The 56,598-nt window shown below is 69.6% G+C and carries 53 protein-coding genes and 2 pseudogenes (1 of these 55 running past the window's edge); 27 read left to right on the top strand and 28 right to left on the bottom strand.

Features of this window, described 5'->3' with window-relative positions; translation table 11 throughout:
* Positions 1-466: the start of a 4-hydroxyphenylacetate 3-hydroxylase N-terminal domain-containing protein gene (locus tag BM051_RS07520; RefSeq protein WP_092529281.1), read on the bottom strand. It extends 1,118 nt beyond the left edge of the window; the window shows 466 of its 1,584 coding nt (coding positions 1-466); it begins with the start codon at positions 464-466; its stop codon lies off the left edge, out of view.
* A 292-nt stretch (positions 467-758) separates the two neighbouring features.
* Here BM051_RS07520 and BM051_RS07525 point away from each other — a divergent pair, with 292 nt between their 5' ends.
* Entirely contained in the window at positions 759-1,499 is a 741-nt protein-coding gene (locus tag BM051_RS07525) for a helix-turn-helix domain-containing protein (protein ID WP_092529282.1), read from the top strand.
* Positions 1,500-1,610: 111 nt separating this feature from the next.
* On the opposite strand, the gene BM051_RS07530 is transcribed toward BM051_RS07525, so the two are convergent.
* Positions 1,611-3,110, bottom strand: a complete 1,500-nt coding sequence (locus tag BM051_RS07530) for an MFS transporter (protein ID WP_243859214.1) — start codon at positions 3,108-3,110, stop codon at positions 1,611-1,613.
* A 98-nt stretch (positions 3,111-3,208) separates the two neighbouring features.
* Positions 3,209-4,528 (bottom strand): GNAT family N-acetyltransferase, encoded by a 1,320-nt coding sequence (locus BM051_RS07535; protein WP_166677564.1) that lies wholly within the window; start codon positions 4,526-4,528, stop codon positions 3,209-3,211.
* Positions 4,529-4,695: 167 nt separating this feature from the next.
* Here BM051_RS07535 and BM051_RS07540 point away from each other — a divergent pair, with 167 nt between their 5' ends.
* The 6 genes from BM051_RS07540 (at position 4,696) to asnB (ending at position 12,185) form a co-directional block, all read left to right on the top strand.
* Positions 4,696-6,015, top strand: a complete 1,320-nt coding sequence (locus BM051_RS07540) for an extracellular solute-binding protein (RefSeq protein WP_092529285.1) — start codon at positions 4,696-4,698, stop codon at positions 6,013-6,015.
* A 182-nt stretch (positions 6,016-6,197) separates the two neighbouring features.
* Positions 6,198-6,773, top strand: a complete 576-nt coding sequence (locus tag BM051_RS07545; RefSeq protein WP_092529286.1) for a YceI family protein — start codon at positions 6,198-6,200, stop codon at positions 6,771-6,773.
* Positions 6,774-6,834: 61 nt separating this feature from the next.
* Entirely contained in the window at positions 6,835-8,106 is a 1,272-nt protein-coding gene (locus BM051_RS07550; RefSeq protein ID WP_341770754.1) for an MFS transporter, read from the top strand.
* Positions 8,103-9,437 carry an ATP-grasp domain-containing protein gene (locus BM051_RS07555; protein WP_092529288.1) on the top strand — a complete coding sequence of 445 codons (1,335 nt, stop codon included), beginning with the start codon at positions 8,103-8,105 and terminating at the stop codon, positions 9,435-9,437. The genes BM051_RS07550 and BM051_RS07555 overlap by 4 nt, the downstream gene beginning before the upstream one ends.
* Before the next feature lies 1 nt (position 9,438).
* Positions 9,439-10,356 (top strand): LLM class flavin-dependent oxidoreductase, encoded by a 918-nt coding sequence (locus tag BM051_RS07560; protein WP_092529289.1) that lies wholly within the window; start codon positions 9,439-9,441, stop codon positions 10,354-10,356.
* Complete coding sequence (asnB, locus tag BM051_RS07565) at positions 10,356-12,185, top strand: asparagine synthase (glutamine-hydrolyzing) (RefSeq protein ID WP_092529290.1); 1,830 nt, start codon at positions 10,356-10,358, stop codon at positions 12,183-12,185. Before BM051_RS07560 ends, asnB begins: the two co-directional genes overlap by 1 nt.
* A gap of 100 nt (positions 12,186-12,285) precedes the next feature.
* On the opposite strand, the gene BM051_RS07570 is transcribed toward asnB, so the two are convergent.
* From BM051_RS07570 to BM051_RS07580, 3 genes are read right to left on the bottom strand one after another with little or no spacing between them, the layout of a single operon-like run.
* Positions 12,286-13,551: a lysine N(6)-hydroxylase/L-ornithine N(5)-oxygenase family protein gene (locus tag BM051_RS07570; protein ID WP_092529291.1), complete on the bottom strand. Its 1,266-nt coding sequence runs from the start codon at positions 13,549-13,551 to the stop codon at positions 12,286-12,288.
* 46 nt (positions 13,552-13,597) lie between these two features.
* A complete protein-coding gene (locus tag BM051_RS07575) occupies positions 13,598-14,659 on the bottom strand; it encodes an OsmC family protein (RefSeq protein WP_092529292.1) in 1,062 nt (353 codons plus the stop codon).
* Entirely contained in the window at positions 14,656-15,972 is a 1,317-nt protein-coding gene (locus BM051_RS07580) for a trans-sulfuration enzyme family protein (protein ID WP_208325828.1), read from the bottom strand. Before BM051_RS07580 ends, BM051_RS07575 begins: the two co-directional genes overlap by 4 nt.
* A 117-nt stretch (positions 15,973-16,089) precedes the next feature.
* Here BM051_RS07580 and BM051_RS07585 point away from each other — a divergent pair, with 117 nt between their 5' ends.
* The gene (locus BM051_RS07585) at positions 16,090-16,953 is read left to right on the top strand and encodes a class I SAM-dependent DNA methyltransferase (protein WP_134045880.1); all 864 of its coding nucleotides are present in this window, start codon (positions 16,090-16,092) and stop codon (positions 16,951-16,953) included.
* A gap of 80 nt (positions 16,954-17,033) precedes the next feature.
* On the opposite strand, the gene BM051_RS07590 is transcribed toward BM051_RS07585, so the two are convergent.
* Both BM051_RS07590 and BM051_RS07595 read right to left on the bottom strand, forming a co-directional pair.
* Positions 17,034-18,350 carry a DUF6002 family protein gene (locus tag BM051_RS07590; protein WP_092529295.1) on the bottom strand — a complete coding sequence of 439 codons (1,317 nt, stop codon included), beginning with the start codon at positions 18,348-18,350 and terminating at the stop codon, positions 17,034-17,036.
* Between the two features lie 276 nt (positions 18,351-18,626).
* Entirely contained in the window at positions 18,627-20,168 is a 1,542-nt protein-coding gene (locus tag BM051_RS07595; RefSeq protein ID WP_243859259.1) for a multicopper oxidase family protein, read from the bottom strand.
* A gap of 135 nt (positions 20,169-20,303) precedes the next feature.
* Between BM051_RS07595 and BM051_RS07600 the strand changes: the two genes are divergently transcribed.
* Both BM051_RS07600 and BM051_RS07605 read left to right on the top strand, forming a co-directional pair.
* Entirely contained in the window at positions 20,304-21,485 is a 1,182-nt protein-coding gene (locus BM051_RS07600; protein ID WP_092529297.1) for an acyl-CoA dehydrogenase family protein, read from the top strand.
* Positions 21,486-21,665: 180 nt separating this feature from the next.
* Positions 21,666-22,202 carry a dihydrofolate reductase family protein gene (locus BM051_RS07605; RefSeq protein WP_092529298.1) on the top strand — a complete coding sequence of 179 codons (537 nt, stop codon included), beginning with the start codon at positions 21,666-21,668 and terminating at the stop codon, positions 22,200-22,202.
* A gap of 198 nt (positions 22,203-22,400) precedes the next feature.
* Here BM051_RS07605 and BM051_RS28945 read toward each other — a convergent pair whose 3' ends face one another.
* The 4 genes from BM051_RS28945 to BM051_RS07620 form a co-directional block, all read right to left on the bottom strand.
* A complete protein-coding gene (locus BM051_RS28945; RefSeq protein WP_166677567.1) occupies positions 22,401-22,964 on the bottom strand; it encodes a thiamine pyrophosphate-dependent enzyme in 564 nt (187 codons plus the stop codon).
* Positions 22,961-23,464 carry a sulfopyruvate decarboxylase subunit alpha gene (locus tag BM051_RS28950; RefSeq protein ID WP_166677568.1) on the bottom strand — a complete coding sequence of 168 codons (504 nt, stop codon included), beginning with the start codon at positions 23,462-23,464 and terminating at the stop codon, positions 22,961-22,963. The genes BM051_RS28945 and BM051_RS28950 overlap by 4 nt, the downstream gene beginning before the upstream one ends.
* Before the next feature lie 14 nt (positions 23,465-23,478).
* Positions 23,479-24,621 (bottom strand): GNAT family N-acetyltransferase, encoded by a 1,143-nt coding sequence (locus BM051_RS07615; RefSeq protein WP_134045882.1) that lies wholly within the window; start codon positions 24,619-24,621, stop codon positions 23,479-23,481.
* 85 nt (positions 24,622-24,706) lie between these two features.
* Complete coding sequence (locus tag BM051_RS07620; protein WP_218151695.1) at positions 24,707-25,558, bottom strand: phytanoyl-CoA dioxygenase family protein; 852 nt, start codon at positions 25,556-25,558, stop codon at positions 24,707-24,709.
* A 174-nt stretch (positions 25,559-25,732) separates the two neighbouring features.
* Here BM051_RS07620 and BM051_RS07625 point away from each other — a divergent pair, with 174 nt between their 5' ends.
* Entirely contained in the window at positions 25,733-25,996 is a 264-nt protein-coding gene (locus tag BM051_RS07625; protein WP_092529301.1) for a phosphopantetheine-binding protein, read from the top strand.
* A gap of 142 nt (positions 25,997-26,138) precedes the next feature.
* On the opposite strand, the gene BM051_RS07630 is transcribed toward BM051_RS07625, so the two are convergent.
* Genes BM051_RS07630 through BM051_RS07640 form a run of 3 tightly spaced genes read right to left on the bottom strand, consistent with a single transcriptional unit; the run spans position 26,139 to position 29,521 of the window.
* Positions 26,139-27,368, bottom strand: a complete 1,230-nt coding sequence (locus BM051_RS07630) for an acyl-CoA dehydrogenase family protein (protein WP_243859215.1) — start codon at positions 27,366-27,368, stop codon at positions 26,139-26,141.
* A complete protein-coding gene (locus BM051_RS07635) occupies positions 27,365-28,132 on the bottom strand; it encodes an FkbM family methyltransferase (RefSeq protein ID WP_092529302.1) in 768 nt (255 codons plus the stop codon). Before BM051_RS07635 ends, BM051_RS07630 begins: the two co-directional genes overlap by 4 nt.
* Positions 28,133-28,144: 12 nt before the next feature.
* Positions 28,145-29,521 carry a condensation domain-containing protein gene (locus tag BM051_RS07640; RefSeq protein WP_092529303.1) on the bottom strand — a complete coding sequence of 459 codons (1,377 nt, stop codon included), beginning with the start codon at positions 29,519-29,521 and terminating at the stop codon, positions 28,145-28,147.
* A gap of 20 nt (positions 29,522-29,541) precedes the next feature.
* Here BM051_RS07640 and BM051_RS07645 point away from each other — a divergent pair, with 20 nt between their 5' ends.
* Positions 29,542-31,182 (top strand): amino acid adenylation domain-containing protein, encoded by a 1,641-nt coding sequence (locus tag BM051_RS07645; protein WP_092529304.1) that lies wholly within the window; start codon positions 29,542-29,544, stop codon positions 31,180-31,182.
* A gap of 100 nt (positions 31,183-31,282) precedes the next feature.
* On the top strand, positions 31,283-32,869 hold the full coding sequence (cmdF, locus tag BM051_RS07650) for a tyrosine 2,3-aminomutase (protein WP_208325831.1): 1,587 nt from the start codon (positions 31,283-31,285) through the stop codon (positions 32,867-32,869).
* Positions 32,870-32,933: 64 nt separating this feature from the next.
* On the opposite strand, the gene BM051_RS07655 is transcribed toward cmdF, so the two are convergent.
* Positions 32,934-35,102, bottom strand: a complete 2,169-nt coding sequence (locus BM051_RS07655) for a molybdopterin-dependent oxidoreductase (RefSeq protein WP_092529306.1) — start codon at positions 35,100-35,102, stop codon at positions 32,934-32,936.
* Positions 35,103-35,166: 64 nt separating this feature from the next.
* Here BM051_RS07655 and BM051_RS07660 point away from each other — a divergent pair, with 64 nt between their 5' ends.
* On the top strand, positions 35,167-36,747 hold the full coding sequence (locus BM051_RS07660; protein ID WP_243859217.1) for an FAD-dependent oxidoreductase: 1,581 nt from the start codon (positions 35,167-35,169) through the stop codon (positions 36,745-36,747).
* 65 nt (positions 36,748-36,812) lie between these two features.
* The gene (locus BM051_RS29720) at positions 36,813-36,980 is read left to right on the top strand and encodes a DUF6191 domain-containing protein (protein ID WP_279587023.1); all 168 of its coding nucleotides are present in this window, start codon (positions 36,813-36,815) and stop codon (positions 36,978-36,980) included.
* On the opposite strand, the gene BM051_RS29725 is transcribed toward BM051_RS29720, so the two are convergent.
* Positions 36,940-37,131 (bottom strand): ArsR/SmtB family transcription factor, encoded by a 192-nt coding sequence (locus tag BM051_RS29725; RefSeq protein ID WP_341770755.1) that lies wholly within the window; start codon positions 37,129-37,131, stop codon positions 36,940-36,942. The two genes, BM051_RS29720 and BM051_RS29725, sit on opposite strands and share 41 nt — an antisense overlap.
* Positions 37,052-37,513 carry a hypothetical protein gene (locus BM051_RS07670; protein ID WP_243859218.1) on the bottom strand — a complete coding sequence of 154 codons (462 nt, stop codon included), beginning with the start codon at positions 37,511-37,513 and terminating at the stop codon, positions 37,052-37,054. Before BM051_RS07670 ends, BM051_RS29725 begins: the two co-directional genes overlap by 80 nt.
* On the opposite strand from BM051_RS07670, the gene BM051_RS07675 reads away from it, so the two are divergent.
* A complete protein-coding gene (locus BM051_RS07675; protein WP_134045887.1) occupies positions 37,512-37,811 on the top strand; it encodes a hypothetical protein in 300 nt (99 codons plus the stop codon). The two genes, BM051_RS07670 and BM051_RS07675, sit on opposite strands and share 2 nt — an antisense overlap.
* 166 nt (positions 37,812-37,977) lie before the next feature.
* Here BM051_RS07675 and BM051_RS07680 read toward each other — a convergent pair whose 3' ends face one another.
* The gene (locus BM051_RS07680; protein WP_092529309.1) at positions 37,978-38,862 is read right to left on the bottom strand and encodes a thioesterase family protein; all 885 of its coding nucleotides are present in this window, start codon (positions 38,860-38,862) and stop codon (positions 37,978-37,980) included.
* Positions 38,863-39,218: 356 nt separating this feature from the next.
* Between BM051_RS07680 and BM051_RS29730 the strand changes: the two genes are divergently transcribed.
* From BM051_RS29730 to BM051_RS07695, 4 genes are all read left to right on the top strand, one after another.
* Entirely contained in the window at positions 39,219-39,707 is a 489-nt protein-coding gene (locus BM051_RS29730; protein WP_243859219.1) for a FadR/GntR family transcriptional regulator, read from the top strand.
* A 1-nt stretch (position 39,708) separates the two neighbouring features.
* Positions 39,709-40,296 carry a flavin reductase family protein gene (locus BM051_RS07690; RefSeq protein ID WP_424923217.1) on the top strand — a complete coding sequence of 196 codons (588 nt, stop codon included), beginning with the start codon at positions 39,709-39,711 and terminating at the stop codon, positions 40,294-40,296.
* Between the two features lie 11 nt (positions 40,297-40,307).
* Positions 40,308-40,451 (top strand): DUF6222 family protein, encoded by a 144-nt coding sequence (locus BM051_RS30635; protein WP_424923218.1) that lies wholly within the window; start codon positions 40,308-40,310, stop codon positions 40,449-40,451.
* Positions 40,452-40,949: 498 nt separating this feature from the next.
* Positions 40,950-41,315, top strand: a complete 366-nt coding sequence (locus BM051_RS07695; protein ID WP_243859220.1) for a nitroreductase/quinone reductase family protein — start codon at positions 40,950-40,952, stop codon at positions 41,313-41,315.
* A 124-nt stretch (positions 41,316-41,439) separates the two neighbouring features.
* Here BM051_RS07695 and BM051_RS07700 read toward each other — a convergent pair whose 3' ends face one another.
* The 4 genes from BM051_RS07700 to BM051_RS07715 all read right to left on the bottom strand — a co-directional run bounded on the left by BM051_RS07700 (position 41,440) and on the right by BM051_RS07715 (position 45,370).
* Positions 41,440-42,057, bottom strand: a complete 618-nt coding sequence (locus BM051_RS07700) for a GNAT family N-acetyltransferase (RefSeq protein WP_092529310.1) — start codon at positions 42,055-42,057, stop codon at positions 41,440-41,442.
* Positions 42,041-43,579, bottom strand: coding sequence for an APC family permease (locus BM051_RS07705; protein WP_092529311.1), 1,539 nt, complete (start codon positions 43,577-43,579; stop codon positions 42,041-42,043). The genes BM051_RS07700 and BM051_RS07705 overlap by 17 nt, the downstream gene beginning before the upstream one ends.
* A gap of 36 nt (positions 43,580-43,615) precedes the next feature.
* A complete protein-coding gene (locus tag BM051_RS07710; RefSeq protein WP_166677569.1) occupies positions 43,616-44,257 on the bottom strand; it encodes a GOLPH3/VPS74 family protein in 642 nt (213 codons plus the stop codon).
* A 402-nt stretch (positions 44,258-44,659) separates the two neighbouring features.
* On the bottom strand, positions 44,660-45,370 hold the full coding sequence (locus BM051_RS07715) for an ArsR/SmtB family transcription factor (protein WP_092529313.1): 711 nt from the start codon (positions 45,368-45,370) through the stop codon (positions 44,660-44,662).
* A gap of 66 nt (positions 45,371-45,436) precedes the next feature.
* On the opposite strand from BM051_RS07715, the gene BM051_RS07720 reads away from it, so the two are divergent.
* From BM051_RS07720 to BM051_RS07730, 3 genes are all read left to right on the top strand, one after another.
* Positions 45,437-46,216 carry an isocitrate lyase/PEP mutase family protein gene (locus BM051_RS07720; protein ID WP_092529314.1) on the top strand — a complete coding sequence of 260 codons (780 nt, stop codon included), beginning with the start codon at positions 45,437-45,439 and terminating at the stop codon, positions 46,214-46,216.
* Positions 46,217-46,348: 132 nt separating this feature from the next.
* Positions 46,349-47,074 carry a DsbA family protein gene (locus BM051_RS07725; RefSeq protein ID WP_092529665.1) on the top strand — a complete coding sequence of 242 codons (726 nt, stop codon included), beginning with the start codon at positions 46,349-46,351 and terminating at the stop codon, positions 47,072-47,074.
* The gene (locus BM051_RS07730; protein WP_092529315.1) at positions 47,071-47,688 is read left to right on the top strand and encodes a vitamin K epoxide reductase family protein; all 618 of its coding nucleotides are present in this window, start codon (positions 47,071-47,073) and stop codon (positions 47,686-47,688) included. Before BM051_RS07725 ends, BM051_RS07730 begins: the two co-directional genes overlap by 4 nt.
* 5 nt (positions 47,689-47,693) lie before the next feature.
* On the opposite strand, the gene BM051_RS29395 is transcribed toward BM051_RS07730, so the two are convergent.
* The 4 genes from BM051_RS29395 to BM051_RS07750 form a co-directional block, all read right to left on the bottom strand.
* A complete protein-coding gene (locus BM051_RS29395; protein WP_208325832.1) occupies positions 47,694-47,882 on the bottom strand; it encodes a hypothetical protein in 189 nt (62 codons plus the stop codon).
* A 400-nt stretch (positions 47,883-48,282) separates the two neighbouring features.
* On the bottom strand, positions 48,283-49,320 hold the full coding sequence (locus tag BM051_RS07740) for a sigma-70 family RNA polymerase sigma factor (protein WP_208325833.1): 1,038 nt from the start codon (positions 49,318-49,320) through the stop codon (positions 48,283-48,285).
* A 121-nt stretch (positions 49,321-49,441) separates the two neighbouring features.
* On the bottom strand, positions 49,442-49,999 hold the full coding sequence (locus BM051_RS07745) for a TIGR03086 family metal-binding protein (protein ID WP_092529317.1): 558 nt from the start codon (positions 49,997-49,999) through the stop codon (positions 49,442-49,444).
* A gap of 356 nt (positions 50,000-50,355) precedes the next feature.
* Entirely contained in the window at positions 50,356-50,679 is a 324-nt protein-coding gene (locus tag BM051_RS07750; RefSeq protein WP_134045889.1) for a hypothetical protein, read from the bottom strand.
* Between the two features lie 972 nt (positions 50,680-51,651).
* On the opposite strand from BM051_RS07750, the gene BM051_RS07755 reads away from it, so the two are divergent.
* Positions 51,652-52,926 carry a cytochrome P450 gene (locus tag BM051_RS07755; RefSeq protein WP_092529319.1) on the top strand — a complete coding sequence of 425 codons (1,275 nt, stop codon included), beginning with the start codon at positions 51,652-51,654 and terminating at the stop codon, positions 52,924-52,926.
* A 4-nt stretch (positions 52,927-52,930) separates the two neighbouring features.
* On the opposite strand, the gene BM051_RS07760 is transcribed toward BM051_RS07755, so the two are convergent.
* Entirely contained in the window at positions 52,931-53,221 is a 291-nt protein-coding gene (locus BM051_RS07760) for a hypothetical protein (protein WP_092529320.1), read from the bottom strand.
* A gap of 552 nt (positions 53,222-53,773) precedes the next feature.
* Here BM051_RS07760 and BM051_RS30640 point away from each other — a divergent pair.
* From BM051_RS30640 to BM051_RS07775, 3 genes and pseudogenes are all read left to right on the top strand, one after another.
* Positions 53,774-54,400 (top strand): annotated as a pseudogene (locus BM051_RS30640) (hypothetical protein); the annotation flags it as partial.
* Between the two features lie 208 nt (positions 54,401-54,608).
* Positions 54,609-54,761: pseudogene (locus tag BM051_RS30645) on the top strand (nucleotide disphospho-sugar-binding domain-containing protein); the annotation flags it as partial.
* 330 nt (positions 54,762-55,091) lie between these two features.
* Positions 55,092-55,805 (top strand): helix-turn-helix domain-containing protein, encoded by a 714-nt coding sequence (locus BM051_RS07775; protein ID WP_092529323.1) that lies wholly within the window; start codon positions 55,092-55,094, stop codon positions 55,803-55,805.
* The last annotated feature ends 793 nt before the right edge of the window (positions 55,806-56,598 follow it).

Consider the following 56,598-nt stretch of genomic DNA (forward strand, 5'->3'; position numbering starts at 1 on the left):
TCTCCTGCGACAGCTTGTACCAGTGCCGGGCATTGTCGTCGAAGGGCTGGTAGAAATCGGCGTTCGCCCCAAGGGTGCCGAGAAACGAAGCCTTGTAGTCGGGGCTGCGGCCCATCCACCCGTAGCTCATCCGCGCCCACGCCGCGATCGCCTTCTGGTCGGCGACAAGATCGTCGACCGTGCGCGAGGTCGTGAAGAACTTGTGGGTGTACCCGTCGCTGCCGGTATCGGTCGGCGCGGTGAGCACGCCACGCCTCTCCGGATCGTGCAGCGCCGCATATAGCCTGGCGACCATCCGGACTGGGTTGCTGAACGCCGCGTGCGTCGTGACATCCTTGACCCGGTCGCCGTACAGGTAGACCTCCCGGTCGTCGCGCAGGCTTTCGATGTACTCGGCGCCGGTGAAGGGACGTGTCTTCGGCTGGATTTCTTCCGCCTGGCCCACAGTGCGCCGGTTGTCGGTCATCAGACGTCTTCTCTCTTCTCGTCGGTGGTCCGGCTTCGCGCGGACCGTCGAACCGGCCGGCCGTCCTGCCCGCACACCGGCGAGCGGAGCTGCCCTCTGATCTTCGCGCCGGTCGTCGCAGCCGTCTTCTTCTACCGGGCTGCATAGCGACGGCACGTGAATTTTTCATGTCGTCACCTCCAGTAATTCATGCAAGGTGGTGAATGAAGCACTTCAGGAGATGCGGCCGTGGCGTTAATGTGCGTCATGAGGGATGTGCACAGCGAATGCCAGCCCGGGGAGGACGCCCAGAATGGACGACATCATTCGGCGAGCCGTTGAGCGAGCCATTGGTACCATGCAGGAGAAACTCGGCGAGCAGCTCACCGTTGACGATGTGGCTCGCTCGGCGATGTTCAGCAAGTTCCATTTCTCGAGGGTGTTCCAGCAGGCCACCGGGGTGTCCCCGGGGCGGTTCCTGTCGGCGATGCGGCTGGCCGAGGCCAAGCGGCTGCTGCTGTGCACCGCGACGACTGCCGCCGACATCAGCCACCGCGTGGGCTACAACAGTGTGGGTACCTTCAGCGCACGGTTCAGCCGGAGCGTGGGAGTCTCACCCTCCGGGTATCGCCAGCTCCGCGGCTTCCTGCCACGAGTTCCCGCGGGGCAGATCCACCCGGGCACCCCGGCCGCGCCGCTGCGCGGACAGGTCCACGTCCCGCCGGAAACGGCACCCGGAATGGTGTTCGTCGGCCTGTTCCCCGGCCGGATCACCGAGGGCCCGCCTGCCGCGTATACGGTTCTGGACGCTCCCGGACCGTATCTTCTGCAGCGTGTTCCCCAGGGAACTTGGCACCTGGTCGCCCACGGCCTCGTCGCGGACGAGCCGAACGGCACGACGTACACCTGCTACCGGGGGCCGATCACGGTCCAGCCCGGCGCCATCACCGAAGGCGTCGACCTACAGCTGCACCCGACTCGGACTTTCGACCCACCGGTTCTGCTGGCCTTGCCCGACCTGCGCGTGAACTCGCCGGCACAGGTCGCCGTCTGACGGCCCAGGACCGGGCTTGCACCGGCAAGCACGCCGACTCCGGTGGGACTGGGGCAGACGGCATCGCCCGAGGACTGTCCCTCGTGGACTGCGCGCAGCGATGCCAACCGGTCAGGCCGTGCCGACGGTCTCCACGGTGGCCGCGGTCGGCCGCCGACGCTGGTGCGTGAAGGCCCGCAGCACGAGCGCGGCGAGGGCAAGGAAGGCGACGGCTCCGGCGATCGCGGCCACGTGCACACCGGTGGTGTACGCCTCACGGGCGGCGCGCAGGAGCGACGTTGCGTCGGCCATGTTCTGTGCGGTGACCACGGCACCGGAGATGGTGCCGCGAGCCGCGTCCGCGGCCTCCGGCGAGACCCCGGGAACGGTGACGTCCGACATGCCGGAGCGGTAGACCGCGGCGCCGAGGGTGCCCAGCACCGCCAGCCCCAGTGTCGAACCGAAAATGTTACTGGTCTCCGACAGTGACGCCGCCGACCCCGCCCGCTCCGGCGGCACCGACCCGACGACCAGGTTGGCGCCCAGCGCGAACAGCGGGCCAGTACCCAGATGCAGCACGGCACCGCCGATCACGGCAAGGAGCAACCCTCCGGCCGGGGTGACCTGGGTGATGGGCAGGAAGCCCAGTGCGCTCAGCGCCAGGCCGCCGGCGATCGCGGCCTTGTGCGACATCCACCGGACGAGCAGCTGGGACAGCTGGGAACCGACCGCGATCGACAGGCCCAGCGGCAGCAGCCAGAGCCCCGCCTCCGCGGGGGAGAGCCCCATTACGGTCTGCACATACTGGCTGACCAGCAGGAATGTCCCCGCCATGATGCCGGCGGCGACCAGCTGGGACACCAGAGTGGCACTGAAAGCGCGGTTGCGGAACAGCCTCAGATCCAGCAGTGGGTCGGGCAGGCGCAGCTGCCGCCGCACCAGCACCACACCGAAGACGATGCCCACGACGATCGCCCCCACCGGCACGAGCGCCGACCCGAGGTGGCCGGTGGCGACCTCTTTGACGCCGTAAATGATCGGCAGGGTCGTGGCCAGCGACAGGATCACGCTGGTCAAGTCCAGCCTGCCCGGGTTCGGGTTGCGGTACTCGGGCAGCAGGACCGGCCCGGCCACCACCAGCAGCAGCGCCACCGGCACACCGAGGAGGAAGACCGCACCCCACCAGAACAGGTCCAGGAGCAGCCCGCCCACCACCGGGCCGAGTGCGGAGCCGACCATCATGCAGCTCATCCACGCGGCAATGGCGATCCTGCGCTGGTCCTCGTCGCGGAACATATTGCTGATCAACGCGAGCGTCGACGGCATCAGGGTGGCAGCGGCGATTCCCATCAGCGCACGCGAGACGATCAGCATTTCGGGGCTGGTCGAATAGGCGGCCGCTACGGACAGCACGCCGAAGCAGGTCACGCCGATCAGCAGCAGTCGACGGCGACCGATCCGATCGCCGAGATTTCCCATGGTGATCAGGCAACCGGCCATCAGGAACCCGTAGATATCCATGATCCACAACTGCTCGACGTCGCTCGCCCCTAAGTCCGCGCTGAGATGGGGAAGCGCCAGGAACAGCACGCCGATGTCCAAGGCGACCACCAGTGTCGGCAGGCCGAGCACCGCAAGACCCAGCCATTCTTTCCGTCCGGCTCGCACTCCGGGCCCGCGTTCTGGCATCGCACTTCTTCTTCCTAGGAGACGGTGTAAATCTTCGCAGATCAGAAAAGGCCGAGCGCGGACGGCGCCACCGGCCAGCCGAACGCCGTGCTCGCGGCCGCCAGCGCACCGGGACGGCGCTCGCGGACCTGCCCGGCGGCGGCCAGCGACGCGAGCGACGTGCCGCCGAGATACGCCGCGCCGAGGTCGGCGACGTCGCAGACCAGATCAGGCTCGCCGGCGGTCCTGACGCAGGTGGTGTCGTTGTCGTCCGCGGTGAGCCGCCAGCGGCCGGCGTTCTCGGGCAGGATGGAGTCGGTGACCTCGATCACCAGGTCGAGCGGGGCGGAGTAGCGGCGAGCGGACAGCGCGGCCGGCAGATCCACCAGGCGAGCCCACAGGCCGTCCCCTGTCGTCATCCGGAGGGCGCGGGGCTCGTTGACCAGCAGCCGCAACGGCTCGTCGACGGCCGCGAAGTCCCACTTGACGGTGCGGGTCAGGTCCACCGACAGGAGGAAGTGCCAGAGCGCGGCGTACGCGGCGGGCGTGGTCGCGACCAGCTCGACCACCTGCACCTCGCCGTTGACGATGTCGCTGCTCCAGTCCTGCTTACGCCGCCAGATCGCGTAGCCCTCCGCGCCGGCGGTTCCGTCGAACAGCAATGCGCGCATGGTCGAGTAGCCCTTCCGGAACGGCGGCGGCGGGTCCTCCACCAGCGGCGTCCACCAGGGGCCGGTGCGGCTGGACCAGCCGGGACGGCTCGGGCGGGCCCGCTCGAAGACCTCGCGGATCTCGTCGTGGACGCGCTCGGGTGTCGTCTCCCGCAACCGGCCCGCGGACAGTGTCGGCTCCTTCTTGAGCCGCACCTCGCGGTTGTCGATCGTGAACGTCGAGTTCTGGCTCGCCATTCCGTAGCCGTACCGCTGATAGATGCGCGCCTCGCTGGCCCACAACACCGAGAGCGGCTCGTGGTGGACGTACCGGGATTCGCGCAGCTGGCCATGCATGAGGCGGGTCATCAGCCCCCGGCGGCGATGCAGCTGGCGAACGGCGCCCATGGCCACGTGGGTCGTGGGCAGCACCGCTCCCGGGACGGACAGGTCACGGGTGAACGCACCCAGGTTCGCCACGGGTTCACCGTCGTACTCGGCAACGTGGTCGCGGGCAGGCTCGAAGACGGTGTGTTCGGGCCGACCGTCGACCAGACCCTCGATGCCGAACGCGTCGGCCAGCACGCCGTTGACGAGCTCCACGTCCTCCGGTGCGGAGAGGCTGCGCAAGAAGTACTGTTCCGGCCTTCCGGCACCCGCGGTGGTGAGCGAGTCGACCAGACCGTTCCCGCTTCCCCGCGCCACGTCGGTTCTTCCGTCGAAATCGTCCATCGTGTCAGCGTCACGGGTGCCAGTGCCGCCCGGCAACCCCGTGCAGGGACAACCGCACGAACGAAGATGCGACCGTGGGCGGCCGTCGCTGATCATGTAAGCCAGACAGCCGTGCGCCTCGACGCATGGCAGCGCGGGAATGATCTCAGAATTGTGAGCGCCAACCCATGGGTGAAGAATCAGCTGACCGGACCGTCATCACTGTCTGGCTCAACCACTGGCCACTGTGGCCGGAGCTGCTGGAACCTGTCCGGGAGCGGGCGGCGGAGTTCAGCCGGAACCATCCGCGGTATCGGGTCGAGATCCACGGCATCGCGTATCCCACGATGCCGACAGCGGTCGCCGAGGCGGCCGACCGAGGCGAGCCGCCCACCATCGCCGCGTACCAGTACACGGTGACCCAGGAGGCCAGGGACGCCGTGGCGAAGGATGGCACGCCGCTCTTCGCGTCGCTGGAGAAGGCCATCGGCGGCCGTACGGAGATCCTCGGCGAACCGGTCGTCGTCGACGACATCGTGGCCAATGCCCGCAACTACTACACCTTCGGCGGCGAGCTCGTTTCGATGCCGAGGAACACGTCGACGGCGCTGCTCTACGCCAACCGAACCTTGCTCGACGCGGCGGGCGTTTCCGAGCTCCCGCGGACGTGGGACGAGGTCGATGCGGCGTGCAAGGCGGTCCGCGCTCTTCCCGGCGGCCCGGCGCACGCCATCACCTGGCCGAACTTCGGCTGGTTCTTCCAGCAGTCGGTCGGGCAGCAGGGCGGGCTGCTCGCCGACAGCGACAACGGCCGGTCCGGCCGCTCCTCGAAGGTCGACCTCGCGTCCCCGGAGATGATGGCCTACGTCACGTGGTGGCAGCGGCTGCACGAGAACGGCCACTACCTCTACACCGGAAAGCCGCTCGACTGGCAGGGCAGCGCCGAGGCCTTCGCGACGCAGCAGGTGGCGTTCGTTCTCAGCTCGTCGGTGGAGGCCGGGCCTACGGTCCAGGCGGGCCGGGACGGTGGGTTCCGCGTCGAGGTAGGCCGGCTGCCCTACAACAGTCATGCACCGCATTACGGCAACCAGGTCGCCGGCGAGTCCTGGTGGCTGGCCAACGGCCTCGACAAGGCCACAGCGGACGGTGCGCTCGCGTTCCTGCAGTACCTGGCCTCCCCTCGGCACGCCACCAGCGTGTACGACAACCACCGCACGTTCATCCCGGTCACCGAGAAGTCGATCGCGTTGCTCGACGCCGAAGGCTGGTTCGAGGAGCACCCGCACTTCCGGGTGGCGATCGACCAGCTGCGGGCGACCACCGACATCCCCGCCACGCGGGCGGCGATCTTCGGCAACTTCCTCAAGATCCAGATGGCCACCACCGACGCCATGCATGACGTCCTGGCCGCCGGCGCCGACCCTGTCGCACGGTTCACCGCGGCCACGGGCGAGGCCCAGCGACTGTTGGACGAGTACAACGAAGGAGTTCGCACCCGTAAGCCGTGAGTCGCCGACCCCGGCAACGCCGGAGGTCCACGGCGACGGTGGTTGGCATCAGCCGATGTCGCTGTCGGATCGTGCATGACAGCACGCCCGAAGATGACCCGGCGGGCAGGGAGATGTCACGATCGCCAACGGATCGCTGTGCAGCGATCGACGTCGCGGCACATTTCGTAAGGGAGAACAATATGAGTGAAGCCACTGTGGCCGCGGGCAATGCCTCGGCGATCGAGGGCTGGGTTGCCGGGACATGGTCCATTGACGCCGCCCACTCCGCGGTGAGCTTTTCCGTGCGACACCTGATGAGCAAGGTGCGCGGCAGGTTCACCGAGTTCAATGGGCAGATCGTGACCGCTGAGGAGCCGGTGGGATCGTCGGTGACCGCCAGCATCGACCTGTCGTCGGTCGATACCAGTATCACCATGCGGGACGATCACCTGCGCTCGGCCGACTTCTTCGACGTCGAGAAGTATCCGACGATGGAGTTCGCCAGCACCGGGCTGCGCCAGGACGACGAATCGTGGGTACTGACCGGTGACCTGACCATTTACGGGACGACCAGGCCGGTCGAGATCGAACTCGATTTCCTCGGTATCGACCCGACGGGGATGCAGGGCGAGACGCGGATCGGGTTCGAAGGCCGGACCACGATCCGCCGGTCGGACTTCGGTGTCAGCTTCGGCCTGGCCGTCGACGGCAGCAAGATCGTCGTCGGGGACAAGGTGACCATCGCCCTGGACATCGAGGCCGTTCTCGACGCGTGACACAAGCCGCGGCCGGGGAGTTGGCGATCCATTCTGCGAGGTGGTGACAGTGGACACGAATGTGGCGGAAGAAGCACCTCGCCCACTCCCCACGCGGCCCCCACGTCGGCCCGGCTGGACGACCACCGAGTGGTGGAACCAACCCGTCGGGCCGATCTACCTTGTCGGGCTTGTGCTCTCCCTGGGCCGGGGCGCCTGGTTCACCTGCTGGGCGATGTTCTTCATCCGGTCGGTCGGCCTGTCCACCGCCGAGTTCGGCATCGGAGTCACCGCGGCGGGCATCGTGGGCATGATCGTCGGCGGGCCGCTCGGCTACCTTGCCGACCGCATCGGAGCGCGCGAGGTACTCGTCGGCCTAGGGGTGATCCAAGGCGCCGCGATCCTCTCCTACACCGTCGTCCACGACTTCTGGCTGATCCTGCTGGCGACCTGCATCATGACGGCCGCCGAGCGGTCGGCTCCCGGCATCCGCATCGCGGTCATCTCCGGGCTCACCACCGGCGAGGACCGCATGACCAGCATTTCGACGGCTCGGGTGTTCACCCAGGTCGGCGTCGTGGTCGGCGCGCTGGTCGGCGGGTTCGTCCTGTCGTTGGACACCAGGGCCGGATACTTGATCTTGCTGGGGGTCTACGGCGGGCTGCACATCCTGTGCGCCATGCTGCTCGCGCTGCGGTTGCCCCACGTGGAGTCGCTGGCCGACCGCAGGGTCAAGCGCCGCGCCCTGGTGCTGCGGGACCGGCCGTTCCTCGTCCTCACCGGCCTCCACGGAGTGCTGGCGCTGAGCTGGGGAATGATCGACCCCGGGGTACCGCTGTGGATCTCGCACCACACGCACGCTCCGCTGTGGATCTGGGCCGTGGTCGTGGGCATCTCGGCGACGGGGACGGTGTTGTTCCAGAACCGGGTGAGCCGGCGGGGCGCGACGGTTCCCGGAGCCGCGCGCCTCGGGCTGTGGTCCGGACTCGCGCTCGCGGCGGCCTGCCTGGTCTTCGCCGGCAGCTACCACGGTTCCGGGGCGACGGTCATCACCGTGCTCGTCGTCGCCACCATGGTCTACCTGGTCGGTGAGCTGCTGTTCGTGGCCAGCGGCTTCGGACTGTCCGTGGGGCTGACTCCGGAGAACGCGCACGGCGAGTACCAGGGGACGTTCGGGATCGGCCAGGCCACGGCCATGATGCTCGCTCCCGGAATCATGACGGTGCTGCTGGTCGAGTGGGCCGTCGTGGGCTGGTTCGTCCTCGCCGGTCTCTACATTGCCGGTGGTGTCGGCACCTACTTCGCCGGGCGCTGGGCGCTGGCCGGCCGGGCAGCCGGACGGGAGCGAGTATGACCGCACTCAGGTCGTGGTCGGGGGCGTGCACCACGCCGCCGGAGATCGGGCTGGCGCCCGGGCTGATCGCCGAGATAATGGCCGAGGAGTTCCGGGAGATTCCCCGCAGCGGTTTCCCCATCGCATTGCAGCCGATGATCGTGCCGAGGAACTCGTACCTGGAGCTCCTTTCGGCAACGGCGGGACTGATTTCGCTGCTGCGCAAGGCGGTGGTCAACCTGGCCGACGACCGACCCGGCAGGATGGCCGCCCTGGGCATCGACCCGGCCGACTGTCCGATGTTCGTGCCGGACGAGGACTTCGAGCTGCGGCATTGTGCCGACATGACACGGGCGGATGTGATCATCGGCCCGGACGGCCCGAAGTTCATCGAGTTCAACGTCAGCGGCGGCTTCGGTGGGATGGCGCATTTCCTTCTGTACCAACAGGCCTGGCACCGTATCCGGGAGGCGGCCGGGCGCCCGGCGTTCGTGGCCGTCGACGCGTTCGCCCAGCAGGCCCGGCTGATCGAAACCACCTGCGCCGAGCTCGGCGTACCGCCGTCGGCGGTCATCGTCGGCACGCCCCGGGACTGGGGGCCCGGCACCGGTAGCCGGGTGTTCGACGTCCAGGTGAACGCGCTGCGCCGGCACGGTGTGCATGCCACGCAGCTGGAGTTCGACGACCTGCTCACCGGCATCGGTCTTCCGGGAAACCTCCGAACGCATTTGGGGATCGCGGCGTTCACCGTCCAGGACGCCGCGACCGTCGGGTACGACCTGTCCCCCGTCCGGGCCGCGCTCGACGCGGGACTGCTGCTGGTTCCCTCGCAGAGCGCGTGGTTCCTGCACACCAAGAAGACGCTGGCGCTGTTGTCGGAAGGCCAGCCGTGGATGACCGGCAGCGAGACCGAACTGGTGCGGCGGTACGTCCCGTGGAGCCGGGTGGTCGGCGATCGCGAGGTGTGGTGGCGCGACACGAAACACCACCTTCCGCGGCTGCTCGTCGACCGGAAGGACGACTTCGTGCTCAAGGGTGCGACCGGTTGTGCCGGCGAAGAGGTGTTCCTCGGTGGGACGATCTCGGACGAAGTGTGGTCCTGCCTGGTGGAGGATGCCGTCCGCACTGGTGACTTCATCGTCCAGGAGCGGGTCGAGACGCAGCCGTACCCCTTGGACCTCCTCGCCGAATCCGGCGAGATCAACCGGATCTCCGCCACACCCGTCGTCAGCCCGTTCTGTCTCGGCGGGCGGGCGGCCGGCTGCTACGTGCGCTTCACGGACGAGGGCCACCAGGCATCGACGATCGGTGGCGTCACGGCCAGGCGGACCTGCCTGCTGGCCGAGGCCTGAGATGAGCGGGACTGGTGTCCGGCTCGGCGCCCTGGTGTTGCCGGAACATTCCGGACGCACCGGAGCCCAGGTGTGGCGCAGGGTCGAGGAGCTCGGCTTCGCCCACGTCTGGACCCTCGACCACCTGTCCTGGCGCTCCCTGCGTGACCGGCCCTGGTTCGACGCGATGATCACCATCGCCACCGCGGCCTGCGTCACCACGACACCGGCGTTGGGCGTACTGGTCACCACACCGAACTTCCGCCACCCGGTGCTCACGGCCAGGCAGGCGATGTCGCTGGACCAGTCGAGCGAGGGACGTTTCGTGCTGGGCGTCGGCGCGGGTTCCGGGGGACCCGACAGCAGCGCCCTCGGCGAGGCGGAGCCCTCCCCCGCGGTGCGGGCCGCGCGGTTCGGCGAGTTCGTGACACTGGTGGACCGGCTGCTGCGCGACCCGGTGACCACGGTCGCGGGCACGCACTTCACGGCGCAGGACGTGCGGATGATCCCCGGCTGCCTACAGCGGCCCCGGGTTCCGCTCGCCATCGCGGCAGCGGGCCCGCAGGGCATGCGACTGGCCGCGGAGTTCGGCGACTTCTGGGTGACCATCGGCGATGCCCGTGCGCCGGGGGGACAGGGCGAGGACTCGGCCTTCCGCACCCTACGGCGTCAGGTCGACCGCCTCGCGCAGGCGTGCGACGCGGTGGGCAGACCGGTCGGCAGCCTGCGCAAGCTGGTCAACCTGAGCCGGGTGGCGCCGGATCCGTACGGTTCGCCCGAGCGGCTGGCCGACCTGACGGGACGTTGTGCCGCACTGGGGTTCACCGACATCGTCGTGGCCTACCCGCGCGGTGAGGGTGTGTTCGCGGGGGATCTACGCGAGTTCGAGGATGCGGTCACCCACGTCGTGGGCAGCTCCGATCGGGAAGGGACGTACTGATGTGTGGCATTGTCGGTTGGCTCGACTTCGCTCGAGATCTTCGCCGTGAGCAGGACGTCCTCGACACGATGACCGACACGATGGCCGACCGTGGTCCCGACGACCGGGGCACGTGGCTGAGCCCGCACGTGGCGCTCGGGCACCGGCGACTGGCGGTGATCGACGTGGCCGGTGGCGCGCAGCCGATGACGGCCGACGTGGGGCCGGACGGGTCTCCCGTGGTCCTGGTGTACTCCGGAGAGGTGTACAACTTCCGCGAGCTGCGTGCCCATCTCACCCAACTGGGCCACCGGTTCAGCACCCGATCGGACACCGAAGTGGTGCTGCGCGCCTACCTGGAATGGGGCGCAGGCTGCGTCGAGCGACTCAACGGGATGTTCGCGTTCGCGGTGTGGGACTCCGTCCGGGAGAAGCTGCTGCTCGCCAGGGACCGGCTGGGCATTAAGCCGCTGTACTACGCCCCGGGGCCGAGCGGCGTGCTGTTCGCCTCCGAGCCCAAGGGTGTGCTGGCGAACCCCCATTTCACCCCGAGCCTGTCGCTGGAGGCCCTGCCGATCCTGTTCAACCCCCGGCTGGCCCTGCCCGGCGAGACGCCGATCGACGGCTTGCGCGAGGTCAAGCCAGGCCATGTGGTGCGGATCGACCGGCGGGGATGCTACGAGTACCCGTACTGGCGCCTGGTCAGCAGGGAGCACACCGACGACCTCGCCACGACCGTGCGGACCGTTCGGGAGCTGCTCGAGGACATCGTCGAGCGGCAGCTGGTCGCCGACGTGCCGCGGGCGGCGATGCTGTCCGGCGGCCTGGACTCCAGCGCGATCGCGGCGCTGGCCGCGCGGAGCCTGGCCCGCTCCGGAGAGGGCCCGCTGGTGACCTACTCCGTCCGCTTCGACGGGGAGGAGGAGAACTTCCGGTCCACCTCACTACGGCCCGAGCGGGACTCACCGTACGCGGCCATGGTCGCCCGGCACATCGGCGCCGACCATGTCGAGGTCGTGCTGAAGGCCGGCGACGTCGCCGAGGCGATCCCCAGTGCTCGCCGGGCTCGCGACCTGCCCAGCATCGGGCAGTTCGACGCCTCGATGTATCTCATGTTCGCCGCCCTCCGCGAACGATCTACCGTCGCGCTGTCCGGTGAAGCCGCCGATGAGCTCTTCGGTGGTTACCCCTGGTTCCACGACCCCGGCACCGTCTGGCGCGAGACGTTCCCGTGGCTCGGCGACGCCCCGCGGCTGACCGACTGCCTCGCCGAGGACGTGCGACAGGAACTGCGCCCCGGCGAACTGGAGGCCGACCGGTACTCGACCCTGCGTGCGCAGGTCCCCAGGTTGCCCGGGGAGGACGGGGTGAACGCGCGGATGCGCGAAGTGCTGTTCTTCAGCTCACAGGGGCCGCTGTCGATGCTCCTCGACCGCAAAGACCGGATGAGCATGGCGGTTGGGCTGGAAGTACGGGTGCCCTTCTGCGACCATCGGCTGCTGGAGTACGTCTGGAACGTGCCCTGGTCGATGAAGATCGCCGACGGCCGGGAGAAGAGCCTGCTCCGCATGGCGGTGGCGGACCTGCTGCCCGAAGACGTGCTCCTGCGCCCGAAAAGTGCCTATCCGGCCATGCACGACCCGGCCCACGACGACGCCATCCGCGCCGCGGCACGGGACATGGTGGACGACTGCTCCTCGCCGCTGTGGGAGCTGCTCGATCGGCACAAGGTCCTCGAGCTCACCGACCGGCGGGCACCGACGATGACCCATGCCAGCACCGCGCACCTGCTGATCCCGCTGGTGGAACTGGACGTCTGGATGCGCGAACACCGACTCAGCGTGGCCTGACCCGTGCCGGCCGGCCGCGTCCCACCCGGCGCCGACCTGGCCGGCTGCCGTCCCGGAACGTCGCCAAGCCGGGTCCGGCGAACCCTTCCCGATCACCGCACTAGTCGAGGGAAAGAGTGATGTCCTCTTCCTTCAGCGAGTAGCATTCGCGATCGAGCAAACTGTTGATGATCGTGGCGCTTCGCCACGCCGCGAGGCTCAGGTTCGGGTCCGCCACGCCGTGGCTTGTCCGCGCACCGTTCTGCACGTAGATCCTGTTGGTGTCCGGGCCGTCCCACGGCACCCGGTAGTCCCGCGCCACCTGGTACCCGTCGTCCGTGCGCGGCATCCTGTCGTGCAGCGGCTCCATGAAACTCGGCAACCGCGGCGTGAACCCGGTCGCGAGAACGACCACGTCACACAGGATCGGCCGCTCGCGACCGGTGACGGTGTCCAGCAGTGCGCCGCGAAACGCGCCGGACACCTCGGCGAGCTCCGACAGCTCCACGCCGGCCAGCAGCTGGTGGCTGAACTGATCGGAGGTCAGGTAGTCGATCTCGTACAGCCGCTTGTACACCAGCGCGAGAAGTTCCCGCGTGACACCGCAGACGGCGGCTCGCTGCCTGCCGAGCAGGGTGGACCGCTGCTCACTGGACAGCTCGTAGAAGTACCTGACGTAGCTGGGGTTGAACCAGTCATTGGCGAACGGCGAGTCGTCGAGCGGTGAGAACCCGTCGCGCCCGGTGACCCACGTCAGCCGTCGCGGCAGACCCGTTCTGCCGGACAGCATGTCCAGCGCCACCTCCGCGCCGCTCTGCCCGCCGCCGACGAGCAGAACATGTTTGCCGGACAGCGGAAGCCCCTGGTCGAGGTGCCGCGAGGCGTGCCAGAGGCGAGAGCTCACGATGCCGCGGACGCACTCCGGCTGGGAGGGGACCTGCCCCACGCCGAGGACGAGGTTGTCGGCGTGCCACTGCCCGCGGCCGGTCCGGACGACGAATCCGCGGCCGTCATGGTCCACGGCCTGGACGGTTTCGTCGAGATAGACGCCCAGTAGCTGCGCGGCCCACGTGAAGTACTGATCGAACTCCTTCCTGCTCACGTAGTCCACGTTCGCGATGAGATGCCGGTACAGCCTCCCGTTCTCGTGCAGGAAGTTGAGAAAGCTGAACCGGCTGCGGGGATCCACCAGACTGACGAGATCCTTCACGCCACTCACCTGCAGTCGCGAATTGCTCCACAGCAGACCCGGATGCCACGACACCGACTTCCGGGACTCCACCAGTGCGACGGAGAGATCGCTGAAGGGATCCGCCAGTGCCGCCAAGCTCAAGTTGGCGGGTCCGGCGCCGATGGCGAGAACGTTGGTGGAGCGCTGACGATCCATGGTGAGAACCACTCCCTAGAGAACGACCACGTCCGCACCCACCGGTTCAGGACGCGGCTCTGCCTCGTTGCCAGCTCGGAGCCCGGTAGATCGGAGGTTTCAGCGAAACACCCACGGCTTGGCGCCGGCAGATCAAGTTGCTCACCTCGGACTGTTCGACAGCGGTTCTCGCGATACTGAGCAGGTCTGGTTCGTCCTCGAGGTTCCCCGGAACCGAGATGGTGCAGCCGACGTCCTGCAGATGGACGATGGCAGCAGGATCCGCATGGAGCAGCCCCCGGATATCGACGCCCCCCGCGGCGGCTACCTCCCACCTGAGCTGCCGTCCGAGATGCTCGCGCGACAGCCGTCCCAGATTGGCCGCCACGTCCGAGGCCATTCCCATCAACAGATGCTCCTGGGGATTCGGTCCCCAGTCGACACCTGTCGTCTGCTTCGGAGAGTCGATTCGCAGGGGCGGGCCCGTCGCCGGCACCGGATACGACTCCAGCTGGACGCCGCTGATCCACCGCACCCGGCGCCTGGCGGGCCGGTGGCGGGATGCGAAGGGTTCGACACCGGAAAGCCTCTCGTGCACCACGTGGCCTGAGCCGTCCGCGTAGTGCACGTCCAGCGGGATCTCTGCCGTCAAGGTCTTGTGGTTGGGGCTGTGGTTCTGGACCTGGTCGAGCAGTTCGGCGATGAGCCGGTGACCAGCCGGGCCGCCGACCTCGAACTGGCAGTTCACCGTGTGCCCCGACCGCCCCTCGGCGGCGCCGTACTCGATCAGCATCTCGACGGTGTCGAAGACGACGCCCCGCGCGCTTCCGCCGCCGACCAGCGTCTTCAGCGAGCAGGATGCGATGCCGGTGAGCGCCAGATCGATGGGCGCCGGCTCGTCGCTGGCGGCGGGCGGCTCGTCGCCGTCCTGCCCGGGATCGCACAGATCCAGGGAAAAGGCACGGGCCGACTTGACCCTGCCCAGCAACGCGGGCCCGTTCCGGGCGGACAGTCCGCGGCGTGGGGAGTAATGTGCCTTTCCCTGGTAGGCGTACCAGGCCTCGGCGGGATCATCGCGTGTTTCGTGTACCACTTCACTGAAGCCGGCCGTGTTGAAGCTGTTCCTCATCGCACGCCTTCCTCGTCGAGCGCGTCGAGTGCGTGCCGAAGATCGCCGATCAGGTCCCGTGCGTTCTCGATTCCCGCGGAGAACCTGACGAGCCCGGGATTGATCCCGATGAGAGACATCTGCCGCGTGGTCAGCGAGCTGTGCGAGGTGTTGCTCGGCATGCTCACGAGTGACTCGACGCCACCGAGGCTCGTCGCGACGTAGGGCACCGTCAGGTTCCTCATGAACGCCAGTGCCGCGGCGTCCCCGCCGTTGACCTCGAAGCTGACCATCCCGCCGTAGCCACGGTAGTCCGCGTGCTCGAGGTCGGCATACCGGTCGCCACCGAGCGCCGGGTGGTACACCTCGGCCACCCGCTCGTGCGAAGCGAGGAACTTCGCGATCTCGCGGGCGTTGTCGTTCTGCTTCTCGATGCGAAGGGGCAGGGTCTTGATGCCCCGCTCGAGCAGGAAGCAGGACAGTGGTTCCAGAGTTCCGCCGAACCGCAGTGTCTGGGCCCAGATCCGGTCGAGGAACTTGCGCCGCCCAGCGGCCGCGCCCGCGGTCAGGTCGCTGTGACCGGCGAGGTACTTCGTCGCGCTGTGAATGACCACGTCGGCGCCCAGCGCCAGCGGCTGCATCAGGACGGGCGTGAGGAAGGTGTTGTCGACAACGAGAAGCGCGTTGGCGGCCGCGGCTATGCCGGCGATCTGGCGTATCGCGGGAGCCTTGAGCAGCGGGTTGGTCAGTGCCTCGAAGAACAGGACCTGCGTTTCCGGCCGTACCGCGGATCGAATCGCCTCGATGTCGGTCGGATCGACGAAGGTGACCTCGCGGCCGGCCGAAGGCATGTCCTCACGGAGCAGGTTGTAGGTTCCGCCGTATACGTCGTAGGCGGAGATAATGTGGCTTCCGGAGTTGGTGAGCGCGTATATCGTGTTCGCGATGGCGCTCATTCCGGATGAGGTCACCAGGGCGCTTTCCGCACCTTCCAGGGCGGCAATCTTCTCCTGGACGGACCACTGGGACGGGTTTCCGTAGCGGGTGTAAATCGGTACGTCACGTAGCGCGCCGTCGGAGAACGCGCCGTAGCTGGCATCGTCGAGCAGGAAGGTGCTCGTCTGGAAGATCGGTGTTCCGACGCTGCCCGTGATGGGGTCCTCGTAGGTGCCGGCGTGTACCGCGAGCGTCTCGGGCGACAGCGATCGGGGAAGAACCTTGTGCTGGGCGGAGATCGGACCGGCGCTTCGCCTACGGGTGAGTTCGCCGAACCAGTGGGCCGCACCGTTGCTGCCTTCGTCGAATCCGATCGCGGTCCGATTCGGTTGGGTCACGGTGTCCCCCGGTGTCTCGCTCGGCGTGTGCTCATCTGGCGACTGCCGAATCTTCGGTGCCCGAACGCACGGTGTCCTCCCGACACTCCTCGACGTCATTCCATTTCATCCTCGGCGTTGTTGGGGTCGCCGGGCATCTTCTGGCTTGCTGTTCCTTGGCACGGGGGTAGCCGCACGGGTATCGGGGCGCGCAGGATATCGAGCATGTATACTGAGTCGGCGGCCTGGTATGACCGCCTTCACCGGAACAAGAACTATGCCGCTGAATCGCAGCGGATCGTCGGCCATGTGCGCCGGCTTCGGCCGAATGCCCGGACGTTGCTCGACGTGGCGTGCGGCACGGGTGGACATCTTCAGCACCTCCGTACCGAGTTCACCTGCGAGGGCGTCGATGTGGAAGGCGGTCTCCTGGAGGTCGCCCGGCCACGGCTGCCGGATGTCCCGCTGACCCAGGCCGACATGACCGACTTCGACCTGGGACGCCGCTTCGACGTCGTCACCTGCTTGTACAGCGCGATCGGCTACGTCCGCACCGTCGACCGGATGCGAGCGGCGTTGCGATGCATGGCCCGGCATCTCGAACCCGGCGGCGTCCTGATCGTCGAACCGTGGATCCAGCCCGATTCCGTGGTCGACGTGGAAGACAGATGGGTGGACGGCAGCAGCGCGGTCGTGGTCATCGAGGACGACGATCTCAAGCTCGTCCGGGTCCGGGTCTTTCGCAGCTATGGCTCGATGTCGGAGCTCACCATGCACTACGTCGCCGCGCGCGACGGCGAGATCGTGTCGGGGACGGAACGGCACCGGGTGGCCATGTTCACCCGCGAGGAGTTCTTCGCCGCCGCCGAGGCCGCCGGTCTGGCGGCACGGTGGTGCTGCGATGGGCTCACCGGTCGCGGGCTCCTGATCGGCGTGCGGACGGCGGAACCGTCGGCGGACCGGGAGCTGCCTACCGCACCCGGCACGCACACCAGCGTCTGACACCACGGGAAAGCCGCGCGCGAGCGGCCCGCCCGCCGGGGAGCTGTGCGCACCTGTGAGCGTCCGCGCGGAACCGGCCGTCAGGCAACCCTGATCGACGGCAGCCCGGCCCCCGCCGCCGTGAAGATCTCCCGGCGCAGGTCCGCGGCGTCGCCGACGCGTCGCAGCGACCGCTCCGGGATCGGGGTGTAGTCCGCTGCCGAGTAGGAGCCCGAGCCGTGCACGACGACCTCGTCGGCGTCCAGCAGGCCTCGGTCGATCGCGTTGAGAACCCCGGTCATCGCCAGCACCAGCGACCACTCGCGCAGGGAGCGCGGGTCGGCGGGCAGGTCGACCCCGGCGTTGGCCAGCAGGGTCGCGATCTGACCGTAGCGGTCGAGACATTCACGCAGCGAGACGACCACCCCGCCGCCGCCGTAGGTGCGGATGAGCTCGTTCATCGCGGGTGAGGTGACGGGCTTCCTGGTGTAGAAGGTGCTTTCCAGCTTCTCCGCGGGATCATAGGTGACCGCCGGATAGTGCGGTTCGCTGTCCTGGTGGAACAGCCCGGACACCGGGTCGAAGCGGTACTCGGGCGGCTCGATGCCGTAGAGCCCGCAGACCATGTCCGGGGTGGCCAGGTGCTGCACCAGGAGGTACCGCGGCGGCTCCGACGGCGGCAGCAGCGTGGTGCCGTAGTGGTGGCCGAGTAGCCCGAACGCGCTGGACACCGCGTGTGCGTGCACCCGGGTGGTGCCGGGCGCGGCCGGCAGCTCGGCATGTTCGGCGAACGCGCGGACCGTGTCCGCGCACTGGTAGTTCGCCAGGTCGAGGGTGTGCCAGAGACGGATTCCCCAGTGCGCGTAGAGATCCTCGGCGCACCCGGTCATCGCCTCGACGGCGACCGTCTTGACGTGCTCGGGGTTGGCCGGGTCCAGCACGCACATCGGGCTGGTCGGATCGTCGTCGAGCGCCGACGACCACAGCTTGGGGCGGGCCACGTCGGGGACGACGGTGACGATCCGTAGCTCGTCGTGACGGACGAGACCGTGGGCTCGTGCCCTCAGCACCGCGTCGCGGAGCGCGGTGGCCTTGTTCGCGGACGACGGCGTCAGGATCAGGACCCGTTCGCCGGTCGTCCTGATGTGCCGCACCGCGCGGGCGACGATCACCAGCGAGGCCAGGGTCTTCACCGTGCGGGTCGCCGGGTTGCCCATCAGGTCGAGCAGGGTCAGCCGGGTCCGGCCGGCCGTGCCGAGCTCGGCGAAACGCAGGTTCGCCGCGGCGAAGTACTCCGCGAGTTCCGGGGTCGGTTCGGGTAGTTCGAAGGCCGGCTCGAAGTCGGCGCTTGCCCGCCCTCGCGTACCCATCTCGGCTACCGCGCTCCGCAACTGGTTCTCGTACCGCAACGCGTTCATCCAGCGACTCCTTGCCGACGTGGTTCCCCGACCAGGATGGCCGTCCCACACCCTGGTTACCTCTCATGCATTGCGAACAGTGTCGATGTGAGCAGCGCACGAGCCGGACAGGCACCGAGTCCCGGCCGGGCGGATACCCGCACCCGGAAGCGGGCGTGGGAACATGCCCGACCGGCCCGTCCACCGTGCAGAGCAGCCGGTCCCGGCCCAGCCGCGACGGCATGATGGCCGCCGACACGATGTTCACCGTCCTGCCGGCGGCCGCATGGCACTGCGTCAGGGCACGATTTCCATCTGGGCCATCATGCCGACGGAGGAGTGCTCCAGGAAATGGCAGTGGTACATGTACCGCCCGAGATAGTCGGTGGCGAAGGTCGCCTGGACCCGCACCGTCTCGCCGGGCGGGACGGCCACCGTGTCCTTGAGGCCGGCGTCACCGGGCAGCGGTGGCCGTCCGCCCCGGTCGAGCACCCGGAACTGCACGAGGTGCAGGTGGAAGTTGTGCGGAAACCCGTAGTTCCCGTCTCCGTTGGTGACATTCCAGATCTCCGTCGCGCCCCGCTTGATCTGAAAGTCCACCCGGTTCGGATCGAACGGCTTATCGTTGACAAGGCCGGTGGGGTTGCCGCTGGTCAGATCGAAGCTCAGCACCACGTCCCTGGTGACCGTGGCGGACCCGAGTGCGGGCAGCGCGCGCAAGGTCGTGGGAACCCGGCTGCTGTCCGCCGCCTTCCGGGTGACGTCGAAGCGCACGACCGGGCCGGCCGCCGCGTCGGTGAGGACGAGCTGGGTACCGGGCGGGTAGTCGGAGAAGTCCACCACCATCTCGACCCGTTCGCCGGGGCTGAACGCGAACTCCGTTCTCGGCACGGGGGCCGGCAGCAGGCCGCCGTCGGAGGCGATCTGGGTCATGACCGTGCCGCCGAGGCTGAGCGTGAAGGTCCGTTCGTTGGCGCCGTTCAGGAACCGGAACCGGTACTTGCGTGCGGCGACCTGGAAGTACGGCTGTGGTTTGCCGTTGGCCAGTATGGTCGTCCGATTGGCCGGATGTCCCCACAGCACCAGCTGGCCCTTGGCGTCGAACTCGGCGTCCCGCACGAGAATCGGCACGTCGTACTCGCCGCCGGGCAGACCGAGCTCGGCCTCGGCGGGGTCCTCGATCAGGTAGAAGCCGTGCATTCCCCGGTAGACGTGTTCGGCCTCCACGTGATGGGGATGCGCGTGGTACCAGAGTGTCGCGCCGCGCTGCCGGTTCGGGTAGTCATGATGACGCCACTTCCCCGGGTCGATCAGGTCCATCGGGTGGCCGTCGCTGGCCGGCGGCACGTGGCCCCCGTGTAGGTGAATGTTGGTCGGCACGTCGGCGTCGTTGGCGAACGTGACGTAGGTGCGACGCCCGGTTCGCGCCCGGATCGTGGGACCGACGAAATGACCGGCGAAGGTCAGCGCGGACGTGGCGAAGCCCGGCAGGATGTCGACCTCAGCGCGCTGGATCGGAATCCGGTAGACGTCGATGTCGGGGCGGCTCGCCACGGGCCTGGCCACCGGCGGAACGGGCATCCGGACCGAGAACGGAGCAACGGACGGAGCCTGCCCCGTGGATGCCGTTACCGCGGCGCCTCGTGGCGGTGGCGGGTGCCCCGGGTGGGCCCCGTCGATCGCATTCGCGCTTTCCGTTCTGCTGAACAGTTGCGGCACGGCCACCACCGCGCCCGCCATACTGCCGAGCAGCAACAGCTGTCTTCTGTTCATCTTGTCCTCAGATTTGGTGAAGAATTCACCTGTTCGGGTGAATTGGGAGTGACGGCATCCTTGCATTCGTAGCACCGGGTCACTTCTTCGCTTTTGCTCTCACCCGTGCGGCCGAATGAGGTCCGGCGCAATCCGGGAGACGCGGGACAGCGCCGCGGCTGGCACCGTTACCAATGCTTCGGACCATTCGAGGAGGAACCGATGGCCAACACCGATGTCCCGGCGCGCGCGGAACTAGCCGAGCGCGCGGAGAAGCTGGTGCCGCTGCTGCGGCAGCGTGCTGAGTGGACGGACGAGAACCGGCGTCTGCCGGAGGAGACGATCGAAGCGCTGACGGAGGCCGGCCTCCTGAAACTGCGGGTGCCCAGGCGTTACGGCGGATTCGAGGCCGACACCGGTACCGTCGTCGACGTGCTCTCCGAGCTGGCCCGCGGCGACGGCTCCACCTCGTGGACGGCGGCGGTCTGGGCGATCAGCTCCTGGGTCGTCGGGCTCTTCCCCGACGAGGTGCAGGACGAGGTCTTTGCCACCCCGAACGTCCGGGTGTGCGGGATCCTGAGCCCCACGGCCGTCGCGGCGCCTGCCGACGGTGGCGTGGTCGTCAACGGCCAGTGGACGTTCAACACGGCCGCGCAGCAGAGCCACTGGAACACCAACGCAGCGGTCCGGCCGACCCCCGACGGTGGGTTCGAACCCGTCATGCTCGTCATCCCGGTCTCGGACCTGCGGATCGTCGACGACTGGCACACCACCGGGATGCGCGGCTCGGGCAGCGTCACCACGGTCGCGGAGAACGTGTTCGTCCCGGCCGAGCGCATCCTGCCGATGGGACCGGTGCTCAATCAGCAGTACGCGTCGACGCTGAACGCGAACTCCCCGCACTACAGGTCACCATTCCTGCCGATGGCGTGCGCGACGGTCGGCGCGACGGCGCTCGGCCTGGCGAAGGCCGCCAATGAGGTGTTCTTCGACCGGCTGGCCGGCCGGAAGATCACCTACACGTCCTACGAGAACCAGAGCGAGGCCCCGCTGACCCACCTCCAGGTCGCCGAGGCAGCCGTCAGGATCGACGAGGCGGGGTTCCACGCCTACCGCGCGGCCGACCTCATCGACACCAAGGCCACCGCCGGGGAGCCGTGGACGCTGGCCGAGCGTGGCCGTGCCCGGCTCGACCTCGGCGCGACGGTCCAGCGAGCGAAGGAGGCCGTCGACATCCTCAAGACGGCGAGCGGCGGTTCGTCGGTCTACCACACGGTGCCGATCCAGCGAATCGACCGCGACATCCACGTGCTCAGCCTGCACGCCGTGATGCATCCGAACACCAACCTCGAGCTCTACGGCCGGATCCTCTGCGGTCTCGAGCCCAACACGCACTACATCTGATCCCCGCGCTGGGTACGGCCACCCGCGTGGTGGTCGTACACCCGTGGTCGCGGCTGCCGGCCCGGCCTGGGTGACCCGGTCCCGCCGGTCCGCGACACGGTCAACCGTGATGGTTCTTCGCCATTGCTCTCCGGCGGGCCAAGAATGTTGCCCCGCCGCGGATTTCAGTAGGCTTCGACGATGAGCAAAGTAATCTGGCACGTGACAATGTCGATGGACGGTTTCATTTCGGGGCCCAAAGGCGAGATGGACTGGGCCTGGGGCCACAGCAACGGCACGGTCGAGGCTTTCCCGGAGATGGTGGCGACCACCGGCGCGTTCCTGGCCGGAAGGCGCACCTACGACAGCAGCCCGAACGAGGACAAAGAGGTGTACGGCGGCGCTTTCACCGGGAAGCTGGTCGTGCTCACCCATGAACCGCCCGCGGTGGAAGACTCCTCGGTGATCTTCGTCTCCACGGGTGTGGTCGACGCCGTCGCGGTGGCCCGGTCGGCGGCGGGGGACCGCAATGTCGTGGTGAGCGGCGCCGATGTGGCCGGGCAGTGCGTCGAGGCCGGGCTGGTGGACGAGATCCTCGTGCACCTGGTCCCGGTGCTCAAAGGCGACGGCGTCCGGCTGTTCGAACGGCCGGGCGCCGAGTGGATCGACCTCGAAACCGTGGCGGTAGGCCAGTCAGGGTCGATCGTCGACCTCCGCTACCGCCCGAAGAAGAAGTAGCCGGCCGCACGCGGTCAGCGCAGCGGCGAGCTCGGCGGGACGGGGCTGGTCGGCGATCTCGTTGTCTACACCAGCAAGCAGCCGGACCGCGCTGACCGCTCAGCATCGTTCTGCCTAGCCCCGTGGATATCACGAAGGCCCCTTGTGCGAAACGCCGGACGTTTCCAGAAGGGGCCTTCGTCCCGTCGGCTGCCACTTCTAGCCGCACTGGAGGGTGGCCGCGAAGCGCTGGGCGTGGTCGCCGAGGTCGGCCGCCACCCGCGCGGGAATGGGCGCCTCGGGCCCGCGCAGTGCGCACCGGATGAACACCGGCGAGGCACACGAGACGACTTCCGCGGACACCAGTGCCCTGAGCTCGTCGAATCCGTCCACGTCATGGATTCGCTGATAGCCGCATGCTTCGGCCAAGGCACAGAGATCTGCGCGGCCGGAGGGAACGGACTGGCCGCCGGTCGAGGCGTAGCTACCGTCGTCGAGCACGACGTGGATCATCGGCAGCAGGTCCAGCGCACCTGCCGTCATCAGGCCGACCGGGTTCATCAGGAGGCTGCCGTCGCCGTCCACCACCACTGTCCGGCGCCCGGTCTGCTGGGCGATCCCCATGCCGATCGACGACGCCAGTCCCATGGAACCGGTCATGTAGAAGTGGTTGGGGCGATCGTCGAGGCCGCAGGCGATCCGCGACGCGTAGCCGGTGGTGAACACGGTCGGCTCGTCGGTGGTGGCCGCCAGGATCGCGCGGATCGCGTCGGTCTTGTTCACGGCCGCCATCCGAACGCGGCCGGCGGGATGAGCAGTGCGGCGGCCCTGCCCTGGTCGCGGACCAGGGCAGCGGCCCACGAGACCTGCGCCGGGACGTCGAGTTCCGGGTCCAGGGTCAGCCACGGCACACCCATATTGGTCAGTAACGGTTCGGTCAGCCTGCCCATCACCAGGTTCTCCTGGGTCGAGTCGGGGCCGACACCGCGCAGGCTGACGACGAGCAGCATCGGCAGCCGGTACGGGACGACCAGTGACGCGAGCGCGTTGACCGACTGGCCCAACCCCGAGTTCTGCATGAGTACCACCGGACATCGGCCGGCGAGCGCCGCGCCTGCCGCGATGCCGACGGCGTTGTCCTCCCGTGGCACCGTCCAGATGCCCTCGATCGCCGAGTACAGCTTCGCCAGTATCCCGCAGGGCGTGCCGTAGAACGGTCCGAAGCCTTGGCGGGTCAGCTCCGCGGCGAGCTCACCCGCGGTGTCCACGGTTACCGCAGTCATGGTTTCTCCTTGCCCTACCTGCCGACCAGCTGTCCGGCATGGACGGTACTGCCGAGGAACCCGTCGAGGTCGACGGTTCGCGCGGCGTGCACGCCCGCCCCGTCCATCCGGATCTTGGCCAAGGCAGGCCGGGACCGATCGGTGAAGTGGGTGGCGACGATCCGGTTGTCGTCGTCCACGGTGAACATGGGCGTGGCCACCAGCAGGTCTCGCACCGCCGGGCTGTCCCTGACCACGCGCAGATACGCCCGCCGCCCGCCAAGATGGTCACGGGCGTGTGCGACGGTCGGATGGAAGCGCCGTTTGAACTGAAAGACTCCCTTGCCGGGGAAGGGGTCTCCGCCCGAGAAGTCGATCAGCTTTCGCCCGGTGTCGGCGGCCCATTCGATGGTCAGGTAGTACACGGCCTTGACGGCGCCGGTCCGGTAGTGCGTGAAGTCGCCGTCCAGCACTCCCAGCAGGCGCATGCGGACGGTCTTGGCGTCGTCCTCCAGGCGGCACAGCACACCGGCCACCCGCTTACCACCCTCGTTGACGAACAGGATGAGGCCCCGCCGGAACAAGGCGTTCAGCGCGAGGTCCCGGTCCGCACTCCTGGCTTCGTCGCCGTAGCGCGACGCCATGGTGGGTAGGTGCATCCGTTCGTAGAAGAACTCGAAATCGGCATCGGCGGTGCCGATCTCATAGGTCCATTCGTGCTTGCGGCGCAGGTTCGCGAACTGACGGCGTTCATTCTTTGAGACAGTCTTGTGCATGGTTTCCGCGTCGGCCACGATATCGATGAGAAGGTGCAGGCGTAGTGGCAGCACCACCGACCGGGCCCGCGGCAGACGCAGGGCGCGCTCGTGCGAGCACCCGATCACCAGCAGGTCGCCCTCGGGTTCACGCACCGAGCGCTGAATGCCCTGCCAGGTCACCGGTGCCGTGTCCGCGACGGACACCGGGCCGTCGACGACGGCCTGCTGGTCACGCAGATAAGGCAGGATGTAGGTGAGCCCCTCCGGAAATCCCTCATACACGACAGAGAGATTTTCCGAGGTGTGCACCCGGCCGGGAAAGCGCCGCCCCGGCGCGCTCGCCCAGCGTTGGTGCGCGCCGGCCCAGTGGCCGGTGCCGGAACCCCAGTTGTACTTGAGCCGAGTCCAGACATCGCTCACGCCGCATCCTCTTTCGAATTCCCGTTGGGCGGAAAGCGGCCGCGAACGTGGCACACTCGCAGCACGGGCGCCATGGGGCCTTCGGTCACGGCGCGAGGTTCTCGTCCTCTTCGAGCAGCAGGTAAGGGTCTTGCATTTCGTTCCAGCCGACCCCGGGCGGGCAGAGGTCGTAGCCGAGCAGCCGTCGCACTTCTTCGGGCAGCTGAAGCACGGTCTCCCTCGGCACGGCCAGAAACTGGTTCTCCTCCTGCCGAAGGTTGCCGAGGTCGAAGGACACGGTCAGGCTGGTTCGTGGCTTGTCGGACGTGTTGGCGCCACCGCAGTGGTAGACCCCGCCCAGCCAGATGAGCACCGAACCCGCCGGCATCGCGGAAGAGAAGGCCTCGGAGTAGCGCGGCGGGCGCTCGTCGTCCCAATGATGGCTACGCGGAATGACCAGGGTCGCCCCGTTCTCGGCGGTGAACTCACTCATCGCCAGCATCAGCTGGACCCGGCTGGTGGGACCCGGGTGCCGGCGCAGGTGCAGCGAATCGTCCCGGTGCAGTGGCTGCTTGCCCTGGCCCGGGTCGATCTGGATCGCCTGGGTGGCGCTGAGCTGGATGCTCGGGGTGACCTCGATCCGGGACTTGCCGACCCACATGTGGCTGGGCTTCTGCATGATCCGCCGGGCAGGCTGCAGGTACAGCGGATGAGTCACCACCGGGACGAGATGCTTGGTGCGGGCGAACAGGGAGGAGAGGCGCCGGGTGCGGTGGCCGTCGTAGCCCTTCTCGCTGTAAGCGGTGGCGGAAAGGGACGGGCCGAGGTCGCCCCAGAGGCCTGCCAAAGTTGTTTCGTCGACGAAGCCCTCGATGATCACGGACCCTTCGTCTTCGAGAATGTCGACGACCTCGTCGACCGCGGCGCTCGCATTCACCCGGCTCAGCCCTGACATCATGGATCACCTTTCCTCAGGCATCGTCGGACCTGGTGCTGGCTCAGACTTTACTGGCTGAGCGAGGCGTCTCCTTATTTTATCCTGCCGGTTCCCGGGCAATCCAGAAGATGAACGTGGTTGCCGGGCCGTGTCACCATGAGATAAACACTTTTGGTCGATCTCGGGAGGTAGTTAATGACGCAACGCCTCAGTTCCGCGGCTATCGAGAAGCTGGTCAAGGAAATCTGGTCGGACGTGCTCGAGATACCGGACGGGCAGGAGAACGCCACTTTCTTCGAACTGCAAGGGCAGTCGGTGTCGGCGGTGCGGATCGTGGCGCGGATCGAGGACGAGATCGGCGTCATGGTCGATATGGGCGACCTCTTCGAGGATCCCGACCTGGAGACGTTCACCCGCGACGTCGTGGCGCTCGCCACCAAGGAGAACGTCGGGTCCTAGCCGGCGCCGAAGGGCCGCGTGCCCGACGTCGATCCACGTCGGGCACGCGGCCCTTGTGCCGTCGCGGGACAGGCGGCACCACCACACACAAAGAAGGCGGGCCCTTCCCTGGGGAGACAGGGAAGGGCCCGCCGAGCCGCTGTCAGGCCGCGAGCTCGATCTGGGCGAGGCCCCTGGCCACCACCGTGGTGAGCACGACGGCGAATCCGACGTGGCTGTGCCCGGTGGACATGTCACGCCAGACGCGTTCGATCCGTTCCCCGGCCCGCACCGCGCTCGAGGTGCCCGCGGTCGGGAAGATGATGTCGTCGACGGCCCGCCAGGCGAGTTCGGCCGCCTCCCGGCAGACCAACGCGATACGGAGATCCTTGTCCGGGGTAAACGGGCCTTGGGCACAGGCTTCGTCCCACTTCCGGATCGCGCCCAGCGTGGCCGCCTCGGCGGCGGCGATCTGACCGGCGGCCTGGCCGTACCACCGCTGAAAATCGGGGTCCTCCAGGCGGGGGACGACGATCGGGCCCAGCGTCGTCTTGGTGCGCATCAGGTCGGCATAGGCATCGAGCGCACCCTGGGCCATCCCGACGGCGAGCGACGCGCCCTCGATGCACATCGCGCTGAGCGGCGCGGCGCTGTACTGCGGGTTGCCATGCAAGGCCAGGCCGGGCGTGCCTGAGGTGACATCGATCGAGTTGAGGTCCGACTCGATCACGAAGTGATCAGGAATCGTCGCGTTGTCGAAGGTGACGCTGTGCGAGCCGCTGCCCCGGAGACCGAGCAGGTTGCCCCAGTCGTCCAGACGCGTCCACCGGTCGCGCGGGGCCACGAACAACACCGGATGGGGCGCGTTCCCTTGGGCACCCGAGGCGATCGCGATGCCGGCGAAATGCGTCGCGTACGGAGCGCCGGAGCCATAGGACCAGGTGCCGTTCAGCAGCCACTCCCCTTCGGCCGTGCGCTCCGCCGTTCCGCCCGGTCCGATCACCAGCGGGCAGATGAAGTTTCCATCGCGGAACAGTTCGTGCTGCGCGCTCTCGTCGAATATCGTCGCCGCGATGAGCGCGTGCCCAGCGCCGAGGCAGAACATCCAGCCGGTGGAAGGGCAGCCGCGCGCGAGCGTCATGGCGACCCGCATGAAGGTGTCGAGCCCGAACTCGTAGCCGCCGTACCGGCGCGGCACCAGAATGCGGTAGAAGCCGCTATCGGTGAACAACTTGTGCGTGTCTTCGGCGTAGTACGTGCGTTTCTCGGTCTCGGCCTGGCGTTCGACCAGTGCGGGCACAAGCGCCTCCGCCCGCGCCACGAGCTCGTCCGGGGTCAGCCCGGGCTCGGGCGGCAAAGGGGTGGGTGACATGGCGGCGACGTCCTTCCTCACGGCCTGGTGGCGAACAGGTTGTGCATGTTGGTATCCACGAGCCGGGACTCCTGATAGGCGGCGACGTCGAAACCCTGCGCGCGCAGCAGCCCGCAGACTCGCTCCAGCCTGCCGTCCATGTCGTGGACCTCGATCACCACGTTCTGGATGCGCGGCCAGTCGCCCGGCTCGATGCCGGCCAGCACATCGCACTCGGCCTTTTCGACGTCGATCTTCAACAGGTCCACCCGGTCGACCGCGCTCTCCCCGATCAGTTCCGACAGGGTGACCGTTCGGCATTCGACAAAGGAGAGCTCGTGCCGCGACCGGGAGATCCGGTCGGCGTCCTGCGCGGAGACGCCGGTCTGTTCGAGCAGATCCTTCGCCAGTTCGATCTCACGGTCGCGGTCCACATAGAGGCCGGACTCCGCGGGCGACTTCGGGTAGTAGCCGAACCGGGCCGTCCCGCTGTGCCCGGCCACGGCGACGTTGTGGACGACCCCGTCCGGAATATGCCGTTCGAAGTTCTTCTGCAGCGAGATGAAGGGGTCGGGTCCGGGCTCGACCGCCACAATGAACGCGTCCGGGTACTGCTTCTTGAGGAACAGCGACGCGAGCCCGATGTTGGCGCCGATGTCGAAGACCACTCCCGGCGGCGACGGCGGAAAGCCGTCACGCAGATACGACTTCTCGACGAAGATCTCGCGATACAGCAACGCCGCTTCGGCGGGATCGACCACCGACAGCTCCTGGCCGTTCGGCATCCGGCGCTGAACCACTGGCATAGTCGAGGCTCCTCAGCTCGTTCTGATCCGGTCCAGCCGGACTTCGGGGTCGGCGGCGAGTTCGCCCAGCAGACTGATGAACTCCGCCGCCGACCGCTCGACCCGATCGTCGTCGAACAGACCACGGCTATAGGCGATGTTGGCGAGGATGTCGTTCGTGGGGCCAAGGTGCAGGCACCACAGCATCCCGTCGGGAATGTAGGAGCCGACCGGCTGGGAGAGCTCACGGCGCCAGATCGCCGAGTACTCCAGGTCCCCGATCAGTTCGCGATCCTTCAGTAGTGGGGGCTGCACCACCTGGAAGACGCAGGGCGCGCGGTCATCGCGCATCGCGGGGTTCATCAGGTCCGGCGCTTCGGACAGGATGTGCGCCAAGGGGATCTCGTGCTGGTAGGCCTCCATGCACGTGACCCGGACCTGCTTGACGACGTCGCTGAAGGTCCGGCATCCGGACACGTCGGTGCGCAGCGGAAGGAAGTTGACGAACGAGCCCACGGAGTTCTGGAAGATCGCCTCGTTGCGGCCGGGAGTGAAGGTGGGCACCACGATGTCGGTCGCGCCGGTGGCCCGGTGAAGCATGACCTTGTACGCGGCGAGCAGGATCATGAACGGCGAGCTTCGCAGCCGGGCCGCGGTCCGCACGGTCGCCGCCCGCCGTTCCGGCTCGGTGGCGAAGCGCAGCCACGACGCCTCGGCCCAGTCGCCTGCGGACCGGGGCTGGTCCGTGGGAAGAGCGAGGATCTCCGCGCCGGTGAGCTTGTCCCGCCAGTACTCGCGCGCTACCCGCAGCGAGCGGGACGAGTCGGCCAGCTGGTGCGCCACATAGTCTCGGTACTGCGACGGCTCGGGAAGGGCGGCGGGCCGATGTCCTTTGCGGGCGGCGTAGCAGGCCGCAAGGTCCCGGATGATCAACGGCATGGACCAGGCATCGGTGGCCGTGTGATGCGCGGTCAACAGCAGTAGGTTGTCGTCGTCGGCGAACCGCACGAGAGTGGCCTCGAGCAGGACCTCGCGCTGTGGGCTGAACTCCCGGTACTCCTCTTCGTTGAGCAGTTCCTGGATGCGGCGTTCGTGGTCCACCACATCCCGGAGCTCGCGCACCCGAAGCAGCGGTGGGCTCGGCGGCGCGACCACCTGGTAGCCCTCCTGCTGGTCGCGGACCACCGCCGTGCGCAGCGACTCGTGCCTGGTCACGACATCGTTGAGAGCCGCTTGCAGCGTGCGGATGTCGACCCGGCCGCGGATCCGCCAGCCGTCGACGTGGACGTAGCGAGGACCGAAGATGCCGACCTCGTCGCCTTTGTCGAACATCCGCAGAAATTCCTGTTGCAGAGCAAGCGGAAACCGGTTGACCGTCCGGCTCGACACGGGTACTTCGATGATGCTCATCGCCGCGGTCCTTTCAGAAGATGCGGCACACGACCTCGGTGACCGATGAGGTGCGGTACGGCTTTCGAAGACGGGCCAGAGAAGACTTTTCCGGAGCCGGCGGCAGGCAGCGTCTTCTGGCTTGCGCGGGATCCCCAGTCCCGGAAGGGAGCCGCCAGCCCGCCAGCGCAGGCGAAGAGACGCATCGGTCGAGCGCGTACGGCGACGATGGCCCGGTGACGAATGACTCCGTGGTGCCGTACGTGCGGGACGTGGTCCGCCGATGGCCGGGGCACGACGCGGTCTCCTGGGCGGGAACCACCGTGAGCTACGGCGAGCTCCACGCGCTCGCGTCGGCGATCGCCGCCGTGTTGCTGGAGTTCCACGGTGAAGCGGTCGCGGTGCGGGTACCGTCCGGGCATCGCCAGATCGCCACGCTGCTGGGTGTTCTCGCGGCCGGCGCACAGCTGCTCTGGCTCGGTGCGCACGAGACGGGCGAACGAGGTCGCGTCGTACTGCGGGACCTCCGGCCCGCCTGTCTCGTGCTGGACGGTGCCGAGGACGAGTTCGCCGAGTTCTACCGAGCAGAGCTCTCCGGCAAGATTCTCGACCTCGGTACGGTCGTGCCCACCGCGGCGCCGCTCGTTCCCGTCGAGCCGGGCGGTCCTGCCTACTTCGCGTACACGTCCGGCTCGACCGGCACGCCGAAGGGTGTCGCCCAGACCCACGCGGCCTTGGCGCAGTTCACCTCCTGGCTCGGCGGCACGTTCGAGATGGGTCCGGGCGCCCGGGTGGCCCAATGGGTGGCCCCCGAACATGATCCCGCGCTGTGCGAGGTCTTCGCGACCCTGGTTTCGGGTGGCACCCTGTGCCCGGTGCCGGAGCGGATCCGCGCCAACCCGGACAAGCTGGTCGGCTGGCTCGCCGAGGAGCGCATCACGCACCTGCAGACGATTCCCAGTTTCATGCGGGAACTCCTGCGTGCCGGGCTGCCATCCACCCTTCGCTGCCTGCTGTTGATGGGTGAAGCGCTGCCGGCCGAGCTGGTGAACGGGCTGCGCTCGGCGCTGCCCGCCGCCCGGCTGGTGAATCTGTACGGCCCCACCGAGGTGATCGCCGCGACCTGGCACGAGATCGCCGGGGAGGTGCAGGACACAACTCCGATCGGTGTGCCGATTCCTGGACGTGCGGTGCTCGTGCTGGACGATCAGGACCAGCCGTGCCCGGTCGGTGTCACCGGAAACCTCGTCGTCCGCAGCCCGTACGTCACGCCTGGCTACTTCGGCGTCGGCCGCACCGACGCCTTCCGCCCGGACGGGTGCTACCGGACCGGAGATCTGGCGTGCCTGCGTCCGGACGGGCTGCTGGAGTTCCGGGGGCGCCGAGATTTTCAGGTCAAGGTCGCCGGCGTGCGGCTGGAGCTCGGCGAAGTCGAGGCGGCCCTGGCCGGGCACGAGTCGGTACGGGAGTGCGCGGTGGTCCCGACCGTCGACGCCGATGGGCTCACCACCCATCTGGTGGCCTATGTGGTGCCGCACAAAGAGCCGGAGGTGCGGGCGTGGCGCTCCTACCTGCGCGCGCGCTTCGGGCGATCGATGTCTCCGATCCGGGTGAAGGTGCTTTCCGGACGGCTGCCGCGCACCGTCGCGGGAAAGGTGGACCGTCGTCGTCTGGCCGGGTAGCCGAGCCGCGGGCCAGGAAACCAGCGGTGCAGCGTGAACTCAAGGTGAACATAACCGGCAACCTGATGGAGTGAGCAGAGTGACCACAGCGGAAACGCCAGTGACAGTTGAGATCGACGGCGAGAACCTCGACATCGCCGGTGTTCGCCAGGTGGCGGAGGACGGCGCGTTGGTCCGGGTGGCGCCCGAGGCGTTGGCCAAGGCGGCGATCTCGCGGAAGTTGTTCCAGGAGACCGTGCACGAGGGGGTGCCGGTCTACGGTGTCACCACGGGCTACGGCGAGATGATCTACATGCTGGTCGACACCGCGAACGAGACCGAGTTGCAGACCAACCTCGTCCGCAGTCACAGCGCCGGCGTCGGCCCGCTCTTCGCCGAAGACGAGGCGAGGGCGATCCTCGCCGCCCGCCTGAACGCGCTCGCCAAGGGCTACTCCGCGGTACGACCCGCGGTGCTCGAGCGGCTGGCGCTGTACCTGAACCTCGGCATCACCCCGGCCATTCCGGAGATCGGTTCACTGGGCGCCAGCGGCGACTTGGCCCCGCTCGCGCACATCGCGACCACGGTCATCGGCGAGGGCTACGTCGTGCGGGACGGCAAGCGCGTCGCGACCGGCGAGGTGCTGCGCGAGCACGGCATCGAGCCGCTGGAGCTGAAGTTCAAGGAGGGCCTCGCGCTGATCAACGGCACGTCCGCGATGACGGGTCTCGGGGCACTTGTCGCCGGCCGGGCGCTGAACCAGGTGCGGCAGGCCGAGATCGTCACGGCACTGGTCGTCGAGACACTGCGGGGCTCGAAGAGTCCTTTCCAGCCGGAGGGCCACGACATCGCCCGCCCGCACCCCGGCCAGATCGACACCGCAGCGAACCTGCGCGCGCTGATGGACAACAGTGAGCTGACCGTGGAGCACGCGGATCTGCGCCGCGAGTTGCAGGATCGCAAGGAGGATGGCGCCAGCGTCCAGCGCACCGAGCTCTACCTGCAGAAGGCGTACTCACTGCGCTGTATCCCGCAGGTGCTCGGCGCTGTCCGTGACTCGCTCTACCACACGGTGCGTAAGCTCGACATCGAACTCAACTCGGCCACTGACAACCCGTTGTTCTTCGAAGGCAAGGAGATCTTCCACGGCGCGAACTTCCATGGCCAGCCGATCGCGTTCGCCATGGACTTCACCACGATAGCGCTCACCCAGCTCGGCGTGCTGTCGGAGCGGCGAACCAACCGGTTGCTCAACAGGCACCTCAGCTACGGCCTGCCGGAGTTCCTGGTGAAGGATGAGCCCGGCCTCAACAGCGGTTTCGCCGGCGCGCAGTACCCGGCGACGGCGCTGGTGGCCGAGAACCGGACCATCGGCCCGGCCAGCACCCAGAGTGTCCCGTCCAACGGGGACAACCAGGACGTCGTCAGCATGGGCCTGATCGCGGCCCGTAATGCCCGCCGCGTGCTCGGCAACAACAACGTGATTTTGGCCGTGGAGTTCCTCGCCGCGGCACAGGCGGTGGACGTCTCCGGCCGGTACGACGGGTTGAGCCCGGCAGCGAAGGCGACCTACGACGCGGTTCGTTCGCTGGTGCCCACGCTGGACCGTGATCGCTACATGGCCGACGACATCGAGCGGATCGCCGCGGCGATCTCCCAGGGCCGGTTTCTGGAAGCGGCCGACCAGGCAGGCATCGAGCTGCGCTGACCCGAGCGGCGCGAGGGCCGCCTTCGAACCTGCGAGGTTCGAAGGCGGCCCTCGGCACGCGAGCTCAGCAGGGCCTGATCGAGATCGGCACTCCGTTGAACACGGCGTTGCCGGACAGCGTGTCCACGACCGACTCGTCGGTGAGCGCGTTCACGTTGACCCCGCCCTTCGCCGACGCGACCTGTTGAGCCGCTTCGGTCTGCCCCCAGCCATGCGGCAGGCTCACCACGCCGGGCATGATCGTGTCACTGGGCTCGACCGGCACTTCCACCTCGCCGGCGGCGGACCGGACGAGCGCCCGCCCGCCGAGGCCGAGCCTGGCGGCGTCGGCTGGGTTGACCTGCAGCGTGCACCGGTTGCTCCCGCCCGCGAGCGGGCGCACGTTGTGCAGCCAGCTGTTGTTCGAGCGGAGCTGGCGTCTGCCGATCAGGACGAACTCCGGCGCGGGCACCGCCAGCCGTTCGCGAAGCCGTGCGACGTCGTCGGTGAGCGCGGACGGTGCCAACTCGACCCGCCCGGACTCCGTGCACACGAGTTCCGGAAGCCGTGGCCGCAGCGGTCCCAGATCCACGCCGTTCGGCTTGTCGAGAAGATGGGCCAGTGAAAGCCCGTACGGTCCGGATTTGAGCAACGCGTCCAGCAGCAGCTCCGGTCCGCTGTCGCCGCGGAGACCGTCCCGGACCTCGGCCGCGCCCCGGCCGGCCAGTGGCGAGCCCGGGATCCGCGTCATCGCGTCGAGGATCGCGCCGATGACCTGCTCGTCGAGCGCGGCCGGCGGAACGTCCGGGCCGTATCCGGACAGGATCAGCACCAGCTTGGCCATGATCTCGGCTTCCGAGAGCTGGTTCGGTTCCAGCGGATGGATCGCCGGCGAGAACCGGGTGTAGTTGCGCACGGCGATGGTCTGCTCGAGGAAATCGTAATGCGGGGTCTGCAGGATCCGGGGCGGCGGCAGGATGACGTCGGCGTGTCTCGTCGTCTCGTTCAGGTACGGATCAACGCATACCATGAAGTCCAGCTCACCGAACGCGGCGGCCAGCCTCGGTCCGTTCGGCGCCGACAGCGCCAGGTTGCCCGCGACGGTCACCAGCGCGTGAACCTGGCCCTCACCCGGGGTTTCGATCTCGTCTGCGAGGGTGGCCACGGGCAGTTCGCCCATGGTCTCCGGCAGCTCGCGTACCCGGCTGTGCCAGTTGCCCTGTGTGTAGGGCACGCCGGTGCGGAATATCTCGGCATGCGCCGTCTTCGCGAACATCAACCCGCCGGGTCGGTCGAAGTTGCCGGTCAGGATGGCGATCACGTCGACGAGCCACTGGGTGATCGTGCCGAACTCGACCGTACAGGTCCCGATCCGGCCGTAGACGGCGGCCGACGGCGCCGCGGCCAGTTCGCGGGCCAGCCGGCTGATCACCGCGGCGGGTACGCCGCACACCTTTTCGACCGCTCGCGCGGTGAAGTCCGCCGCCAGCCGTCGCAGCTCCGTCAGCCCGTTGACCTCGACGTCGACGGTGACCAGGTCCTCGGCGAAGAGCGCGTGCACGATACCGAACAGCAGAAAGGCGTCGGTGCCAGGCCGGACGAACACATGCTCGTCGGCCAGGTCCGCGGTCCGCGTGCGCCTCGGGTCGACCACCACCACCTTGCCGCGCCGTCGCCGGATCGCCTTGAGCCGACGCGGGAAATCGGGAGCGACGCACAGGGATCCGTTCGAGACGGCCGGGTTGGCGCCGAGGATCAGCAGATAGTCCGTCCGGTCGAGGTCGGGAACCGCGACGGCGAACGGGTCGCCGAACATGAGCCCGCACGAGACATGCTTCGGCATCTGGTCGATGGTGGCGGCCGAGTACACGTGACGGCTGCCGAGTGACTGGGTCAGCGGAGTGCGGTACATGAACCCGGCCATGGTGTGGTAGGTCGGGTTGCCGAAGTAGACGGCCAATGCCTGCCTGCCGTGCTCGTCGATCACCGCGCCAAGTCCCCTGTCGACGGTCTGGAACGCCTCCTCCCACGACACCTCCAGCCACTCATCGCCTTTGCGGACGAGCGGCACGCGCAGGCGGTCGGGATCGGCGTCCAGTGCGCCGAGGCTGGCGCCTTTGGCACACAGGAATCCCCGCGACAGTGGGTCGGCCGCGTCCCCCTGCACGGAGGTCACGCGGCCGTCGTTGTCGAGGGAGAGGCGCAGGCCGCAGATCGCGTCGCAGATCGGGCAGGTCCGGTACGCAGTCCTCATAGGTTCGTTCCATTCTCCGGGAGGGCCAGCATGGCGCACCGCCGGGAGCAGATGTTCTCCGGACGTGCGCATTACCGGCGCAGCGGTAGTCATGAGCGGTGCGTGGCAATCGAGGAGACGTCGCCGTGATCCGGCCGGACCGATGCTGGTGCACAAGGATCATGTTCAGCTCACAGGTCGTGAGCGGCCGGTTCGGTGGCCGACGGGGCGTCGAGCCCGTCGCCCCGCTGACCCCGATTCCTCGCTGGGTAAGGAAAGGATCCACATGGGCAACGAAACCGGGAGCCGTGCCGTCGTGCTCGGCGGGAGCATCGCCGGGCTGTTCACGGCCAGGGTGCTCGCCGAGGCCTATGACGAAGTGTTCATCGTGGACCGCGACGAGCTGGTCGGCGCACGCGGGCCCCGCCGCAGCCGGCCCCAGGGCCGGCACATCAACGCGATGCATGTGCGTGGCCGGGTGGTCATGGAGGAGCTGTTCCCCGGTATCACCGAGGAGCTGATCGCCGACGGCTGCCCCAGCGGGGACTTCGCGGGCGACTGCCGCTGGTATTTCCATGGAAAACCGCTCAGCCGGGAGGACATCGGCTACCTCGCCGTGCCCGCCACCGCCCCGCTGATGGAACGGCATATCCGCGAGCGGACGCAGGCGCTGCCCAACGTGAAGTTCGAAGAGCAACTGGACATCATCGGCTTGGTCACCACGGAGGACCGTGGCCGGGTCACCGGCGTGCGGGTACAGCCGATCGGCGGCGGGGCGGCGCAGACCATCGAGGCCGACCTGGTGGTCGACGCCACCGGCCGCGGCTCGCGCACGCCGCTCTGGCTGGAGGAGCTCGGCTACCCGCGCGTCGAGGAGGAACGCAAGAAGATCGGTCTCGGCTACGTCACCCAGCACTACAAGCTGCACGCCGACCCGTGGGACGGCGACCTGGCGATCATCCCCGTCGCCTCGCCCGAGTCACCGCGCGGTGCGATCTTCACGAAGACCGACCACGATCGGGTCGAGCTCACCGTGTACGGCCTGCTCGGCGACCACCCGCCGACCGACCAAAAAGGCTTCTACGCCTTCGTGAAGTCGCTGTCGGTCCCGGACATTCACGAGGCGCTACAGTACGCCGAGCCGCTTGACGAGCCGGTCGCGTTCCGGTTCCCGACCACGATCCGGCGGCGCTATGAGAAAATGGCGCGGCTACCCGATCGGCTGCTGGTCGTCGGTGACGCGGTGACCTGCTTCAACCCGGTGTACGCCCAGGGGATGACCGTTGCCGCCCTCTCGGCGCTGGTCCTGCGCGGTCACCTGCACTCGGGCGCCGCGCCGCAGCCGCGTGAGTTCTTCCGCGACCTGGCGAAGGAGGTCATCGACCCGCCCTGGGACATGACGAACACCGTCGACCTCAGCTTCCCCGGGGTGGAGGGAAAACGCGACCTCAAGGTGCGGATGGGACAACGCTACCTGGCGCTGGTCCAAGCGGCCGCGACACGGGACAAGAAGGTCACCACCGCGTACATGCGGGCGGCGGGCATGCTCGACCGACCGGACGCGCTGATGCGGCCCGGGGTGATCCTGCGGGTGCTGTTGAGCGCTTGGCGCCGGCCGACGCCGGTCCCGAGGCCCCCGGTGGTGCCGCTCTCGCCGGAGCCCTGAGCCCGGCACATCGCATCCGAGCCCGTGTCGGCCGTGTCCTCGGCCGACACGGGGACTCGATGCCGATGATGCGCGAGGAGGACGGCCAGGGCGCACCGCCGTGGCACGGCGTCGACCTGGATCGCGGGATCCTGGTCCCGCGGCCCTCGACTGATGCTCGAGGACATTCCGGATGGTGCGGATCGAGCGGCGCTACAGCTGACGGGTGCGCAGGGCGTGGCCCAAGGGGGTGAGGCTGTGCAGCACGTGTTGGCCGATCCGCTGGCTCACCACCAGCCAGCAGTTTCGGAGGACGTGGGCGTGTTCACTGGCCGAGGAGGGCGCGATCCCGAGGAGCTCGGCAAGGTCGGTGGTGGTGCGGCCGGTCGCGAGCGCGGCCAGGATCCTCGCTCTGGTCGCGCCGAGGAGAGCGGCCAGCGTCTCGTCGTGCCGATCGCGGCGGACGCGCGGTATCCAGTCCGGCCGGTGCTCGAGCGTAGACGAGAACCGGCGGCAGGGTCGGGTCGGCCAGCGCGACGGGGTAACGCCAGCAGAAGTAGGAGGGAATGAGCCGCAGCCCGCGGCCGCCGAGTCGGATGTCCAGGTCGTTGGGGTAGTCGGCGGACAACACCGGCGGGTCCCAGCGCAGCACCGGGCCCAGCGAGGTCAGCAACGCCGCTGTCCCTCCGCTCCTGACGGCGTGCTCGCACCGGGCGTGCGCCGCGCCGATGTGCGTGATGACGGCGCTCCACTCCGGCCGACTACTCGTCTCGACGGTCCTGGACATGGCGATGATGTCGGCGCCGGCGGCGCAGGCGCACAACGGCTACGTCACCAGCAACCGCCCTGCGTGCAATGGTGTCGTCGAGGGACACAGCAACGACACCGGGACCGTCTGGACCACCTACCGGCGGCAGGGCTCGTGCAAGGGGCATGCCTGGATCCGGGTCAAGACGAACCTCGGCTGGTCGAGCTGGAAGCACGCTCCGGGTTCGGCGGTTCTCGTCATCGACGACCGGATCTACGCGACCGAGCACAAAGGCTGCTCCGGATGCTACGTCAAAGGCATTTACCATAACCACTGACGAGCTACGGGACTACCAGCCGTAACAGGTCGCGCCGACGAGGCGGAGCCGGTTCGCAGCGGCTCCGCCTCGTCGCTCGGGCGAGTATGTGCTCGTCCACCCACCCACACGACCGCCGAGCGGGCCATCCCCCCGGGTGGGAAAGCCGGCAAGGGTCCGCGGTCCGTCAGTCCGGTGCCGGGACCGTGCCGGTGACGTCCTTGTCGGGGAACCTGAACACGGCCAGTTGGGTCGCGTGCGCGAGGAGCGTGCCCTGCCGCGGGTCCCAGAGTTCGTTCTCGAGCGAGACGTAGCCGTCACCAGCGTGATGGGCGCGGTTGCGGGCGAGAATCCACTCGCTGTGAGTGTCGCCGAAGAGCCGGACGGTGAGATCGGCGCTGGGCGCCAGCCAGACCGGCAGACCGGTCCCCATGCGTTCGGACACGGCACCGAGCATGGTGTCGCTGACGACCAGGAAGGCGAGCCGGTCGAGGGTCCCGTCCGGTTGGAACGGGGGCTCCTCGAAGCGGTACCAGTAGACCTGTTCGGAGGTGCTGGGCTCGTACTCTTCCCAGGGCGCATGCCCGGACACCAGGTGTCCTTCCAGTTGCTCCCACAGGGGGGCCGGAACGATTCCCTCGACACTGTCGGGGCTGTCCCGAAAGGACGTGCACTGCTCGGGCGGAACGGGCTCCGGCATGGTCGCGTCGGTGAAGGCGAAGCCGGGGCGATTGCCACCGAACACGGCGGTGGCGATCAGTCCGACGCTGCCGTCCCCGGTTCGCAGGGTCGCTGTCGCCTGGCTCATCGACCTGCCTCGGCGCAGGATGGTGACGTCCACCGTCACCTCGCCCGGCGGCACCGGGGCGACGAACACGGTGTGCACCGAACGCAGTGGCTGGTCCGGGAGTCCCAGTCGGCGTTCCATCGCCCGCGCGGCCACCGCCGTGGTGAGTCCGCCGTGCGGAAGGAACGGCGCGTTCCAGCTCGCCGAGAGGGCGGCCCGGTACCGATCTGGAGAGCCCCCGTCGACCGCCAGTTCGGTGTCCCGGCTGAACTGGGAGGAAGGCATCTCCGGCTCCGTCGTCGTCCCGCTGAGTCCGCCCGAACATATCAGCCCGCCCGCCGCCGGACGGCCCTGGTGCAGCGCGCGACCGCACCCCCAGATACCGCAGCGCGGTCCTCCGGGACGTGGTGCCGGTGTCAGGCCTCATGGAGTGACTCCGTATCCGTCTCGGCGGCAGTGGCGGACTGTGCCGAATCATTGGCTGATTTGTCCACAGCGTCCAGGGTTGTGCCTGCACCTGGTCAGGGCCGCGGTCACGCCATGTCGAACGGGTTCGACGGCGTCGGCTGCCCCGGCGGCCCCCGCCACGTCGTTGCTGCTCATTGGTTGACTTGGCTGTCGAATCATTCGATTGTTCTCGGGTGAGTAGCAGCGATTCCGTGGAGAGCCCGCTCGGCCGGCACCGGACCATCCACGGCCAGGTCGTGGAGTGGCTCGGCCGTCGTATCGTCGCCGGTGAGCTGTCGCACGGTAGCCGGCTGCCGAACGAGGCCGAGCTGGCCGCCCAGGTCAAGGTCAGCCGCGGCGGCGTACGGGAAGCGGTCAAAGCCTTGGCGGCCAAGGGGTTGGTGGATCCACGGCCCAGGCTCGGCACCCGCGTGCTGCCCCGTGACCAGTGGAACCTGATGGATCGCGAGGTCATCGAGTGGCACAGCAGGGCCGCCACTCCCGAGTTCGACTACGTGCACCTGCACCCGGAAGGGGAGATCCTCGTCGCCCGCGGCAGGCAGCGGATCGCGTGCATGCGCGGGCCGAACACGAACACCGTTCCGGCGAGGGTTCCGGACGAGCTGCGGGCCGCGCTGGCCCCGTACTCGTCGGATGCGGCAGTGCTGACCACGGGAGGCTGACGTGGCGGACAACGGTCTCGCGGCAGGTGGCCGTCGGCCGGTGGCCCGGCTGCCCAACCCGCCGCGGCTGTCGCCACAGGCGTCGCTGCGGGAGGTGATGGGGCAGTTCGCCACGGGGGTCACCGTGCTCACCGCGGGCGGCCGGGACGGGCACGGCATGACCGCCAACGCCTTCACCTCGGTGTCCCTGGAACCGCCGCTGGTGCTGTGCTGCGTGGCCAAGGCGGCGCGCATACACGAGGTGATCATGACGGCGCGCTCGTTCGCCGTCTCGATCCTCGGTGGGGACCAGCGGGACGTGGCAAAGCACTTCGCCGACTGGCGGCGCCCCCGCGGGCGGGCCCAGTTCGACGCGATCGGCTGGTTCCGCGGGCCGCGCACCGGGACCCCGCTGGTCGCCGACGCGCTGGCGTGGCTGGAGTGTGAGCTCGTCAAAGTGTACGCGGGCGGGGACCACTCGATCTTCGTCGGTGAGGTGCTCGACGCCAGGCGCGGCGAGGGCGGGCCTGCGCTGGTCTTCCACGGCGGCGAGTTCCAGACGACGGGCGGCGCGCCGTCACTCGTGCACGACAGAAAGGCCATCTCGTGACCACGAACCCAGTGCCGGTACCGCTCGAGCCGACGTCGCCGGAACCGGTCGGCAGGCTGGGCAGGGGGATCGTGTGGAGCGACCTCGTCGCGGAGATGGAACGCGATTGGGCGCAGCGAGAGCTCGAGGTTCAGGAGGATCGGGAGGCTGCGTGATGAGGTCGGAAGCGGCCGAGCAACCGCCGGAACCGGGGCGCGCGCCGGTTCTGCGGGTGGTGCGGTCGGACGACTTCGCCGAACTCGAGCCGGAGCCCGCGCATCCCTCGATGCGCACCTTGCGAGCGGCACCGTCGTGGTGGGCCAGGTCGGCAGCAGATCGTCGGCGGGCGAGGCGCGCTTGCACGTGACCAGTTCGGCCAGGTACGTGGTCATCGCGCCGACCGCGGCCCAGGCTGCCGTCGAACAGCTGCTGGCCTCGTGGGAATCCGGCGCTCATGCCGAACGTGTCGTCGACATAGCAGCCCCCGGGCTCTCACGCCAGGTCGGATCAGGGACCAGACCGATCAGGAACCGAGAAGCGCCGGCTTCCGAACCGCTCCCAGCCTCACGGTCATCACTCGACGGGAGGAAGCACATGACCGAGAGCCGGACACCGAACCAGCAGGCGGGCAGGCGCGGCGGGCCAGGGTCGCTGTCGCGGTGGGTGCAGCGGGGATGAACGCCAGGACGAACCGCAAGATCCGCGGTGGCCGAAGCACGTTTATGGGCAGGGACCTGCTGATCCTGAACACGGTGGGCCGGCGCAGCGGGCAGCCGCGGGAGACGCCCCTGGCGTGGTTCGCCGACGGCGAGGACGCCTGGCTGATCGTCGCGTCGGGCGGTGGGAGCCAGCACCCGGACTGGTACCTCATCACTGGTGGCACACCCCGACCGGGCGTCGATCGAACTGCCGGCCGTGACGCCGTGCCGGTGACCTCGCACCGGCTCGCCGGCGCCGACCGTGAGCAAGCGTGGCAGCGCATCGCCGCCCAGTCCGGTGCGCGAAGTACCAGAGCAAGCCCGACCGGGAACACCCGGTGATCCGGCTCACCTCGCGGTGACCGCGGGTGGCCGGCTCCAGCTGCGGTACGCCCTCGCCGCAGGACGGGAGCCGGCGTCCGTCGCCCAACTCGCCGCCCCGCGTCGCGGGGGTCGGCGAAGCGGTTCAGCCGGCATCGCTCGGGCACGGGTCCCGCCACAGGGGCCACAGCGGTGGGCCGTCGGGGAGGGTGAACGGAGCGCCGTGGGCACGGTAGCCGTGCCGCTCGTACAGGGACCGGGAGCGCTCGCTGCTGGCCTCCAGGTAGGCGCCCACCCCGGTCGCGTCGAGCACCTGGTGATGCTGGCGCAACAGGCTGCCGCCCAACCCGCGACCCTGCACCGAGGGGTGGATCGCGAGGAACGCCAGGTGACGGTGGGCCACCTCGTGCGGGTGGTGCGCCTCGAACGTGGCGTCCAGCGCCCGGAACCGATCGACCCACGGTCCGCACGCCCGCGCCAGCCGCGCGTCGTAGTCGGCCGGCGGGGGCGGCGGCTCCGGGCCGTCCAGGTGGAACCACACGGCCACGCCGGCGCCGCCGTCGATCAGGTCCAGATGGCCGTGCGCCAGCGCGTGCTCGACATGGATGCGGAAGTTCGCTCGCAACACGCGCAACCGCTCGTCCCGGCCGGCCGGGACGAGCCAGCGGGACACCGCGAGCGGCTCGAAGGCCTCCGCGACCAGCCGGCTGGCGATCTCGAGGTCGCCAGGGCCACCGGGGCGGATCTCAACGGACAGCGTCATCCCGACCTCCGTTCCCGAGGCTCCCCGGTTCGCCGGCGAGCGTGGCCTTGGCGCCCTGCCCGATCACCGCGTACACGGCCGGCCGCCGGGCCCGCAGCGTGAGGCCCCACCCGACACCCAGCATGGCGGCGGCCAGGTAGACGCCGGGCACCACCCAGCGCAGCACGGAGTCCTCGGGGACGCCGAGCAGCGTGGTGAGGTTCGACAGCGCCAGGCCGCTGACCACCAGCAGGGCCAACCCGGCCAGCACCGGGGCGATCCACCGCCGCCACGGGTGCTCGGCACCGGGATGGCGGCGGAAGAACACCACCACGGCCACGGACGTGACGGTGATCAGCAGCAGCACACCCACCCCGCCGAACGTGCCGGCCCAGTAGAACAACCGGACCACGGGATCCCATCCGGCCACGGCGTAGGTGAGGATCACCGCGAGCCCGATTCCGCTCTGCAGCAGCGATCCGACCAGTGGGGCGCCGGAACGCGACCGCGTCCTGCTCAGCGCCGCCGGCAGCACCCTTTCCCTGCCGAGCGCGAACATGTACCGCGAGCTGGTGTTGTGGAAGCTGATCGCGGCGGCGAGGATGCTGGTCACCAGCAGGGCGTTTCCGATCGCGGCGATCGTGCCGCCCAACTGGGACCGCGCCAGCGTGAAGAGCAACTCCGTGCCGTGCGTGCGGGAGGCCTCGACGATCCGGTCCGGGCCGGTCGCCACCTGCATCGCCCAGGACGCGACCGCGTACAGCGTCCCGATCAGCGCGACCGACAGGTACGTCGCGATCGGCACCGTCCGCCGCCGGTCGCGGGCCTCCTCGCTGAACACCACCGACGCCTCGAACCCCACGAATCCGAGCACCGCCAGCGCGAACAACGCCCCGACGCCGGGACCGAACAGCGTGCCGGGCGCCAGCGCGTCGACGGCCACCACCCCGCCGGCGGGATGGGCGAGGTTGCTGACCGCGAACACCGCGATGATCGCGATCTCGGCCATCAGCAGCACGGCGAGCACCCTGCCGTTGACGTCGACGTGCTGCAGCCCGAGCGCGGCCACGAGTGCCCACGCCGCCAGGGCGATCACCCACCACGGCAGCTCGACGCCGAACCAGCCGGCCAGCAGCGGCTGGGTGGCGGCACCGATGAGCCCGTACAACCCGACCTGCAGCGCGTTGTACGCCAGCAACGCCATCCACGCGGAACCGACCCCCAGCGGCCGGGACAGCCCGCGGCTGACGTAGGCGTAGAACGCGCCGGCGTGCGCGACGTGCCGGGCCATCGCGATGTACCCGACGCTGAACACCGCCAGCACCACCGCGATGACCGCGAACGCCAGCGGGACCCCCACCAGACCGGTCTCGGCGTAGCCGGTGGTCACCACCCCCGCCACGACCGTCAACGGGGTGGCCGCGCTCATCACGAAGATCGCGATGGCCGGCGCGCCGAGCCGATCCGCGGCCAGCGCCGTGGAGACGGCACTCGATCCGTCCGGCCGCGCGGCGGAGCGCACCGGATCCCTCAGTGAGGACATTCCAACTCCAGAGCTCGATCGCAGTGACGGGCTGAGCTAGATCCGGTGGTGCAACACGGCCACCCCCATCGCGGTGTCGGTGTCGACCACCAGCGCGCGCAACGGCCTCGGCAGGCGGGCGACGAGACCGTCCACATGGTCCCGGGTCGACGCGGGTGCGTCCGGGAACACCACCGGGTACAGGCCGGTGGCCACCACCAGACCGGAAAGGACGACGTCGTGGATGGGTACGTCGGCCCAGCGGGGACGCCCTGGAACCGACAACCCGAGTCTGGCCCTCGGCCACGCGGCGACGTTGACGTCGACCGGTGGGTACACAGTGGACCTTCCGAGGAAGCCCGCCGAACGGCTGCGCACGAGTCCCGCCCGCAGCAGGCGATGGGCGACCCTGGCGTACGCGTGGTGGCCGAGGTAGCGCAGCCACTCCCGTACCGCACGCACCTCCCGCTCGCCGGCGACCTCGGAGAACACGGCGCGTGCCACGTCCTCGCCGGGAGGGCGGTTCTCCACCACCACGACCTCCCCGTTCTCGATGTCGACGCCGCCGGCGAGAACCAACTCGGCCAGCAACGCCGCCGCCAGGCCCGACCCCACCGCTCGCGGACCGAGCCGGCACCGCCCGGACACGTCATCGTGGGCGCAGAACCAGAAATCATCGGCGAGCAACAACGCCGGCACCGCGACCGCCGCCTCCCCCCGGATATGTGGAATGGATTCGAGGTCCGGGGAACGACGCGTATTCCTCCCTGTCGCGCGTTCACCGGTCACCTCTCGGGGCCGTAAGTCAACACCCACTCGAGGTGGCCAGTCAATACCCTTCCGTGCCGCGAACATTCGTCCCGGAACGAACGCAACACCGGGGATGCACTCCAGTTCCGTGATCATTCCGGAAAGAAGACCACCCCCTGCGCCGGAGTGGAAAGCGGAACCACCGAACCCCTTTGTTGGCGTGCCAACAACAGGGAGGGCCCGCTCCGGAACTACTCCAACCGAGTCATTCGAGGACTCCATCGGAACCATTACGGGAGCAGCGCGTGTTCAATCCCGAAAAAGCACTCACTCGGACGGCGCAACATCCGCTCAGCGGACCTCGGCCCACTCCGTGGCGTCCAGACCGAGGAGGTCGACCAGCGCGGCCGCCCCTTCCGGGGTCACCCGGACCGCGCGGCCGGACCCGATCCGGCGGACCCAGCCACGCTCGAACGCCCGCGAGCACAGCCGCGCCCCGGCGACGCCGGCCAGGTGCGGTCGCCGCTCGGTCCAGTCCAGGCACACCCGCGCCATCGGCCGCCGCGTCGCCCGCAGCAGTTCCGGCGCCACCCCCACCGGCCCAGTGAGCCACTCCAGGCCAACTCCGGTCAGCGCGCAGCCACCGGTCAGGTCGAGCAACCCGCGGCGGACCATCGCGCCGGTCACCGCCACGCCGAGCCGGCCGGCGAGGTGGTCGTAGCAGGTGCGGGCACCGGCCAGCGCCGCCGAAGCCCTGGCCGCGCGCAGCCCCCGCGGGCGAGCCGTCCCCGTCCCGGCCTGCCCGGCCAGCGTCTCGACCAGCTCCGCGGCCTCCGGCCCGGCGAGGCACACGTACCGGTGTCGCCCCTGCCGCCGCTGGACGAGCAGCCCGCCGGCCACCAGCCGGTCCAGGTGCTCGCTCGCCGTGGCCGGCGCGACCCCCGCCCGCGCCGCCAGCTCCCCCACCGTCCACGCCCGACCGTCGAGCAGCGCCAGGCAGAACTCCGCCCGGGTGCGGTCGGCGAGCAACCCGGCCAGCGCGGCGAGCTCGGTGGCGGACATGTCCCCGATCCTGCCCTCCCGACACTTCGGCCACCACCGAACGATCCGCGCCCTAGCCTCGAGCCCATGGCCCAGTCCCGCCTCGCGACCTTCCGCGCCCTCCACTCCGCCGACCAGCCGCTCGTGCTGCCCAACGCCTGGGATCACGCGTCCGCGGCCGCCCTGCTCGCCGCCGGCTTCCCGGCCGTGGGCACCACCAGCCTCGGTGTCGCCGCCGCCAACGGGCTGCCCGACGGCGAGGCCCGCACCCGTGACCACACCCTCGTCCTCGCCCGGCTGCTCGGCACCCTGCCCGGCCTGCTCACCGTCGACGTCGAGGGCGGGTTCGCCGACGAGCCGGACGAGGTGGCCGGATTCACCGCCGAGATCGCGGCCGCCGGCGCCGTCGGCATCAACATCGAGGACGGCCGGGGCGACGCCGGCCTCGCCGACCCCGGCCGGCAGGCCGAGACCATCGCCGCGATCAAGGCGGCCGTGCCGGACCTGTTCGTCAACGCCAGGGTGGACACCCACTGGCTCGACCTCGCCACGGACACCACGCTCGCCCGTGCCGAGCGGTACCGCGACGCCGGCGCCGACGGGATCTTCGTCCCCGGGTTGAGCGCGCCCGCCGACATCCGCGCGCTGGCCGCGAGCCTGGACGTCCCGCTCAACGTGCTGTACGCCCCCGGCCGGCACACCGTCGCCGAGCTCGCCGAGCTGGGTGCGCGCCGGATCAGCACCGGCTCGCTGCTCTACCGCCACGCACTGCACTCCGCGGTCGAGACCGCTCGCGACGTCCGCGCCGGCCGCCCGGTCACCACCACCGTCCCCAGCTACAGCGACCTGCGGCGACCGAGCCGGTGACCACCCGCGGATTCACTCGACGTGCCCGCCCGCGCCCGCGCGGCCGTGGCTACGCTGGCGATGGGCTCGGTGGACGCCGCCGCGCCCACCGAGCACAGCCGACCGCCGACCACCCGAGGTGCGTGCCCCACGATGCCGAAGACGAAGAACCCGCTGACCAAGAAGAGCAGCGTCTCGACCAACGTGATCCTCACGGTGATCGTGCTGGTCGTGGCGGTCGTGGTGATCGGCGGGGTGCTGCTGGCCAACCGAGACGGCGGATCGGCTGAGGGCGTGTCGTCCGAGGTGTTGCGCCCCGAGGGCAGCCACACCCTCACCACCGCGGACACCGGCGTGTACCTGGTCGAGTTCCTCGACTACCAGTGCCCCGCGTGCGCCGGCTACTACAAGAACGTGACCAAGCAGCTCGAGCAGGACTACGCGGGCCGGATCACCTTCGTCACCCGCAACTTCCCGCTCGACATGCACCCACTGGCCATGCTGGGGGCCAGCGCCGCCGAGGCGGCCGCGTTGCAGGGCAAGTACCAGGAGATGTACCACGCGCTGTTCGACAACTGGAACGACTGGGCGGTGGCCCCGGACGGTCAGGGCCTCGGCGACGACGAGCAACGGGCCCGCGCGGCGTTCGACCGGTTCGCCCAGCAGATCGGCCTCGACCTGGAGAAGTTCCACGCCGACATGGAGTCGCCGGCCGTGCGGCTGCGCATCGAGGCGGGCAAGGCCGACGGCAACAAGGCCGGGGTGAAAGGCACCCCGACCCTGTTCGTGAACGGCCAGAAGTTCGAGCCCACCGCGCAGGACTACGCGGGCGTCGACCGGCAGCTGCGCGAGCGGATCGACGAGGCGCTGGCGCGGTGAGCACGACGGCCGAGACCGAGCGGGCCCGCACGACGACCGGGGTGCGCGGGCTGGCCTGGCTGTACGTCGTCGGCGGCGCGATCGGCCTGCTGGCGTCGTTCGCGCTGATCATCGAGAAGATCGCCACGCTGCGGAATCCGGACTACGTCCCCACCTGCAGCCTCAACCCGGTGGTGTCCTGCGGCTCGGTGATGGACAGCCCCCAGGCGGAGCTGTTCGGGTTCCCGAACCCGCTCATCGGCATCGCCGCGTTCGCCGTGATGGTCACCGCCGGCGTGGTGCTGCTGGTCGGGTTCGCCGCGCCCCGCTGGTTCTGGCTCGGCCTGCAGCTCGGCACCACCCTCGGCGTGGTCTTCGTGCACTGGCTGATCTGGCAGAGCCTGTACGACATCGGCGCGCTGTGCCCGTACTGCATGGTCGTGTGGGTCGTGACCATCCCGATGTTCTGGTACACGACCCTGTTCACCGCGGGGCAGGGCCACCTGCCCACCGGCCCCGCCCGCCCCGCGGCGCTGGCGCTGGCCCGGTTCCACTCACTGGTGCTGGTGCTGTGGTTCCTGCTGATCGTGGTGCTGATCCTGCAGCGCTTCTGGACCTTCTGGACGGGCGGGTAGACCGGTCAGGGGTGGCGGCCGAGGAAGGCGACCAGCCGGTCACCGGGGTCGGCCGTGGCCGGGACGGCGACCGGTGCGGCGAACGGGGCCGGCCGGTCCGCCGCGGTCACCAGGTGCGGGCACAGCACCAGCAGCTCCTCGGCCAGCCGGGGCGGGACGGGCGGTGGAGGCCGCACGCCCGGGCGAGGTCCCACCCGTGCACGGTGACCTCGACGACCCCGGCACCGCCCAGCACGCCGCAGCCGAGCGGGTGGTGGCCCACCCGAACCGGCTCCGACCCTTCCATGCCCGCCCAGGAGGCGAGCAGTCGGCGGGCCTCCGCGCGGACGGCCCGGCCGCGGGGTCCGCGGCCGGGCCGTCCCACCGTGGCGGGTCCACCCTGCCGAGCTCGGCCGCCTCGCACAGCGCGGCGAGCCCGTCCCGGAGGTGGTGCAGCAGGTCGTGCACGTCCCAGCCGGCGCACGGTGTCGGCCGGCCGAGGTCGATCGGGCGCACCAGGTGCGGGACGCCGAGGGTGTAGGCGGTCGCGCGCTCCAGCAGGGCGGCCCCGCCGGCCCGCGCCACCGTCCGGCGCGGTGTCATCGACGCCCCCGTTCAGGCTGTGGTCAGGCGCGGCTCGGCCGCCGGGGCGTCCGGCAACGTCTCGGGGAGCCCGAAGGCCGCGAAGAGGGCGGTGTCGAGGAACACCCCGGCGTGGGCGATCCCGTCCCCGGCGAGGGTGAGCACCTGGATGTTGAACGCCCGGAACGTCCCGTCGTGCGGGTCGCGCAGGTAGATCGCGAACGCCGGCTGACCGTTCGCGCCCACCGGCACCATCCGCAGCTCACCCGGTCCCGCCGGGCACCGGCACGCCAGGTGGCGGGCGATGGCGTCCCTGCCCACGTAGTACGCGGCGTACGGCGGCATCTCCCACACCGCGTCGGCCTTGAACAGCTCCACGATGGCGGCGACGTCCTTGCGTTCGAACGCCGCGACGTACCGTTCGAGCAGCTCCCGCTGCTCGGCGGCGCTGGGCTCGACGACGTCGTCCGGATTCTGCGCCACCTGCGCGAGCTGAGCGCGGGCCCGCTGCAACGCGCTGTTCACCGACGCGACCGTGGTGTCCAGCAGCTCGGCCACCTCGGCGGCCCGCCAGCGCAGCACGTCCCGCAGGATCAGCACGACCCGCTGCCGTGGCGGCAGGTGCTGCAGCGCGGCGACCAGCGCCAGCCGGATGCTCTCCCGCTCGGTCACCACCGCGGCGGGGTCGGCCCCTTCGGCGCCGACCAGCGCGTCGGGCACCGGCTCCAGCCACGGCACCTCCGACCGCTCCACCAGCGGCTCGTCCGGGTCGTTGCTCGGCGCGCCAAGCCCGGTGGGCATCGGGCGCCGGGCTCGGCCGTCCAGCGCGGTCAGGCACGCCGTGGTGGCGATGCGGTGCAGCCAGGTGCGCAGCGACGACCGTCCCTCGAATCGGTCGTAGGCCCGCCACGCCCGCAGGTAGGTCTCCTGCACCAGGTCCTCGGCGTCGTGCACCGAGCCGAGCATCCGGTAGCAGTGCGCCAGCAGCTCCTTGCGGAACGGGTTCGCCTGCCGCAGGAAGTCGTCCCGCGGCTCGGTTGGCCGCGTGCCCGTCTCGGTTCCGCTCGTCATGGATGTCACCGCCATCGTCGTCCTCCCCGTCCCCCGGCGCCGACGGTAGTACCGGTTCGAGTGTCTCCACCAGTACCGACCGTCGACCGGGCGGCACTCATCGGCACTCATCGGCACTGGGCTACGGGGTGCGGCCGGCGAGGCCCACCACTCGGTCGAGCAGCGGCGCGTCGGCGGGGACCTCGACGGGTGGGTTCCACAGCTCCGGGAGCGGGGCCTCCGTGACGAACCCGGACACGTGGTCGAGGCAGGCCCGCAGCGTCTCCTCGGGCAGGTCGAAGGGCTGCCCGGTGGCTCTGGCGAGGTCCCAGCCGTGCACGACCATCTCGGTGAGCGCGATCCGGCCCCAGAGCTCGGTGGGCAGCTCCAGGCCGGCCCCGGTGGCCGTGCCCCGCCAGGCCGCGGGGTCGTCCCAGGCCTCGCCGAGGGTCCGGACGTGCCGGCGGGCGGCGTCCCGCCAGCCGGGGCCGAGGTTCGCCGCGGTGGGCTCGGGTGGATCCTCCTGCTCGCCGACCTCCTTCCTGGCGACGGCGGTGAACCCCACCGCGGCGCCGTCGACGTGGTCGATCAGGTCACCGACGGTGTACTCGGTGCAGGGCGTGGGGCGGGTGAGCTGGTCGTCGGTGATACCGGCCAGCACCTCGGCCATCCGGTGGCACGCGGGCTTCAGGTCGATCACGGGCGCCTCCTTCAGCGGCTCGGGTTGGCGCTCCCGCGGGTACTGACCAGCGGCGGCGCGGAAACTCATCACTGGCCCGGGAACACGCCCGGCGCCACCTACATCCGCACCCTCCGCCGCCGAGCCAGCAACCGCTTCGAACACATCCGGCGCAACCCCCACAACCAGATTCGCACCGCCTGATCACCGTCACCAAGACCACATCCGCTACCTCCGAATCTGGCGGGCACTGGCAATTCCCTGTGTGGGCGGAGGACGCGGGATGGGAGGGGAGCGTAGAATGGAAGGGTGGGCCCGCGTGAGTGTCAGACACGCGGGCCCACCCTTCCCATTTCCCAGCTCCTGCGGATCTCAGCTCAGCCGCGCAGCAGCCAGCTGTAGTCGCCGTAGGTGCCGAGGTCGAGGTACTTGTCCAGGGTGAGCGCCGTGGCCGGGTCGCACAGCACGGTCAGGTCGCCGTAGGTGCCGAAGTCGCAGTACTCGGCCGGGGTGAGCAGCGTGGCGGGGTCGCACAGCTTGCTGAAGTCCCCGTAGGTGCCGAAGTCGCACAGCGCCCCGATGCCGCCGGTCACGCCGGCCGCCTCCGACTCGACCGGCGTGCTCGCGAGCGCTGGCGCGGCGCCCGCGAACAGTGCGGCGGTGGACAGCACGCCAACGGTCAATACCTTACGCATCTTCATGGGAATAATACTCCAGAGGATCTAGTGGAAACCATGCGAACAAAGTGCCCGCATGGCACTGATGAATTTCCCGAATGGGATTTCTGTCGATTGCGGAAAATCGACGTGGCGAAGGTTACTGCTCGGCTGAATGAGCCGTCAAGTGCGCGTACCCGCCTTCGCCCGATGGGGTTACTCAATGCGGTGGACTTTTTCCGGCCTACTGCGTGCCTGACCAGTATTCTTGGTGGCTTGAGCCGACATTAAGGGGAATTTCCGTTCACGCGAAAGGGTGATTGGACGTCCAACTGTGTACGTGGAGTCACCACGCGTCGGCGGCTCCCGAAGCGTCGTGGATACCGTCGTCATCGGCCGCCCCGGTGTTACCGGAGCCGGCGCGAGCAATTCCTCGCGGCCCGGCTGGATTGCCGACCGGATGCGTTCGAAGCCGACTCCTGGCAATCGGCACGGGGAACCTCGCGGGTCAACATTCAGCCGTCGCGCGATACGCGCTGCGCGGCCTGATCCCCACACCAACCTCGCTCGCGACGCCGGCCGCGAAGCCCTCGAAGTCCTAGGTGCCCTAGGTGCCCTCGGTGCCACCGTCCGCGACGCATTAATCACGAAGTGTTGCCGGACACCACCAGCCACCGGGACACGGCCGGCGAGCACACGGGTCCGCGCCCCGCTGGACGTCCCGCGCGACCACGAGCCCGATGTGCCGCGTTTCACCCACGACCCACGCGTGCCCCACCTCGAGCCACCACACGCCCGCCAGGCGGACCAGCACTCCTGCCAGCACGCGGCGAACCCGCGGGTCGTCCGCCTGTCCCTGCCATCGAGGACGCCACCGCCGTCGCCGTTCACCGTGCGGGCGAGGTCCTGACCACCGCCACCACCAAGATCGAAACCCGCCACGAACGACTCCGAAGCACACCCCACAAGACCCCATGCGGGTGAAGTCTGTTCGGCCGTTCCGGTACCGTCGGCGACGTGGGGCTGTTACGGACGCGCGCGGCCTCCTGGCTGACCCGCCGGTATCTCGTCCGTGCGCGCAAGAAGGGTTTCGACCTGTCGAAGCTGGGGGTGTTCCCCGACTCGGCGCTGGTGCCGCTGCGCCGCGACGCGCTGGACCCCGTGCCCGAGCTGGGCGCGCTCCGGGAGCGGGCACCGATCAGCAAGCTGCCGGTGCCGTTCGGGATGAACGTGTGGCTGGTGACCGGCCACGCCGAGGCCAAGGCCGTGCTCGGCGACGTCAACGGCTTCAGCAACGACTTCGCCAACCTGATCGGCAAGGCCGGCGCCAGCGAGGACGACAACCCCGGCGGTCTCGGCTTCGCCGACCCGCCGGTGCACACCCGGTTGCGGCGGCTGCTCACCCCCGAGTTCACCATGCGGCGGCTGTCCCGGCTCAAGCCCGGCATCCAGGCCATCGTCGACGAGCGGCTCGACGCGATGGCCGCCGTCGACGGGCCGGTCGACCTGGTGCAGGAGTTCGCGCTGCCGATCCCGTCGCTGGTGATCTGCGAGCTGCTCGGGGTCCCCTACGAGGAGCGGGACGCCTTCCAGCACCTCAGCGTGGCACGGTTCGACCTGTTCGGGGGAGCCGGGGCCTCGCTCGGCGCGATCTCCGAGTCGCTGTCCTACCTGCTCGGCGTCGTGCGCCGGCAGCGGGAGGTACCGGGCGACGGGCTGCTCGGCATGATCATCCAGGAGCACGGCGACCAGGTCGACGACCGGGAGCTCGCCGGGCTCGCCGACGGGGTGCTCACCGGCGGCTTCGAGACCACCGCGAGCATGCTCGCCCTCGGCGCGCTGGTCCTGCTCGGGGACGAGGAGACGTTCAAGCGGGTCCGCGACGACGACGCCGCCGTGCACGGCTTCGTCGAGGAGCTGCTGCGCTACCTCACCGTCGTGCAGGTCGCGTTCCCCCGCTTCGCGAGGGAGGACGTGGAGATCGCGGGCACGCGGATCGCCAAGGGCGACGTCGTGATCTGCTCGCTCAGCGGCGCGAACCGCGACCGGGCCCTGGGCTCGGGGATGGAGGACTTCGACCCGTCCCGCAGCCCCACGCCCCACCTCGCCTTCGGCTACGGCGCGCACCGGTGCATCGGGGCCGAGCTGGCCAGGATGGAGCTGCGCGCCGCCTACCCGTCGCTGGTGCGCCGCTTCCCCGCGATGCGCCTGCACGACAGGCCGGAGGACCTGACGTTCCGGAAGGTGTCCGTGGTGTACGGGGTCGAGTCGCTGCCGGTGCTGCTGCGCTGACCCCTCACCGACCGAGGTAGGGGCCCAGGTCGGTGTACCGGACCAGCTCGACGGTCCCGACCGGGAAGTCCCGTGCCCACATGGTCAGCGTGCGCCCGGGCAGCGTGGCCCACGCGGACCAGTACCGGCCGGCGCGGAGCACCTCGCACCGGACCGGCCGCCGGTCGACCCGGATCCGCACGCCGGTCCACCCGTTCGGCGGCACGTCCACCGCGCCGACGCGGAAGGCCAGGTCCTCGCCCAGCTCGGCGCGGACTGCCGCGGCGTCGGGCGGTGTCGCGGCGAGCTCGACCATCCGGCCAGGTACCGCGGTCCGGTCCAGGTCGGGGGCAGCCCGTAGCCGGGCAGGGCACCGGTGCGGGCCAGGTCCACGACGCGGCGCAGCTCGCGTTCGTGCGCCCGCCCGGGAGACAGCGTGCGCAGCAAGTCCGTCGACAGTGACACCGAGTGGCCGGGTCCACCCCAGAACGCCGTGGACAGGAAGAACAGTGCCACCGCGACCACCGCGGCGGCGGCTCCCACCTTGACCGCCCACCACGGCCAGCCGAGGGCGAGCCGGCCGAGCAGGCCGGCCACGGCCCCGACCAGCGCGCCACCGACGTACATGTGGCCGCCAGGCACCATGGACCGCCGCCGAAGCAGCACGCGCACCAGCTCGATCGGCACCGACCACGGCGTGCGGGTGCGGTAGGCCGCGTAACGCCTCGACATGCGCGCTTCCCCCCTGCCGGCCACGTAGACGCCCGGCAAGCCGCTGTCCGCCCCGGCACGGATCGCGAGAAGACGGGCGGGTCGGCGCGGGGCCAGACTGGAGTGATGAGGCGACCAGGCCGGGCCGGGTGATCGGATGCGCGTGCTGCTCACCAGCGTGCCGTTGCCGGGCCACTTCTTCCCGCTGGTGCCACTCGCCTGGGTGTTCCGGGCCCTTGGGCACGACGTGCTGGTGGCCGTTCCGGCCACCTTCGTGCCGGCGGCGTGCCGATCCGGGCTGCCGGTGGTGCCGTGCGGCCCGGCCATGGACTTCGTCGAGCTCGCCGCGGCCACGGCCGGCAGCGGGGACGCCGGCACCCGGCGGTACGCGCACGGCCGGGTGTTCGGGCGGATCGCCGCGGCGGCGTTGCCGGGCGTGACCGGGATGGTCGGGTCCTGGCGGCCGGACCTCGTGGTGAGCGAGCGCGCCGAGTTCGCCGGGCCGATCGCCGCGGCGGTCTCCGGGGTGCCGCGGGTGGAGCTGCACTGGGGCGCGGCGCGGCTGGGCGAGTACCGGGCCGCCGCCGCCGAGGTGCTGGCCGGTGCGCTCGCGGCGCGCGGGCTCGCCAGGCTGCCGGAGCCGGACCGGGTGCTCAACCCGTGGCCGCCGAGCCTGCGCCGACCCTACGCCGCGGCGCACCGGAACCTGCGGCACGTGTCGTACAACGGGGACGCGCGGATGCCCGGCTGGTCGGTGGGCCGTGCGGCGCCGGCCCGGATCTGCCTGACCCTGGGCACGGTGGTGCCCCGGCTGCCCGGTACGGACGGTGCTGCTGTCGTGTCCATCGTGGACCAGCTCGCCGGGCTGGGGGTCGAGGTCGTCGTGGCGGTCGACGAGGCGGTGGCCGCGGGATGGCGACCGTTGCCGGCCGCGGTCCGGCACGTGGGGGCGACTGCCGCTGGCCCAGACCCTGCTGGCGTGTGCCGTCCTGGTGCACCACGGCGGCCAGGGCTCCACGCTGACGGCGTTCGAGGCGGGGTGCCCCCAGCTCGTGCTGCCGCACTTCGACGACCAGTTCGCCAACGCCGCCGCGGTGGTGTCCGTGGGGAGCCGGCGTCCGCCTGCTCCCCACCGAGCTGACCCAGGACGCCGCCGGCAAGGCCTGCCTGGAGCTGCTGGAGACCGTGCGGTACGGCGAGGCCGCCGCGACCGTCGCGAGCGAGATCGCCGCCCAACCCTCCCCCGTCGACGTGGCCGACGACCTGGCGGACTGGGTCGCCGAGGCGAGAGCACGCGGGTGAGTTCCTCACGTTCCTTTCGGGAGGGATTCGTGCCCGACCGCTGATCGTGGCACTGGTGACCTGGTCCCGCCGCGGGCCATTCTGGCCTTCCTGATCGGGTGCACTTCGGTGAACGAGCCCGGAGCTCGCGGCGACTCCTCGCCCGACACGTGTTCCGAGCGGGAGGGACAGCCGTGGACAAGGTGACCGTGTTGGCGGTGGAACGGGCTGTCGACACCATGCACGGGGCGCTGGCCGAACCGTTGACCGTCGACGACCTGGCCCGCTCGGCGCTGTTCAGCAAGTTCCATTTCTGCCGGCTATTCCGGCGGACCACCGGGCTCTCCCCGGCCCGCTACCTGTCGGCACTACGGCTGGAGGAGGCCAAGCGGCTGCTGCGGGCGACGTCGTTGAGCGTCACCGACATCAGCCATCTGGTCGGGTACAGCAGCGTGGGCACCTTCAGCACGCGGTTCCACCACAGTGTCGGCGTCTCACCCAGCTCCTACCGTCAGGGGCAGGTTCCGCCCGCGGAGCCCGGCGCGGTGCGGGGCGCGCCGCCGGTGGTCACCGGCAGGGTCATCGGGCCGCGGGCCGTCGAACCCGTCCTCGTGGGACTGTTCCGCAACCCCATCATGGAGGGCGCGCCCGTCCGGCTCACCGCGCTCGACCACATCGGACCGTACACTTTGGACAAGGTTCCGCCGGGGACGTGGCACGTGCTGGTGCACGCCGGCGGTGGGGACCAGGATGTCTTCGTCGGTGAGCACGGGCCGATCGAGGTCCGGGCCGGGATCACCGCCCACGTCGCCGACGTCGTGCTCCGCCGCCGGGGCAAGACCGACCCACCGGTGCTGTCGGCACTGCTCGACGCCCCCGCACCCGCGGCAGCCAGCCAGGCCAGCTGACCGACCCGGGCCCCGGCGAAGCTCATCCGGCCCGAACCAGGCGCCGGGCCGGGAGAACGGAAGCCATGACCGGAAATGCGGGCGCCCGCGTGGCGGAGACTGGGCCGGACGAAGTGGCCGGCTCACCCGATGCGTGGCGTCCCCTTGGTTCTCCCCCGGCCCGTTCACCCGTGCCCGTCCTGTCCAACGGCGGGCAGGAGGTACGCGCCAGCCACCATCCGAGGCGTGGCGTCCCCTTGGTCTTCCCCCATCCCCTTCGTCCCTGCCGAACCTGTGCCCGGTGCGGACCAGGCCACCCAAAGCATCACCCGAGGCGTGGCGTGGCCTTGGTTCTCCCCTGTCCCCTTCGTCCTTGCCGGTCCTGTGCGGGGTGGGGCTCGGGTCAAGGGTGAGCGAAGCGAATCGCGAAGCGACGCCGAAGGCGCCCTTGACGCGAGTCCCACCCCGTCAGACACTGCCGGCCCCAGAAGGGGACGCGGGAGGGTGCACCCCGCCCACCCCGGGGGTCGCCGAGCCGCTCCAGCGTATCGCCGCCGGGAGTGCTGGGACGGTGCGCGCGAAATCTGTGGATCACTACCGGGGGATGGGGACAACTCGACGGGTGCACCGCGGCGAGTGCCGCGCCGCGGGGACACACCCCGCACACCCGCTGGGGGTGCATCCCGTGTCGGGATTGCCGCGTCGCGGGCGGGGGGTCCCCACCCCGAAGCCTGATTGTGTTGACGGTCGTCGGCACCGTGTCAAGGCGGGAAAGCGTGCCTTGACACGGCACCGCCGACCGCACAGCGGCTTC

Origin of the sequence: Amycolatopsis arida (genome assembly GCF_900115565.1) — a bacterium.
Classification (GTDB): domain Bacteria; phylum Actinomycetota; class Actinomycetes; order Mycobacteriales; family Pseudonocardiaceae; genus Yuhushiella; species Yuhushiella arida.

Bases quoted from the DNA above. Each gene is read 5' to 3' on its own strand.
- BM051_RS07525 (WP_092529282.1), top strand. From the start codon at position 759: ATGGACGACATCATTCGGCGAGCCGTTGAGCGAGCCATTGGTACCATG.
- BM051_RS07535 (WP_166677564.1), bottom strand. From the start codon at position 4,528: ATGGACGATTTCGACGGAAGAACCGACGTGGCGCGGGGAAGCGGGAAC.
- BM051_RS07540 (WP_092529285.1), top strand. From the start codon at position 4,696: ATGGGTGAAGAATCAGCTGACCGGACCGTCATCACTGTCTGGCTCAAC.
- BM051_RS07545 (WP_092529286.1), top strand. From the start codon at position 6,198: ATGAGTGAAGCCACTGTGGCCGCGGGCAATGCCTCGGCGATCGAGGGC.
- BM051_RS07555 (WP_092529288.1), top strand. From the start codon at position 8,103: ATGACCGCACTCAGGTCGTGGTCGGGGGCGTGCACCACGCCGCCGGAG.
- BM051_RS07560 (WP_092529289.1), top strand. From the start codon at position 9,439: ATGAGCGGGACTGGTGTCCGGCTCGGCGCCCTGGTGTTGCCGGAACAT.
- asnB (WP_092529290.1), top strand. From the start codon at position 10,356: ATGTGTGGCATTGTCGGTTGGCTCGACTTCGCTCGAGATCTTCGCCGT.
- BM051_RS07570 (WP_092529291.1), bottom strand. From the start codon at position 13,551: ATGGATCGTCAGCGCTCCACCAACGTTCTCGCCATCGGCGCCGGACCC.
- BM051_RS07575 (WP_092529292.1), bottom strand. From the start codon at position 14,659: ATGAGGAACAGCTTCAACACGGCCGGCTTCAGTGAAGTGGTACACGAA.
- BM051_RS07590 (WP_092529295.1), bottom strand. From the start codon at position 18,350: ATGAACGCGTTGCGGTACGAGAACCAGTTGCGGAGCGCGGTAGCCGAG.
- BM051_RS07595 (WP_243859259.1), bottom strand. From the start codon at position 20,168: ATGCAAGGATGCCGTCACTCCCAATTCACCCGAACAGGTGAATTCTTC.
- BM051_RS07600 (WP_092529297.1), top strand. From the start codon at position 20,304: ATGGCCAACACCGATGTCCCGGCGCGCGCGGAACTAGCCGAGCGCGCG.
- BM051_RS07605 (WP_092529298.1), top strand. From the start codon at position 21,666: ATGAGCAAAGTAATCTGGCACGTGACAATGTCGATGGACGGTTTCATT.
- BM051_RS28950 (WP_166677568.1), bottom strand. From the start codon at position 23,464: ATGACTGCGGTAACCGTGGACACCGCGGGTGAGCTCGCCGCGGAGCTG.
- BM051_RS07620 (WP_218151695.1), bottom strand. From the start codon at position 25,558: ATGATGTCAGGGCTGAGCCGGGTGAATGCGAGCGCCGCGGTCGACGAG.
- BM051_RS07625 (WP_092529301.1), top strand. From the start codon at position 25,733: ATGACGCAACGCCTCAGTTCCGCGGCTATCGAGAAGCTGGTCAAGGAA.
- BM051_RS07635 (WP_092529302.1), bottom strand. From the start codon at position 28,132: ATGCCAGTGGTTCAGCGCCGGATGCCGAACGGCCAGGAGCTGTCGGTG.
- BM051_RS07640 (WP_092529303.1), bottom strand. From the start codon at position 29,521: ATGAGCATCATCGAAGTACCCGTGTCGAGCCGGACGGTCAACCGGTTT.
- BM051_RS07645 (WP_092529304.1), top strand. From the start codon at position 29,542: ATGCGGCACACGACCTCGGTGACCGATGAGGTGCGGTACGGCTTTCGA.
- BM051_RS07655 (WP_092529306.1), bottom strand. From the start codon at position 35,102: ATGAGGACTGCGTACCGGACCTGCCCGATCTGCGACGCGATCTGCGGC.
- BM051_RS29720 (WP_279587023.1), top strand. From the start codon at position 36,813: ATGATGCGCGAGGAGGACGGCCAGGGCGCACCGCCGTGGCACGGCGTC.
- BM051_RS07675 (WP_134045887.1), top strand. From the start codon at position 37,512: ATGGCGATGATGTCGGCGCCGGCGGCGCAGGCGCACAACGGCTACGTC.
- BM051_RS07670 (WP_243859218.1), bottom strand. From the start codon at position 37,513: ATGTCCAGGACCGTCGAGACGAGTAGTCGGCCGGAGTGGAGCGCCGTC.
- BM051_RS07680 (WP_092529309.1), bottom strand. From the start codon at position 38,862: ATGCCTTCCTCCCAGTTCAGCCGGGACACCGAACTGGCGGTCGACGGG.
- BM051_RS07695 (WP_243859220.1), top strand. From the start codon at position 40,950: ATGAACGCCAGGACGAACCGCAAGATCCGCGGTGGCCGAAGCACGTTT.
- BM051_RS07700 (WP_092529310.1), bottom strand. From the start codon at position 42,057: ATGACGCTGTCCGTTGAGATCCGCCCCGGTGGCCCTGGCGACCTCGAG.
- BM051_RS07705 (WP_092529311.1), bottom strand. From the start codon at position 43,579: ATGTCCTCACTGAGGGATCCGGTGCGCTCCGCCGCGCGGCCGGACGGA.
- BM051_RS07715 (WP_092529313.1), bottom strand. From the start codon at position 45,370: ATGTCCGCCACCGAGCTCGCCGCGCTGGCCGGGTTGCTCGCCGACCGC.
- BM051_RS07720 (WP_092529314.1), top strand. From the start codon at position 45,437: ATGGCCCAGTCCCGCCTCGCGACCTTCCGCGCCCTCCACTCCGCCGAC.
- BM051_RS07725 (WP_092529665.1), top strand. From the start codon at position 46,349: ATGCCGAAGACGAAGAACCCGCTGACCAAGAAGAGCAGCGTCTCGACC.
- BM051_RS07740 (WP_208325833.1), bottom strand. From the start codon at position 49,320: ATGACGAGCGGAACCGAGACGGGCACGCGGCCAACCGAGCCGCGGGAC.
- BM051_RS07750 (WP_134045889.1), bottom strand. From the start codon at position 50,679: ATGAAGATGCGTAAGGTATTGACCGTTGGCGTGCTGTCCACCGCCGCA.
- BM051_RS07760 (WP_092529320.1), bottom strand. From the start codon at position 53,221: ATGGTCGAGCTCGCCGCGACACCGCCCGACGCCGCGGCAGTCCGCGCC.